The organism is Polaribacter aquimarinus (genome assembly GCF_003129485.1).
In the GTDB taxonomy this organism is placed as follows: domain Bacteria; phylum Bacteroidota; class Bacteroidia; order Flavobacteriales; family Flavobacteriaceae; genus Polaribacter; species Polaribacter aquimarinus.
In genome coordinates, this window is sequence record NZ_QFFG01000004.1 from 1 (window position 1) to 57671 (window position 57671).

General features: G+C 29.9%; 63 protein-coding genes (1 of these 63 running past the window's edge). 38 read left to right on the plus strand and 25 right to left on the minus strand.

Annotated features, from left to right (window positions below):
• Positions 1–266 precede the first annotated feature (266 nt).
• The gene (locus DIS07_RS09755) at positions 267–563 is read right to left on the minus strand and encodes a DUF721 domain-containing protein (protein ID WP_109405069.1); all 297 of its coding nucleotides are present in this window, start codon (positions 561–563) and stop codon (positions 267–269) included.
• Positions 564–638: 75 nt separating this feature from the next.
• Positions 639–1718, minus strand: a complete 1080-nt coding sequence (recF, locus tag DIS07_RS09760) for a DNA replication/repair protein RecF (RefSeq protein ID WP_109405070.1) — start codon at positions 1716–1718, stop codon at positions 639–641.
• 115 nt (positions 1719–1833) lie between these two features.
• Between recF and DIS07_RS09765 the strand changes: the two genes are divergently transcribed.
• The 8 genes from DIS07_RS09765 to DIS07_RS09800 all read left to right on the plus strand — a co-directional run bounded on the left by DIS07_RS09765 (position 1834) and on the right by DIS07_RS09800 (position 9261).
• Positions 1834–2601, plus strand: a complete 768-nt coding sequence (locus tag DIS07_RS09765) for a tetratricopeptide repeat protein (protein WP_109405071.1) — start codon at positions 1834–1836, stop codon at positions 2599–2601.
• A 91-nt stretch (positions 2602–2692) separates the two neighbouring features.
• Complete coding sequence (gene ribH / locus DIS07_RS09770) at positions 2693–3199, plus strand: 6,7-dimethyl-8-ribityllumazine synthase (RefSeq protein WP_109405072.1); 507 nt, start codon at positions 2693–2695, stop codon at positions 3197–3199.
• Between the two features lie 143 nt (positions 3200–3342).
• Entirely contained in the window at positions 3343–3618 is a 276-nt protein-coding gene (locus DIS07_RS09775; RefSeq protein ID WP_109405073.1) for a riboflavin synthase subunit beta, read from the plus strand.
• Positions 3618–5432: a DNA mismatch repair endonuclease MutL gene (mutL, locus tag DIS07_RS09780; RefSeq protein WP_109405074.1), complete on the plus strand. Its 1815-nt coding sequence runs from the start codon at positions 3618–3620 to the stop codon at positions 5430–5432. The genes DIS07_RS09775 and mutL overlap by 1 nt, the downstream gene beginning before the upstream one ends.
• Positions 5433–5435: 3 nt before the next feature.
• Positions 5436–6167: a rhomboid family intramembrane serine protease gene (locus tag DIS07_RS09785; protein WP_109405075.1), complete on the plus strand. Its 732-nt coding sequence runs from the start codon at positions 5436–5438 to the stop codon at positions 6165–6167.
• A gap of 2 nt (positions 6168–6169) precedes the next feature.
• Positions 6170–7024 (plus strand): rhomboid family intramembrane serine protease, encoded by an 855-nt coding sequence (locus DIS07_RS09790; RefSeq protein ID WP_109405076.1) that lies wholly within the window; start codon positions 6170–6172, stop codon positions 7022–7024.
• 1 nt (position 7025) lies between these two features.
• Complete coding sequence (locus DIS07_RS09795; protein WP_109405336.1) at positions 7026–8036, plus strand: endonuclease/exonuclease/phosphatase family protein; 1011 nt, start codon at positions 7026–7028, stop codon at positions 8034–8036.
• 64 nt (positions 8037–8100) lie between these two features.
• The gene (locus DIS07_RS09800) at positions 8101–9261 is read left to right on the plus strand and encodes an NAD(P)/FAD-dependent oxidoreductase (RefSeq protein ID WP_109405077.1); all 1161 of its coding nucleotides are present in this window, start codon (positions 8101–8103) and stop codon (positions 9259–9261) included.
• A 5-nt stretch (positions 9262–9266) separates the two neighbouring features.
• On the opposite strand, the gene DIS07_RS09805 is transcribed toward DIS07_RS09800, so the two are convergent.
• Both DIS07_RS09805 and DIS07_RS09810 read right to left on the minus strand, forming a co-directional pair.
• Positions 9267–9590 carry an antibiotic biosynthesis monooxygenase family protein gene (locus DIS07_RS09805; protein WP_109405078.1) on the minus strand — a complete coding sequence of 108 codons (324 nt, stop codon included), beginning with the start codon at positions 9588–9590 and terminating at the stop codon, positions 9267–9269.
• A complete protein-coding gene (locus DIS07_RS09810) occupies positions 9587–10081 on the minus strand; it encodes a GNAT family N-acetyltransferase (RefSeq protein ID WP_109405079.1) in 495 nt (164 codons plus the stop codon). The genes DIS07_RS09805 and DIS07_RS09810 overlap by 4 nt, the downstream gene beginning before the upstream one ends.
• A 40-nt stretch (positions 10082–10121) precedes the next feature.
• Between DIS07_RS09810 and mtaB the strand changes: the two genes are divergently transcribed.
• From mtaB to DIS07_RS09830, 4 genes are read left to right on the plus strand one after another with little or no spacing between them, the layout of a single operon-like run.
• Positions 10122–11456 carry a tRNA (N(6)-L-threonylcarbamoyladenosine(37)-C(2))-methylthiotransferase MtaB gene (mtaB, locus tag DIS07_RS09815; protein ID WP_109405080.1) on the plus strand — a complete coding sequence of 445 codons (1335 nt, stop codon included), beginning with the start codon at positions 10122–10124 and terminating at the stop codon, positions 11454–11456.
• Between the two features lie 10 nt (positions 11457–11466).
• Positions 11467–12228: a DUF6438 domain-containing protein gene (locus DIS07_RS15100; RefSeq protein WP_181374582.1), complete on the plus strand. Its 762-nt coding sequence runs from the start codon at positions 11467–11469 to the stop codon at positions 12226–12228.
• 2 nt (positions 12229–12230) lie between these two features.
• Positions 12231–12890 (plus strand): alpha/beta hydrolase, encoded by a 660-nt coding sequence (locus DIS07_RS09825; protein ID WP_109405082.1) that lies wholly within the window; start codon positions 12231–12233, stop codon positions 12888–12890.
• Between the two features lie 45 nt (positions 12891–12935).
• A complete protein-coding gene (locus tag DIS07_RS09830) occupies positions 12936–13838 on the plus strand; it encodes a lytic transglycosylase domain-containing protein (protein WP_109405083.1) in 903 nt (300 codons plus the stop codon).
• A gap of 2 nt (positions 13839–13840) precedes the next feature.
• Here the strand turns inward: DIS07_RS09830 and DIS07_RS09835 are convergent, their stop codons facing one another.
• The 7 genes from DIS07_RS09835 to DIS07_RS09865 form a co-directional block, all read right to left on the minus strand.
• Positions 13841–14038: a YwbE family protein gene (locus DIS07_RS09835; protein ID WP_109405084.1), complete on the minus strand. Its 198-nt coding sequence runs from the start codon at positions 14036–14038 to the stop codon at positions 13841–13843.
• A gap of 80 nt (positions 14039–14118) precedes the next feature.
• Complete coding sequence (locus DIS07_RS09840) at positions 14119–14310, minus strand: cold-shock protein (RefSeq protein ID WP_015480027.1); 192 nt, start codon at positions 14308–14310, stop codon at positions 14119–14121.
• A 117-nt stretch (positions 14311–14427) separates the two neighbouring features.
• Entirely contained in the window at positions 14428–15369 is a 942-nt protein-coding gene (locus DIS07_RS09845) for an NAD(P)H-dependent flavin oxidoreductase (protein ID WP_181374583.1), read from the minus strand.
• Entirely contained in the window at positions 15369–17060 is a 1692-nt protein-coding gene (locus tag DIS07_RS09850; protein WP_109405085.1) for a S8 family serine peptidase, read from the minus strand. Before DIS07_RS09850 ends, DIS07_RS09845 begins: the two co-directional genes overlap by 1 nt.
• A 50-nt stretch (positions 17061–17110) precedes the next feature.
• Positions 17111–18298 carry a tRNA 2-thiouridine(34) synthase MnmA gene (mnmA, locus tag DIS07_RS09855; protein WP_109405086.1) on the minus strand — a complete coding sequence of 396 codons (1188 nt, stop codon included), beginning with the start codon at positions 18296–18298 and terminating at the stop codon, positions 17111–17113.
• A gap of 67 nt (positions 18299–18365) precedes the next feature.
• Positions 18366–19088 carry a hypothetical protein gene (locus tag DIS07_RS09860; RefSeq protein WP_109405087.1) on the minus strand — a complete coding sequence of 241 codons (723 nt, stop codon included), beginning with the start codon at positions 19086–19088 and terminating at the stop codon, positions 18366–18368.
• 3 nt (positions 19089–19091) lie between these two features.
• Entirely contained in the window at positions 19092–19811 is a 720-nt protein-coding gene (locus DIS07_RS09865) for a toxin-antitoxin system YwqK family antitoxin (RefSeq protein WP_109405088.1), read from the minus strand.
• Between the two features lie 42 nt (positions 19812–19853).
• On the opposite strand from DIS07_RS09865, the gene DIS07_RS09870 reads away from it, so the two are divergent.
• From DIS07_RS09870 to DIS07_RS09900, 6 genes are all read left to right on the plus strand, one after another.
• Positions 19854–20438, plus strand: a complete 585-nt coding sequence (locus tag DIS07_RS09870; protein ID WP_146190724.1) for an adenylosuccinate lyase — start codon at positions 19854–19856, stop codon at positions 20436–20438.
• Between the two features lie 47 nt (positions 20439–20485).
• Entirely contained in the window at positions 20486–21829 is a 1344-nt protein-coding gene (purB, locus tag DIS07_RS09875; protein ID WP_109405090.1) for an adenylosuccinate lyase, read from the plus strand.
• A gap of 71 nt (positions 21830–21900) precedes the next feature.
• Positions 21901–22353, plus strand: a complete 453-nt coding sequence (locus DIS07_RS09880) for a hypothetical protein (RefSeq protein ID WP_235869120.1) — start codon at positions 21901–21903, stop codon at positions 22351–22353.
• Entirely contained in the window at positions 22354–23121 is a 768-nt protein-coding gene (locus DIS07_RS09885) for a TerC family protein (protein WP_109405092.1), read from the plus strand.
• Between the two features lie 352 nt (positions 23122–23473).
• On the plus strand, positions 23474–25876 hold the full coding sequence (locus tag DIS07_RS09895; protein WP_109405094.1) for a TonB-dependent receptor: 2403 nt from the start codon (positions 23474–23476) through the stop codon (positions 25874–25876).
• 10 nt (positions 25877–25886) lie between these two features.
• On the plus strand, positions 25887–26447 hold the full coding sequence (locus tag DIS07_RS09900) for a type 1 periplasmic binding fold superfamily protein (protein ID WP_109405095.1): 561 nt from the start codon (positions 25887–25889) through the stop codon (positions 26445–26447).
• A gap of 48 nt (positions 26448–26495) precedes the next feature.
• Here the strand turns inward: DIS07_RS09900 and DIS07_RS09905 are convergent, their stop codons facing one another.
• Both DIS07_RS09905 and DIS07_RS09910 read right to left on the minus strand, forming a co-directional pair.
• Positions 26496–27803, minus strand: coding sequence for an MFS transporter (locus DIS07_RS09905; protein WP_109405096.1), 1308 nt, complete (start codon positions 27801–27803; stop codon positions 26496–26498).
• A gap of 72 nt (positions 27804–27875) precedes the next feature.
• A complete protein-coding gene (locus DIS07_RS09910; RefSeq protein WP_109405097.1) occupies positions 27876–28700 on the minus strand; it encodes a M48 family metallopeptidase in 825 nt (274 codons plus the stop codon).
• Between the two features lie 183 nt (positions 28701–28883).
• On the opposite strand from DIS07_RS09910, the gene msrB reads away from it, so the two are divergent.
• From msrB to DIS07_RS09940, 5 genes are all read left to right on the plus strand, one after another.
• Positions 28884–29363, plus strand: a complete 480-nt coding sequence (msrB, locus tag DIS07_RS09915; RefSeq protein ID WP_109405098.1) for a peptide-methionine (R)-S-oxide reductase MsrB — start codon at positions 28884–28886, stop codon at positions 29361–29363.
• Between the two features lie 66 nt (positions 29364–29429).
• On the plus strand, positions 29430–29972 hold the full coding sequence (locus DIS07_RS09920; RefSeq protein ID WP_109405099.1) for a DinB family protein: 543 nt from the start codon (positions 29430–29432) through the stop codon (positions 29970–29972).
• A gap of 486 nt (positions 29973–30458) precedes the next feature.
• Positions 30459–31787 carry a signal recognition particle protein gene (gene ffh, locus DIS07_RS09930; RefSeq protein WP_109405101.1) on the plus strand — a complete coding sequence of 443 codons (1329 nt, stop codon included), beginning with the start codon at positions 30459–30461 and terminating at the stop codon, positions 31785–31787.
• 66 nt (positions 31788–31853) lie between these two features.
• Positions 31854–32729: a bifunctional methylenetetrahydrofolate dehydrogenase/methenyltetrahydrofolate cyclohydrolase FolD gene (gene folD, locus DIS07_RS09935; RefSeq protein ID WP_109405102.1), complete on the plus strand. Its 876-nt coding sequence runs from the start codon at positions 31854–31856 to the stop codon at positions 32727–32729.
• A gap of 4 nt (positions 32730–32733) precedes the next feature.
• A complete protein-coding gene (locus DIS07_RS09940) occupies positions 32734–33630 on the plus strand; it encodes a YitT family protein (protein ID WP_109405103.1) in 897 nt (298 codons plus the stop codon).
• A 7-nt stretch (positions 33631–33637) separates the two neighbouring features.
• Here DIS07_RS09940 and DIS07_RS09945 read toward each other — a convergent pair whose 3' ends face one another.
• From DIS07_RS09945 to DIS07_RS10000, 12 genes are all read right to left on the minus strand, one after another.
• A complete protein-coding gene (locus tag DIS07_RS09945; protein WP_235869121.1) occupies positions 33638–34216 on the minus strand; it encodes a hypothetical protein in 579 nt (192 codons plus the stop codon).
• Between the two features lie 85 nt (positions 34217–34301).
• Positions 34302–34670, minus strand: coding sequence for a cupin domain-containing protein (locus tag DIS07_RS09950; protein WP_109405104.1), 369 nt, complete (start codon positions 34668–34670; stop codon positions 34302–34304).
• A 116-nt stretch (positions 34671–34786) separates the two neighbouring features.
• A complete protein-coding gene (locus DIS07_RS09955) occupies positions 34787–35353 on the minus strand; it encodes a hypothetical protein (protein ID WP_109405105.1) in 567 nt (188 codons plus the stop codon).
• Positions 35354–35398: 45 nt separating this feature from the next.
• Positions 35399–36970: a helicase HerA-like domain-containing protein gene (locus DIS07_RS09960; protein ID WP_109405106.1), complete on the minus strand. Its 1572-nt coding sequence runs from the start codon at positions 36968–36970 to the stop codon at positions 35399–35401.
• 112 nt (positions 36971–37082) lie between these two features.
• On the minus strand, positions 37083–37982 hold the full coding sequence (locus DIS07_RS09965; RefSeq protein ID WP_146190725.1) for a competence protein CoiA family protein: 900 nt from the start codon (positions 37980–37982) through the stop codon (positions 37083–37085).
• 58 nt (positions 37983–38040) lie between these two features.
• Positions 38041–38796 (minus strand): LytR/AlgR family response regulator transcription factor, encoded by a 756-nt coding sequence (locus DIS07_RS09970; protein WP_109405108.1) that lies wholly within the window; start codon positions 38794–38796, stop codon positions 38041–38043.
• A 1-nt stretch (position 38797) separates the two neighbouring features.
• On the minus strand, positions 38798–39253 hold the full coding sequence (locus DIS07_RS09975; RefSeq protein WP_109405109.1) for a DUF2306 domain-containing protein: 456 nt from the start codon (positions 39251–39253) through the stop codon (positions 38798–38800).
• Positions 39254–39477: 224 nt separating this feature from the next.
• Positions 39478–39810, minus strand: a complete 333-nt coding sequence (locus tag DIS07_RS09980) for a 2TM domain-containing protein (RefSeq protein WP_109405110.1) — start codon at positions 39808–39810, stop codon at positions 39478–39480.
• A gap of 1 nt (position 39811) precedes the next feature.
• Positions 39812–40423 (minus strand): 2TM domain-containing protein, encoded by a 612-nt coding sequence (locus DIS07_RS15190; RefSeq protein ID WP_235869122.1) that lies wholly within the window; start codon positions 40421–40423, stop codon positions 39812–39814.
• Complete coding sequence (locus DIS07_RS09990) at positions 40401–40724, minus strand: 2TM domain-containing protein (RefSeq protein WP_109405111.1); 324 nt, start codon at positions 40722–40724, stop codon at positions 40401–40403. Before DIS07_RS09990 ends, DIS07_RS15190 begins: the two co-directional genes overlap by 23 nt.
• Complete coding sequence (locus DIS07_RS09995) at positions 40724–42088, minus strand: 2TM domain-containing protein (protein ID WP_109405112.1); 1365 nt, start codon at positions 42086–42088, stop codon at positions 40724–40726. Before DIS07_RS09995 ends, DIS07_RS09990 begins: the two co-directional genes overlap by 1 nt.
• 38 nt (positions 42089–42126) lie before the next feature.
• Positions 42127–42540, minus strand: coding sequence for a DUF2141 domain-containing protein (locus DIS07_RS10000; protein ID WP_109405113.1), 414 nt, complete (start codon positions 42538–42540; stop codon positions 42127–42129).
• Between the two features lie 601 nt (positions 42541–43141).
• Here DIS07_RS10000 and DIS07_RS10005 point away from each other — a divergent pair.
• From DIS07_RS10005 to DIS07_RS10075, 15 genes are all read left to right on the plus strand, one after another.
• A complete protein-coding gene (locus DIS07_RS10005) occupies positions 43142–43759 on the plus strand; it encodes a GNAT family N-acetyltransferase (protein WP_109405114.1) in 618 nt (205 codons plus the stop codon).
• A gap of 4 nt (positions 43760–43763) precedes the next feature.
• On the plus strand, positions 43764–44939 hold the full coding sequence (locus DIS07_RS10010) for an argininosuccinate synthase (protein ID WP_109405115.1): 1176 nt from the start codon (positions 43764–43766) through the stop codon (positions 44937–44939).
• A 2-nt stretch (positions 44940–44941) separates the two neighbouring features.
• Entirely contained in the window at positions 44942–45919 is a 978-nt protein-coding gene (gene argC, locus DIS07_RS10015; RefSeq protein WP_109405116.1) for an N-acetyl-gamma-glutamyl-phosphate reductase, read from the plus strand.
• A 153-nt stretch (positions 45920–46072) separates the two neighbouring features.
• On the plus strand, positions 46073–46867 hold the full coding sequence (proC, locus tag DIS07_RS10020) for a pyrroline-5-carboxylate reductase (RefSeq protein WP_109405117.1): 795 nt from the start codon (positions 46073–46075) through the stop codon (positions 46865–46867).
• A gap of 42 nt (positions 46868–46909) precedes the next feature.
• Complete coding sequence (locus DIS07_RS10025; protein WP_109405118.1) at positions 46910–48040, plus strand: aspartate aminotransferase family protein; 1131 nt, start codon at positions 46910–46912, stop codon at positions 48038–48040.
• An 8-nt stretch (positions 48041–48048) separates the two neighbouring features.
• A complete protein-coding gene (locus tag DIS07_RS10030; RefSeq protein ID WP_109405119.1) occupies positions 48049–49242 on the plus strand; it encodes a glutamate-5-semialdehyde dehydrogenase in 1194 nt (397 codons plus the stop codon).
• 1 nt (position 49243) lies between these two features.
• Positions 49244–50008 (plus strand): glutamate 5-kinase, encoded by a 765-nt coding sequence (gene proB / locus DIS07_RS10035; RefSeq protein WP_109405120.1) that lies wholly within the window; start codon positions 49244–49246, stop codon positions 50006–50008.
• A gap of 7 nt (positions 50009–50015) precedes the next feature.
• Positions 50016–50954, plus strand: a complete 939-nt coding sequence (locus DIS07_RS10040; protein ID WP_109405121.1) for an N-acetylornithine carbamoyltransferase — start codon at positions 50016–50018, stop codon at positions 50952–50954.
• Between the two features lie 69 nt (positions 50955–51023).
• Positions 51024–51800, plus strand: coding sequence for an acetylglutamate kinase (gene argB, locus DIS07_RS10045; RefSeq protein ID WP_109405122.1), 777 nt, complete (start codon positions 51024–51026; stop codon positions 51798–51800).
• A gap of 2 nt (positions 51801–51802) precedes the next feature.
• Entirely contained in the window at positions 51803–52873 is a 1071-nt protein-coding gene (locus DIS07_RS10050) for a M20 family metallo-hydrolase (RefSeq protein ID WP_109405123.1), read from the plus strand.
• Between the two features lie 79 nt (positions 52874–52952).
• Positions 52953–54227, plus strand: coding sequence for an argininosuccinate lyase (argH, locus tag DIS07_RS10055; RefSeq protein ID WP_109405124.1), 1275 nt, complete (start codon positions 52953–52955; stop codon positions 54225–54227).
• Positions 54228–54253: 26 nt separating this feature from the next.
• The gene (locus DIS07_RS10060; protein WP_109405125.1) at positions 54254–55354 is read left to right on the plus strand and encodes an NAD(P) transhydrogenase subunit alpha; all 1101 of its coding nucleotides are present in this window, start codon (positions 54254–54256) and stop codon (positions 55352–55354) included.
• Between the two features lie 7 nt (positions 55355–55361).
• Positions 55362–55670 (plus strand): NAD(P) transhydrogenase subunit alpha, encoded by a 309-nt coding sequence (locus tag DIS07_RS10065; RefSeq protein WP_109405126.1) that lies wholly within the window; start codon positions 55362–55364, stop codon positions 55668–55670.
• On the plus strand, positions 55670–57058 hold the full coding sequence (locus tag DIS07_RS10070) for an NAD(P)(+) transhydrogenase (Re/Si-specific) subunit beta (protein ID WP_109405127.1): 1389 nt from the start codon (positions 55670–55672) through the stop codon (positions 57056–57058). The genes DIS07_RS10065 and DIS07_RS10070 overlap by 1 nt, the downstream gene beginning before the upstream one ends.
• A 116-nt stretch (positions 57059–57174) precedes the next feature.
• A protein-coding gene (locus DIS07_RS10075; protein WP_109405128.1) for a GDSL-type esterase/lipase family protein crosses the window boundary here: on the plus strand, positions 57175–57671 show its 5' portion. Its footprint extends 121 nt past the window's final position; the window shows 497 of its 618 coding nt (coding positions 1–497); its start codon is at positions 57175–57177; the stop codon falls past the right edge of the window.

Consider the following 57671-nt stretch of genomic DNA (forward strand, 5'->3'; position numbering starts at 1 on the left):
TAAAAGTAGAAAAGAGAGAGGATTACCAATGTTGTCGAAGTCTAAAGCTTCACCGTGTATATTAACCTTAATTCTCTCTTTTATTCTTTCTGATTATATATCAAAATTAGTAAAAGACAAACTTAAGCCGTATAAAATTAATTGCTAGTGCAAAATTACTTACGAAAATCCTCGCGGATTTTCTATTCGGTTTGTATTTGCTAAATTAGTTGCTTAAACAACGCAACTAATCTTATACAAACACGTCAGCGAATCTACCCAAAAATCTAAACCAACATCAACTTAGAAATCACTTCATCACCCAATTCTTCATTCATTAGTTTAATAATCTTATCTTTTCCGTAACTTAACTCTTCACGTAAAACAGATGAAGAAAGTTGTATAATTAAGGTCTTGTTTTGTAATCGAACTGAAGTTGTGTGAGTAGCTACACCTGGTCCCATCATTTTAGTCCAAGTCTCTTCTACTTTTATTTTCTGCATTCCTTTGCTCAAATTGTTTTCTTTGATAAAGGATTTCATTAAATCTTGAATCGAAAAAGAATCGTTTTCTCTTTTAGACATAATCTAGACTTTTGGATTATTAGATTTTTGGATTTTTAACGCTTATTTTTCAAGCTTCATACTTCCATCTTCACTTTAGAGCTTAAAAATCTGATATTCAGAATTACTCTGTTTAATAATATTTTCTGTTCTTTCGGAATGGGTGTCTGTGATAAATATTTGCCCGAATTCTTTATTATTTACTAAATCTACAATTTGTTGAACCCTATTTTCATCTAATTTATCAAAGATATCATCCAATAACAAAATTGGAGTGATTTTAGATTGCTGTTTAATAAAATCAAATTGCGCCAGCTTTAAAGCAATTAAATACGATTTTTGCTGGCCTTGAGAACCAAATTTCTTAATCGGATACTCACCTATTTGAAAACTCAAATCATCCTTGTGAATTCCTGACGTAGTATACTGTAAAATCTTATCTTTTTCTAATGATTTCTGCAACAAATCTCTCATTGTAAAATCGTGTAACTGACTCTTATACTTTAGATTTACTTGTTCTTTATCTCCAGAAATAATTTGATATTTCTCATTAAAAATAGGTATAAACTTCTGCAAAAACTCCTTTCTAACTTCATAAATCCTTGCCCCATATTCTGTTAATTGTTCATCGTAAACACTCAAATTTAAAGCATCAAAAGTTCTATTAGCAGCAAAATATTTTAATAAGGCGTTTCTTTGACTTAAAACCTTATTGTAAGCAATTAAATCTTGTAAATATTTTTTATTTTGTTGAGAAATAACACCATCAATAAATTTTCTTCTAGTATCACTACCTTCTGTTACCAAATCTCTATCTGCAGGAGAAATAATTACTAACGGAATCTGACCAATGTGCTCGGAAAACTTTTCATAATTTTTACCATTTCTCTTTAAAACTTTTTTCTGTCCTTTTTTTAAACTGCAAACAATTTTCTCATTTCTATCGTTTAAAAGATAATCTCCTTCAACCATAAAAAAGCCTTCTCCGTGTCTTATATTTTGAACGGCAACCGAATTAAAATAACTTTTCGCAAAAGACAAATAATAAATGGCATCTAAAATATTGGTTTTACCTACTCCATTATCGCCTACAAAACAATTTATTTTGTTCTGAAAATCAAAAGATTGCGATTCTATATTCTTAAAATTAACTAAAGAAATTCTCTGTAAATACATCAATAAAAAAAGGTCTTAAAAACGAATTGCAAATTATTGAAAATTTTGCGAAATATCCGCTTTTAAAATCCAATTAAAAAAACTATTTTTGTCGGCACAAATTTTTTAACGACAAATGGCAACATACAAGAAGAAATATAAACCACAAGGAAATAAAGAACAACAACAAGTTGAGGAAATAGACAGCACAACAGCAGAAGTATTTAACACTTTAGATGAAACGGCTTCTAAGTCTGAACAATGGATTGAAAAAAACAGCAAACCTTTATTTACCGCTTTAATTGCAATTGTAGTTATTTTCTTAGCCTATTTAGGGTACACCAAATATGTTGTTGAGCCAAACGAAACAGAAGCTTCGAATGAGTTGGCTTTTCCTAGAAAATATTTTGATGAAGCTGCTACTGCTGGTTCTGGTATCGATTCTCTACTAAACTTAGGTTTAGAAGGTGCTGATGGAAAATATGGTTTTATAGATATTGCTGAATCATATAGCGGTACAAATGCAGGGAATTTAGCTAACTATTACGCTGGAGTTTCTTATTTGCAATTGAAAAAATACGACAAAGCTATTGAATATTTAAGTAAGTTTAATTCTGATGATGAAATTTTAGGACCCGTTTCTTTAGGTGCTATTGGTGATGCTTTTGCAGACATTGATCAACCAAAAGAAGCTTTAGAATACTATGAAAAAGCAGCCAACAAGAAAAGTAACGATTTTACAGCACCTTTATATTTATTCAAAGCAGGACAAACTGCAATGGAATTAGAAGATTTTAGTAAAGCAGAAACTTTATTTACTAAAATTAAAGAAAACTACTCTAAATCTGACCAAGGTAGAGATATAGAAAAGTTTATAGCTGCTGCTAAATATGCAAAAAAATAAGTAGTAAGTAAAGCTGTAGCAGTCAGCAGTGAATAGCTTACTGAGTACTGTTAACTGAATACTGCAAACTGAATACTGCAAACTGAATAAAATGGCAACAACAAATTTATCCGTTTACGATAAAGCAACAATCCCAAATGCGAAGTCTTTTCGATTTGGGATTGTTGTTTCTGAATGGAATCCAGAAATTACAAAAAATTTACATCAAGGAGCAATTGACACCTTAATTGATTGTGGAGCAACCAAAGAAAATATTATCTCTTGGGATGTACCTGGAAGTTTCGAATTAGTATATGGTTGTAAAAAAATGATTCAAGCAGAACAATTGGATGCAATTATTGCCATTGGAAATGTGATTCAAGGAGAAACCAAACATTTCGATTTTGTTTGCGAAGGTGTAACTCAAGGAATTGTCGATTTAAATATAAAATACGATGTACCTGTTGTTTTCTGTGTTTTAACAGACAATACCAAACAACAATCTTTAGAAAGGTCTGGAGGGAAACACGGAAATAAAGGAATAGAATGTGCTGTAGCTGCTGTTAAAATGGCTGCATTAAAAAATATTGACAGAACTTCTGACAGTATTGGGTTTTAAGATTCAAATTACTTAAAAATTAAGAATACTTTTAACATCTTTGTTTGAAAATTTACTTTTAATTCTGTAAATTTGAAATGCTTATGAAATTGGTATAATAGTTGATTTCTTCAATAATATTATAAACCAATATTTCTAAAACTATGGGATTTTTAAAACGTACACACAAACAATTTGATTATCAACCTCGTTATTATAAAGGAGAAGGAAATCCTTATAAAATAGAGCATAAACTAGATAAATTCAGAAAAACTGCTGGAAAAAACAAAGGTTTAAAAGGTAAGTTTAGTGATGCTGTTGATGATTTAAAAAACCCAGATAAAAGTGTAAACAAAACACTTATAATCATCATAAGTATTTTAGTGTTGATCTTTTTGTACATCATAGATTTCGATTTATCTATCTTCAAAAGAAATTAATGTCTGATATTATTCAATTGTTACCCGATCACGTGGCTAACCAAATTGCTGCTGGAGAAGTCGTTCAACGTCCTGCTTCGGTTGTAAAAGAATTGTTAGAAAATGCAATTGATGCTGGCGCTACCTGCATAAAGTTACTACTAAAAGATGCTGGAAAAACCTTAATTCAGGTTATTGATGACGGAAAAGGAATGAGCTCCACCGACGCAAGAATGTGTTTTGAGCGTCACGCAACGTCTAAAATCCAAAAAGCAGAAGATTTATTTAACCTTTGTACAAAAGGTTTTCGAGGAGAAGCTTTGGCCTCTATAGCAGCTATTGCTCACGTTGAACTAAAAACGAAGCAAGAAAACGAAGAACTAGGAACTTGTATTAAAATTGAAGGAAGTAAAATTATTTCTCAAGATTTTATTTCTACAGGAAAAGGCACAAGTTTAGCTGTTAAAAATTTATTTTACAACATTCCTGCAAGAAGAAATTTTTTAAAATCAGATACCGTAGAAACGCGCCATATTATAGATGAGTTTCAAAGAGTTGCTTTAGCGCATCCTAATATTGCTTTTTTATTGCATCATAACAATAACGAAGTTTATCACTTAAAAAATAATAATTTACGACAACGTATTGTAGCCATTTTTGGAACTAAAATGAATGAAAAGTTAGTTCCTATTGATGAACAAACCGATATTTTAACTATAGAAGGTTTTGTGGCTAAACCAGAGTTTGCAAAAAGAAAACGAGGAGAACAATTCTTTTTTGTAAACAATCGTTTTATTAAAAGTTCGTACTTAAATCACGCAGTAGTAAATGCGTTTGATGGGTTGCTAGAAAATGGTTCTCATCCCTCCTACTTTTTATATTTAACGGTTCCTGCAAATACTATTGACATTAATATTCATCCTACAAAAACAGAAATAAAGTTTGACAATGAGAAAGCTTTATACGCAATGTTAAGAGCGACCGTAAAACACAGTTTGGGTCAGTATAATGTTGCGCCTGTTTTAGATTTTAATAGAGATTCAAATTTAGACACACCTTATCATTTTAACGCAAAATCTGTTGCAACAAAAGCACCAAAAATTACAGTTGACCCTAATTTTAACCCTTTTAAAGAAGCAACACAAAAAGAAATACATTTTCCATTTAAACGTCAAAAGCAAAACGAAAATTGGGAATCTTTATACACTTCTGTTGCAGTTAACACAGAGGAAAAACAAGAAGAGCTATTTGATAATCAGCAAGAAATAAAAACACAAAAAACTTTTCAAATTCAACGAAAATACCTACTGAGTTCTATAAAATCTGGTGTAGTTTTAATCAATCAATCTTTAGCACATCAGCGTGTTTTGTATGAAGATTTTTTAGAAAGTATTACTGTAAAAGAAGCCAATAGTCAACAATTATTATTTCCTGTTAAAATAGCATTTTCATCAACAGAAATAGAAATGATTTACACTATAAAATCAGAATTAGAAAATGCAGGTTTTTCTTTTGATGAATTTACCAAAGATAGTGTTACCATAAAAGGAATACCGGTTTCGGTTACAGAAAGTAAAATAACTATTATTTTAGAGGAATTACTAAATGATATGAATTTAGAAGTGCCAGATGCTAGTTTTAGTCATTTTGATATTATGGCAAAATCGTTTGCCAAAACATTATCAATTAAAACAGGAACTCAACTCTCTGAAAAAGAACAAGAAGGATTGGTTAATGATTTGTTTTCTTGCAAAGCCCCTTCTATTTCTCCTTTTGGAAAACCGACTTTTAAAACATTAACGTTAAACGAAATTGATAATTTATTTAATAGTTAATTTATGAATAGACTTACAGATGCTATAAAACACTTAATTATAATCAATGTAATTTTATTTGTTGCTCCACAACTTTTACAATTAGATTTTTCGAACATTTTAGCTTTACATTTTCCTAAAAATGAGCATTTTGGAATTTGGCAATATGTAACCCATATGTTTATGCATGGAAGTTTTCCACATATTTTATTTAACATGTATGGGCTTTGGGCTTTTGGAGGCCCTCTTGAACAAATGTGGGGAAAGAAAAAATTTGTTTTCTTTTATTTTTCTGCTGGTTTAGGAGCTGCTATTATTTATACACTTGTTAATTATTATCAATTCAATGGAATTTATGAGTTGTTTATTAATGCTGGATTAAACCCATCAGAAATTATTTCAATTTTAGAGTCTGCAAAAACAAGTGATTCTAGAGTTGTAGAGAATATTACTCAAGAACAATTTGATAAAATAATTGGTTTATATAACACTAAAGCAGTTGGTGCATCTGGGGCTGTTTATGGGGTTTTAGTTGCATTTGGTATGTATTTTAAAGACGCAAAACTAGCATTGATCTTTTTTCCAGTGCCAATTGCTGCAAAATACTTTATTCCTATAATTTTAGCTTTTGATTTATTCTTTGGAATGACAAAATATTCTGTTGGAAACATTGCACATTTTGCTCACATTGGTGGGGCTTTAATTGGCTTTTTAATAGCTTGGTATTGGAAAAAAAATCAGTTTAAAAATTATTGATAATGAGTTTTATAAACGACATAAAACACAGATATAAAACTGGCAATATCGTTGAAAAATTAATCTACATTAATATTGGCATTTTTATTTTATCACTTTTATTGACCGTTATTTTTGGGCTGTATAAAAACCAGAGTAACTTTATTGGAGAATGGTTTGCATTAGAATATAATTTTTCTTCTTTGCTAACAAAACCTTGGTCAATTATTTCTTATGGTTTTTTACACGCGGGCTTTCTACACATTATTTTTAATTTAATAGCTTTATATTTTATCGGTAATTTATTCCTTGAATATTTTACTCAAAAACAATTACTAAATTTCTACTTATTTGGTACTTTTTTTGGTGGTGTTTTGTTTCTTTTAAGTCATAATTATTTTCCATTATTTGAAGGAGAAAAATCGCAATTAGTTGGAGCATCTGCAGGTATATCTGCCATATTTATAGGTATTGCTACTTACATCCCGAATTATCAATTAAAAATACGTTTTATCGGTTTTGTAAAACTTTGGCATTTAGCAGCTATATGGATTGGTTTAGATATTTTAGGGTTAATTGGAGGAAATGCAGGTGGGCATTTTGCACATTTAGGAGGCGCATTATTTGGTTTTTTATACATTAACCAAGCAAGTAATAAAGAAATAAAGTTTTTAAATAAAATAACTTCGCTTTTTTCTAAAAAGAAAAAACCACTAAAGACTGTTTATAAATCTAAACAGAAAAAAACTACATCAAATCAAAATACAACTTTAACGCAACAACAAATTGATGTTATTCTCGATAAAATTAGTAAATCTGGTTACGATAGTTTAACTCCAAGTGAAAAGGAATTCTTATTTAAACAAGGTAAAAAGTAAGATGAAAAAATTATCACTTTTAGATAAGATTTTATATAGTATCAACTCTTTGATGGCTGTACTTCTATTGTTTTCCTATTTATTACCTTATATTTCTCCGAAAACAATTCCGCTATTTGCCATTTTAAGCCTTTTTGTTCCAATTTTATTGATGATTAATATTGCTTTTTTTATTTATTGGTTGATTAAACTAAAAAAACAACTTTTAACCTCTTTACTAATATTAATTATAGGTTGGTTTATGACCTCTCCATTTTATAAAATTATAGAAAATAATTCTTCATTAAATGATGATTTAAAAGTAATGAGTTATAATGTAAGAATGTTTAATCATTGGAAATGGAAAGAAGAGAATAATATTCATGTCAAAATAAGTGAGTTTGTAAAATCCAAAAATTTAGACATATTAGCGATTCAAGAACACATGTCTTTACCTAAATACCTCTTAGATTTTCCTTATAAATATATTAAGAAAAAATATGCTAGAGGTAGGTTTGGAATAGCCATCTATTCAAAACATCCAATTATAAATCAAGGTTTTTTAAAATTAGAGAATACTGCAAACGAAATTATTTTTGCTGATGTAGTTCGAAAAAAAGACACCATTAGAGTGTATAATTTACATCTACAATCACTAAGTATTAAACCTGATAAAGAAAATTTTGGTCAAAAAAATTCTGAAAAATTAATTAAAAACTTAAAAAACAGATTTCAACAACAAGCAGAACAAGCAGAAGTATTTTTAAATCACGAAAAACTTTGGAAAGGCAAAAAAATAATTTGCGGTGACTTTAATAACACTGCATATTCATGGGTTTACAAACAAATATCTGAAAATAAAAAAGATGCATTTATTGAATCAGGTAAAGGTTTTGGTAAAACATTTAATTATTTTTTCCCTATGAGAATCGATTTTATATTAGTAGATGAAACTACTACTGTAAATCAATTTATAAGTTATTCAGAAAATTTTTCTGACCACTACCCTATTGCGGCAAGAATAAATTGGTAAATAATATTCAATTATATATTACTAAATTTGTTTATGTGTTATATACATTACTTAAATCATAAATATGATTAAAACTGATATTTGCATTATTGGTTCTGGACCCTCAGGAGTTAGCACTTCTATTATGCTTTCAAAAATGAATATTTCACATTATATCATAGACAAAGCTAATTTTCCAAGAGATAAAACCTGTGGTGATGGTTTAATTTTATATGCTTATAAAGCGATGTTAGAATTGGATAAAGATTTATTTCATTCTTTTTTAAAGAATCCAAAATTTATTCACAGCAAAAAAATTCAACTTTTTATAAATAATAATTTAAATATTAATTTTCAAGAAAGTAAAGACAGAGAAATGGTAATATCTTATGCTAAAAGATATGATTTTGATGATTTCTTAGTACAAAACTTATCGGAAAAATACGCGAATAAAGAATTTGGTAATGGTGTTAAAAATTTAACCGAGCAAAAAGATGGAATATTAATTAAGCTAAAAAACAATAAAGAAATTCTTGCAAAAGTTGTTGTTGGAGCAGATGGAGCTAAATCTATAGTTTCTAGAAAATTGGCAGGAAATAAGATAAATAAAAAACTTTCTTCTACATTTATAAGCGCGTATTTTAATGATGTTATTCATTTATTAAAAGACAACAATGCAGAAATTAGAATAATATATAAAAAAATACCGCTGTATTTTTATATTTTTCCGCTAGCTGATGGTTCAGCAAATGTTACTTTGGGAGGTAGAGCTGATTTAATTTTAAAGCACAATATAAATCTAGTTGAAGAGATAGAATCTATTATTGCCAATCACTCAAAAGTTTCTCATAAGTTTAAGAAAGCAAAAAAAAATGGATCTTGGAGAGGTTGGAGTATTCCTTATAACTTTGGTTCTAATAAAGTATGTGGCAATAGATTTCTCTTAGTTGGAGATGCAGCAGGGTTAACTAATGCATTTTATAAAGAAGGTGTTGGTACTGGTATGATGTCTGGGATTATTTGTGCAAAAAAATTGGTTCAATGTTTAGAAAAAAATATTTTTTCTGAAAAATATTTATCTTCATACCAAAAGGATTTAGAAAAAGAATTTAGCAAACTACTTAAATTCAGTCGTTTAATGTCTAAACTAGCAAATCATAGATATTTATTTTCTAGAATTGTTTATCTCTTTAAAAATCAGGTTGAAAGAAAATCATTTAACATCATTAAACGAAGAAGCTATTAAAACACTTATAAATTTCGTTCAAATCCATACTCGCGTTCAACTTTACATATACGAAGTTGATATTTTCTATACCATTTCTCTCTGCCTAAGTTTCTTGCTTGTGTATGTTCAACATTATTTTTCCAAGTAACAATATCCTCGAGTGTTTGCCAATAAGAAACTGTTATTCCTAATTCGCTTCTAGAAGATTCGATGCCTAAAAAACCTTTTTGTTGTTTTGCTAAATCTTCCATTCTTTTAGCAGTTTGCGCATAGCCCACTAAGTTATCTTGTGTTACGGTTGTAAAAATAACAGCATAATAAGGTGGCTTTAGATGATCGACAATCATAGTTTTAGTTCGTATTTTGTTTCTTGTTGATAATCATCATTTATAAATACATCAACAATTTTAAAATTATATTTTTCTAATATTTTAGCAGATGCCACATTGGCATTAACCACAAACCCCACTATTTTTTTTATACTTAATTGCTTACAATATAAGATTAAAACTTTGCAAATTTCAGAAGCATACCCCTTATTCCAATACTTTTCTAAAAAGCGATAACCAATTTCATATTCATTATTCGTTTTAATTAAAGCAACAGTTCCAATAAACTCTTTATCTAAATTTCTTTCAATAGCATAAATACAAAAATCGTTATTTTCTAGTTGATATCTATTAATCAAATTCCCTAATTCAACTTTGCATTGATTTAAGTCTTTTGGTGTTCCATCTGCATATTTTAACACATTAGGGTTACTTTCCATAGCGTAAAATCCATGTAAATCATCAAAAGAAAGCTTTCTAACTATTAACCTTTCAGTTTCAAAAATCATCAAATAATATTGTAAATTTGTAAATCTTAAATGTACGTGAATGATGGCAGATAAAAAAGTTGCTTTTTATACTTTAGGTTGCAAATTAAACTTCTCTGAAACTTCAACCATAGCTCGCAATTTTGTGAGCGAAGGTTTTGAGCGTGTAGATTTTGAAGAAAAAGCAGATGTTTACGTTATTAATACTTGCTCTGTTACAGATAATGCAGATAAACGTTTTAAAACAATTGTAAAAAACGCTTTAAAAAAAAATGAAGAGGCTTTTTTAATCGCAGTGGGATGTTATGCACAACTTAAACCAGAAGAATTGGCAGCTGTAGATGGTGTTGATTTAGTTTTAGGAGCCACTGAAAAATTTAATGTTACTAGTTACATCAACGACTTAACAAAAAATAATATTGGTGAGGTGCATTCTTGCGAAATTACTGATGCCGATTTTTATGTAGGCTCATACTCTATTGGAGATAGAACTCGGGCTTTTTTAAAAGTACAAGACGGTTGCGATTATAAATGTACTTACTGTACAATTCCTTTAGCTAGAGGAATTTCTAGAAGTGATACTTTAACAAATGTATTGGAAAATGCCCAAGAAATATCATCAAAAGGGATTAAGGAAATCGTTTTAACAGGGGTTAATATTGGCGATTATGGTAAAGGTGAATTTGGTAATAAGAAACACGAGCATACTTTTTTAGAATTAGTTAAAGAATTAGATAAAGTTGATGGAATTCATCGATTGCGAATATCATCTATAGAACCTAATTTATTGAAAGATGAAACGATCGATTTTGTTTCTAAATCAGACTCTTTTGTTCCTCATTTTCACATTCCACTACAGTCTGGTAGTGATGAATTATTAAAGAAAATGAAGCGTAGATATCTACGTGAAACTTATACAAATAGAGTTGCTAAAATTAAAGAGGTAATGCCAAATGCTTGTATTGGTGTTGATGTTATTGTAGGTTTTCCTGGAGAAACAGAAGAATTATTTTTAGAAACGTATAACTACTTAAATGAATTAGACATTTCTTATTTACATGTTTTTACATACTCAGAAAGACCAAATACTGAAGCTGCTGAAATGATAGGTATTGTTCCTAAAAAAGTTCGTGCAAAACGCAGTAAAATGTTAAGAGGATTGTCAGCAAAAAAGAGGCGTGCTTTTTATGAAAGTCAACTAGGAAATAACTTAACAGTTTTATTCGAAAACGAGAATAAAGATGGTTATATAAATGGATTTACCGAAAATTATGTAAAAGTTAAAACACCTTGGAACCCTGAATTGGTTAATACTTTACACAAAATTACCCTTAAAGAGATTGATGAAGATGGATTAGTCAGATTCGATTTTATTAATGATAAAATAACTATCTAAAACAAAAAATATGAAATACTTATTCTTCTCTTTTTTTATTATTGCTTTAAGCTGTAATCAACAAAAAAAAGAAACTACAAAAATTAAAAAGACAGAAAATAAAGAAACTATAAAAGAAGAAAAAGTTGAAAATGAAGAAGTAATAAGAACTATTGTTAAAACTCACGAGAACCTAATCGTTGTTCTTAAAAATCCCAAAAATGTAAATGACGCTAAAGCATTAATAGAAAATAGTAGTTTAATTTGGGATAATCTTGTTATAGATAAGAACAGTTTAAAAGTTGCAGCTATAAAAGTTCCTATAGGAAAAAAAGATTTTTGGATCGAAAGGTTAAAATCTTCAAATATTTTTTCTACTGTTACTCATAATAAACAATCTGCTATAGACGAAATTAATTATTTATCTGAAAATACTTTTGCTAAAATTAGAAAGTCGCAGTGTTCTGGTGATTGCCCTGTTTATGAACTCACTTTATTTAAAGATGGTAAAGTAACTTTTATAGGTATTGAAAATGTTTTGATAAAAGGAAAACATGATTTTACTATTTCTGAAGTTAAATTTAAAAAAATACAAGATAAATTTAAAAAAACTTCTTTTGGGATGTATCTTGATAGTTATGTTGATAAATCTCTAGTAGATTATCCAAGTACATTTATAACTCATAATGACAAACAAATTGAAATAAAGTTGTGGAAAAATGTTCCTGAGGAACTTGCTTTTGCTTTCGAGGCCTTAGAAGATATTCTATTTGAGAAAAAGTTAATTGAATAAATATGACTAAAACCCCTATTTATTTTGTTCCTGGATTGGCAGCTGGACCAGAAATATTTGAAAACCTTAAACTAGACGACTCTAAATATGAGCTACAATATCTAAAATGGAAGACTCCTTTAGCCTTAGAGGAAACCATTGCTAATTATGCAATGAGAATGTGTAATGACATAAAAACAGAAAAACCTATACTTGTAGGTGTTTCTTTTGGCGGAATTATGGTACAAGAAATGGCTAAATTTATAGAAACTAAAAAAGTAATTATTATTTCTAGCGTTAAAAACCAAGATGAACTTCCAAAAAAGTTTAAAATGGCAAAATTTACTAAAATTTATAAATTTTTTCCAACCAAAGTGGTTTCAAATTTTGAAGAATATGCTCAGTACTTTTTAGGAAAAAGCTTAAAAAAGAAGGCAAAACTCTATAAAAAATACCTTTCTATAAGAAACGAAACTTATTTAAAATGGTCTATTTATAATGTTTTAAAGTGGGAACAACAAAATACTCCAGAAGACATAGTTCATATTCATGGAACTAAAGATCATATTTTTCCAATTAAAAAGATTGAAAACTGTATAAAAATAGAAGGAGGTACTCATGTAATGATATTATCCAAAGCAAAAAAAATATCAAAAATTATTGATGAGGTTTTAACTTGTTAATGCGAGCCTATTTTTATACTTTTATAGTATAAAATTGTAAACTCTATGAATAAATCAATACGTATTCTCTCACTTTTAAGTATCCTAATAGTAACTCTATTTTTTTTTAATGCTATTCATAAAAATGATGATGACCCCAAGTTAAGCACGCACAAAACTTATAAAATTAAAGCTCTTAAACTTCCAAATAACTTAAATTTAGCTGGAGAAAGAGTTCCTTTAGAAAAGTTGGATATCAAAGAAAGAATGGACAGAGAGTTGCTTGTAAATACATATTGGCAATCTAATGGTTTATTATTGATAAAAAGAGCTAATAAATACTTTCCAATCTTAGAGCCCTTATTAAAGAAATATGGTTTACCTGATGATTTTAAGTTTTTAGCATTAGCAGAAAGTGCTTTTATAGATGAAACTTCATCTGCTGGTGCCGCAGGAATGTGGCATTTTATGAAAACCACAGGAAAAGAATATGGATTGGAAATCAATAAGAATGTAGATGAACGTTATAACATTGAAAAGTCTACAAAAGTTGCAGCAGAATATTTAAAAAAAGCAAAAAAAAGATTTGGATCATGGACATTGGCTGCAGCAGCATATAATGCAGGAAACTATGGAATTGCTAAAAGATTAAAAACACAACAGGTAACAAGTTATTATGACGCTTTATTACCTGACGAAACAGAAAGATATGTATTTAGAATAATTGCTTTAAAAGAAGTAATTTCAAATCCTCAAAAATATGGTTTTGTTTTTGAAAAACAAGATTTGTATACTTTACAAAAAACTAGAACTGTTAAAGTTGATACCGCAATAGCTAACATTGCTTCTTTTGCTAAAAAATTTGGAATCACTTACAAGGAATTAAAACTTCATAATTCTTGGTTAAGAGAAAATAAATTAAATAATAAGAGCAGAAAGCTTTACGAAATTAAAATTCCTGTTAAATAGCATTAATCGATTATTTTTTTAACTCTACCAACCAAACCAGATTTAAGTTGAACCTTGATTCCATGGGGATGGTTTGGTGATTTTGTTAGTATCCTTGCAACAATTCCTTTAGTTAATTCTCCAGATTTTTGATGTGGTTTTTGAACAATTTCTACAAATAAACCAATTTTAATATTCTTTCTTTGTCTACTATCAACCATAAATAAGTCAATTAAAAATAAAAAAGCCTATCAAATTTGATAGGCTTTTAGATAAAAATTTAACTAGTAATAAATATATATTATAATACTCTTACGTTTACAGCGTTTAATCCTTTTCTTCCATCTTGTAAGTCAAATTCAACTTCATCGTTTTCACGAATTTCGTCAACTAATCCTGACACATGTACAAAATGTTCTTTGTTTGTTCCTTCTTCAGTGATGAATCCGAATCCTTTAGATTCATTGAAAAATTTTACGGTACCTTTATTCATTATAAAAAAATTATTGTGTTGTTAAATTAATTCCTAACAACGTTATATTAAGTGGCAAAGATAATGCCAATTAAATAAGAAACAGTTAAAATATTGATTTTCTTTAAATTAACATTGTTAAAGCCTATCTATAAAGGACTTAACTAATTCAAATTCTTCAACTATTTCTTTAAAAACCTCTTTTACAGGTTTTATTTCATGAATTAACCCAGCAATTTGACCTATTTCTAATTCTCCATTGTCTAAATCTCCTTCAAACATTCCTTTTTTTGCTCTTGCCCTCCCTAACAATTCCTTTATTTGCAATATTGATGGATTCTGTTGATACAATTCTTGAATATCATCATAAAATCTATTCTTTACCAAACGTACAGGAGCTAATTCTTTTAAAGTAAGTTGTGTATCACCATCTTTAACATCTACAATTGTATTTTTAAAATTAATATGTGCCGATGATTCTTGGGTTGCAGCAAATCTACTTCCAATTTGTACCCCATCTGAACCCAAAACCATAGCTGCTAACATTCCTCTTCCAGAGCCAATTCCACCAGCTGCAATTACAGGAATTTTAACTTGTTCTTTCACCATAGGTATTAGTGTAAATGTTGTCGTTTCTTCACGTCCATTATGCCCACCTGCTTCGAAACCTTCACAAACAATAGCATCTACTCCAGCTGCTTCAGCTTTTAAGGCAAATTTTACAGAACTAACCACATGGACCACAGTAATTCCTTTTCCTTTTAAAAAAGATGTCCACGTTTTAGGATTTCCTGCAGATGTAAAAACAATTTTCACACCTTCTTCAACAATAATATCCATGATTTTTTCAATATCAGGATATAGCATTGGTACATTTATGCCAAAAGGTTTATCGGTCGCTTTTTTACATTTCTGAATGTGTTCTCGCAAAACATCAGGATACATAGAACCAGCACCAATTAACCCCAAACCTCCAGCATTAGAAACTGCTGAAGCTAATTTCCATCCAGAAACCCAAATCATTCCTCCTTGAACAATTGGGTATTTTATATTAAAAAGATTTGTGATTTTATTTATCATTATTCTTTTATCAGCTTTATGATTTTTTGTTCATTTCCTTTTCTAATTTTTAAAAGATATATCCCATTATCAAGATTTGAAATATTAATATCTTTTGGAATTTTTCTAGTAATTTCGATAATTTTTTCTCCAAGAACATTAAGAATTTGAATAGAATGATCATTGGAAAGGCTTAAATTAGAAATTGAGAAAATACTTTTTGTAGGATTAGGATATACCTTTAAATTTGAAAGAAAATTATCGTCTACAGATCCAGGATAGAGTGAATAATAAATTCCCCGTGCTATTTCAAAATTTGGGATTCCATATCCATACTGATTCAAAGGTGCAGAAAATCTATCCGCAGATTTAAAAACACTCTGTTTTAAATTATCAATAAAACTCAACTCATTATAATTATTCGCGGCTAACTTGGTATGAGATTTTACAAAGAGAGGTAAATTTTGATTCAAGCATGCAAGTAATCCTGCCATAATAGGTGACGAAAATGATGTTCCGCTAGAAGTTGAAACTTGCCCTGTTGAAAAATTTATAATAGACGAATTATCACCTTGAGCTAAAATTTCAGGTTTAATTCGATTATCTGCAGTAGGTCCAAAAGAACTAAAAGAAGCTATATTTCCTGATGCATCTACTGCTCCAACGGCAATTACAGAAGGTGCATCTGCAGGTGCTCCCATATATTTCCAACTTGAACTACCACTATTTCCAACAGAATTTACAAGTAACATTGCTCTTGAAGCAGCAATTTCAGCACCCCTTGTTATAAAAGCTGTTTTACCATCCATATCAGCATAGGTATAACTATGGTTAGGGTTATCATAAGTTGTATAGCCTAACGAAGTATTAATTATATCTACTCCTAAACTATCTGCTCTTTCAGCTGCCTCTACCCACAGAGTTTCCTCTAAAACAGTTTCAGATTCAGCTATTTCTGTAACGAATAAATAAAATTTTGCATCGGGCGCAGTACCAACAAATTCATTTTCTAAATACCCAGCAATAGTAGATAAAACATGAGTTCCATGATGATGTCTTGTATAAAAATTTGCATTTCTATCCGCAAAATTATATCCACCTAAAATTTGATTATTATCTCTTATTCTTTTAAATGCTGGTAAGGTATTTACATTAGGAAAACCTGCATCTATAACAGCTATAACTTGTCCTTGACCAGTTAAACCTTGTTGGTGTAAAGCATCTCCTCTTAACATTTTTATTTGATTTTCTGCAGAACCATAATTAAAATCTGATATTGAACTAGAAAATTTATTTTGATGATTATGAACAACCTTTTTCGATACGCTTCTTCCTTTAGAATTCAAAGATTTATTGGCATATTCTAAAGATTCAATAAAAGGATAAGTTGATAATAATCCATTTATTTGAGAAACTGTTGCTTGTACATGTATAGCATTTAACCATTTAGATTTACCTAATACAATAACGTTGGCGTCATTTTTTAATTGATCATAATAAGGTTTATGAATTGGAACATCTAAAGAATCTAAGGCAACACCTTGATTATTTCTTCTATCCAAAGCACGTTGAGATAGCATTGTTAGAGGATTTGCTAAAAAAGCTTCTTTATTAGGCTTATCTTTTAAAAATATCCACGCATCTTCTATAGTTTCTTGAGAAGAAATTTGTAATGAAAATAATATAGTGTAAAGTAAAAATAATTTTTTCATAGTTTAATTAAACTATAAAAATAAGGATTTAAAATCCCTTAAAAAAACTTTTAAGAAATTACACCAGAACCTAATAATTCTTCATTTTTATACCAAGCAACAAATTGTCCTTCTTGTATTGCAGATTGTTTGTTTTCGAACTCAACATACAAACCACTTTCTACTTTGTATAAAACTGCTTTTTCTAATTGTTGACGATATCTAATTCTTGCTTCAACCTCCATCGTTTCTCTAGAAACTAATGCTAAATCTTCACGTATCCAATGAATTTCTTCATTAGAAACAAACAAAACATTTCTGTATAAACCTGAGTGATTTTTACCTTCGCCAGTATAAATAATATTCTCTTCTACATCAGTTTCTATTACATACAAAGCTTCTTTTGTTCCACCAACATTTAAGCCTTTTCGTTGACCTTTGGTAAAATAATGTGCTCCTTGATGTTTACCAACTACTTTTCCATCTTCTTTTTGGTAAGAAAACTTTGTAGAGAAATAATTAAGTTCAGCTTCCTTATTTTCAAACTTAGGAGTTGATACTGTATACTTCTCAAAATCTATAGGAATGGTAACAATTTCTCCTTCTTTAGGTTGCAATTTTTGTTGCAAGAACTCTGGCAATCTTACTTTACCAATAAAGCACAAACCTTGAGAATCTTTCTTTTCTGCAGTAATTAAATCGGCTTTCTTAGCAATTTCTCGTACTTCTGGTTTAGTCAATTCACCAATAGGAAATAATGCTTTTGTCAACTGTTCTTGAGATAATTGACATAAAAAATACGATTGATCTTTATTATTGTCTTTACCTGCTAGCAATTTATAAACTGGTTTTCCATCAATAATTGCTGAACCTTTTCTACAATAATGACCAGTAGCAACATAATCTGCTCCTAATTGTAAAGCGATATCCATAAAAACATCAAACTTAATTTCTCTGTTACAAAGTACATCAGGATTTGGAGTTCTTCCTTTAGAATACTCATCAAACATATAATCTACAATACGTTCTTTGTATTGCTCACTTAAATCTACAACTTGAAAAGGAATTCCTAATTTTTCAGCAACTATCATAGCATCATTACTGTCTTCTAACCAAGGACATTCATTAGAGATCGTTACAGAATCATCGTGCCAATTCTTCATAAAAAGACCAATAACCTCATAACCTTGTTCTATAAGCAAATGTGCTGTAACACTACTATCTACTCCACCAGAAAGACCAACAACTACTCGTTTCATTATTTATTTTTGAGGACGCAAAGTTACAACTTTGAAAAGGATTAAGAAATTGAAAGAATTGATGGTTTTATTGAGGAAATTGATGGATTCTTTGATAAACTAATTCTTCATTACCTTCAGTATTTTCTAGAGTTAATCTCTCTTTAGTAATTGAAAATCTATAAAATGTAAATTTTGGATTCTTACCATAATTTACCATTTGAATTTCTGCTTTATGACCATGAATTTTATAAATTCCGTATTCTTTTTCTTGTTTAGATATTTGCTTAACATATGTATTGTCCCACCTTAGAAACAAGCTAGTTTTACTGAAAGGTATTATTTTTTTAAAAGATTTGTAATCATCTTGATGTGTTTTGAACTTTATAGTATCCAACTTCCATAATCCCATCAACTTATTCCCTTCAGAAGTAGGAATTTTATCAGTTCTCTTCATAAAGACTTGTACATTTTCACCTTCTTCTGTTCTGCTCCAAATCATATTTTGGTTTTCAAAACGAACTGTAAAAGGTTCAGCTGTGTCAGTAACACCATTATCATTTGTTGTTGATAATTTATTGGTATTTGAATTGAAAGACCATTTACCAAAAGAATGTTGTAACCAACCATTTCCAGAAGTTTGTGTAGAGTCAGAATTAAAACGAAACCATTTGGCAACAGGTGTCATTTCATTTTCTCCCATTTTTACTTTGGTAACTAACCAAAGTCCGTCTATTTTTACTTTTTCTTCAAGTGTATTATTACACGAAGTAAAAAGTAAAACAAAAGCTAAGACTAAAAGGTTTCTCATAATTTACTTTTTATTTTCTTTTTTCTTAGTAAACTTATTTTTCTTTTTTCTATCCTTTTCAGAAGCTAATTCTCCATCTAAATAATACTCCCATTTCCCAATTCGTTTCCCATCTTTATAATGCCCTGTTTCTTTTAAATCTCCATTTAGTTCAAAATATTTTGCTAACCCATTTGGTTTACCTTTTTTATAAGTAACTTCTTCAATTAAAGTTCCTTTGCTAGAATATTTACTCACAACACCATCTAACAAACCATCTTTATAGACAGCAAACTCTGTAACCTGTCCATCAGGATAATACACCAACTGCTCACCCTCTAACTTTCCATCTTTGTAATTTTCTTCAGACATTAAAGTTCCATCTGGATAGAAATATTTCCAGTTTCCAACCCGTTTTCTTCCGTTTAAAACTCCTTCAGTTTCAATTTTTCCATTTAATCTATAAAATTGAACAAATAAGGAATCAGAATCTTCAAAAAAAGTTTTAATTATAATAGGATGTTTAGAATCGGTAATGTCATAAAATTTGAAAACACCTACTTCTTTTCCGTTTTCAAACTGACCTGAATATCGTATTCTTTTATTAGGATAGTATTTTTTCCAAACACCCGTTCTTTTTCCATTTTTATCAAATTGATTAAGTTTTTGAGAAAAACCATTCTCTGAAATAAAAAAACAGCTCAAAAAAGCGAAAACAAAAAGGAGTCTTTTTATATTTATCATTGATTTTCAATTTTAGAGTAAATATACATTAATCATACCAAAATGAGCATACTTTTTTTAACCGAGCAACTCAATAATATGGAAAATCCTAAAAGGGAAAACCGACAAAGAGTAGCAAATATTGTGTTAGAGAATCAAAGCTTATTTAAAGATTTGATTACGATTACTTTTGATGTTGAAAACAAAATTTCTATTAAAGCGGCTTGGATTCTGGAATGGATTTGCACACATCATCAATTAGAATGGATGATTCCACATTTAGATGAATTTACTTCAAAAATTGCTACAGTTCAATTTGATAGTGCTATTAGACCTTGTGCAAAAATTTGCGAACATTTGGCAGTTGCTTATTATTCTAAAGATGAAAATCACATCAAGAGAAACTTAACTTTTCCTCAAATAGATACTATTGTAGAAACTGGTTTTGATTGGTTAATAACACCTCAAAAAATTGCTGTAAGAGCTTATACAATGACTTTTTTGTATTTATTCGGATTAGAAAGAGATTGGATTCATCCTGAATTGAAACACCTTATAGAAAGCAAAATTATTCACGAAAGTAAAGGTTGCAAAGCACGCGGAAAGCACATTTTAGCATTGATAGAAAAACATCAGAAATCCGCTTAATAAATCTGTTGAATTGCCTATTTTTGCAGCTAACAACAGAACTAAAAATGAACTTAACACAATTAAATGCCATCTCTCCTATTGATGGTCGTTACAGAGGTAAAATATCAAGTTTAGCTAACTATTTTTCAGAAGAAGCATTAATAAAATATCGTGTTCGTGTAGAAATCGAGTATTTTATCGCACTTTGTGAAATTCCATTACCACAATTAGCTGATTTTAATACTGATTTATTTGATGATTTACGTAAAATTTATACTGATTTTACTGCGGATGATGCTCAAAAAATTAAAGATATTGAGAAAATCACCAATCACGATGTAAAGGCTGTTGAGTATTTTATCAAAGAAAAGTTTGATGCGTTAGGTTTACAGAAATATAAAGAATTTATTCACTTTGGATTAACTTCTCAAGACATTAATAACACAGCTATTCCGCTTTCTATAAAAGAAGCAATGAATGATGTTTTTGTACCTCAGTATTTTGAAGTTTTAGAAAAATTACTAGAGCTAGTTATAGAGTGGAAAGATATTTCTATGTTAGCAAGAACTCATGGACAACCTGCATCTCCAACTAGATTAGGTAAAGAAATTGATGTTTTTGTAGTTCGTTTAAAAGAACAATTTAATTTATTAAATGATATACCAAGTGCTGCAAAATTTGGTGGAGCAACTGGTAATTATAATGCACACAAGGTTGCATATCCTGCAATTGATTGGAAAGAGTTCGGTAGTTCTTTTGTTCAAGAAAAATTAGGCTTACAACATTCTTTTCCAACAACTCAAATTGAGCATTACGACCATATGGCTGCGTTGTTTGATTGTTTAAAAAGAATTAACACCATTATCATAGATTTAGACAGAGATTTCTGGACCTATGTTTCTATGGATTATTTTAAACAAAAAATTAAAAAAGGTGAAGTTGGTAGTTCTGCTATGCCACATAAAGTAAACCCAATTGATTTTGAAAATTCTGAAGGAAATTTAGGAATAGCCAATGCCATTTTCGAGCATCTTTCTGCTAAATTACCAATTTCTCGTTTGCAACGTGATTTAACGGATAGTACAGTTTTACGTAATGTAGGTGTTCCTTTTGGACACACCATTATAGGGTTTACTTCAACTTTAAAAGGATTGAATAAATTATTGTTAAACAAAGAAAAGTTTGAGCAAGATTTAGAAAACAATTGGGCTGTTGTTGCTGAGGCCATTCAGACGATTTTAAGACGTGAAGCGTATCCAAATCCTTATGAAGCTTTAAAAGGATTGACTAGAACGAATGAGAAAATCAATCAGAATTCTATTGCTAATTTTATTGATACTTTAGAAGTTTCTGATGAAATAAAGAATGAGCTAAAGACAATTACACCTGCAAATTATACTGGAATATAGCTAAAAGTTGGAAGTTGGAAGTTAGAAGTTGGAAGTTGGAAGTTGGAAGTTAAATATAAAAAATATTAAGAATGAGAATTCATATTAGTAAAATACAATCGATGTCAAGAATCATCTTCATACTTCTTACTTCATTTTTCTTATTTTTTTCCTGTAAATCAGAAATCAAAGACAATTCAGATCGATTTAAAAAAGGTATTTTTGAAATTCCTGCGGGTGAAGGCTATAGTAAAACTATTATTACAAGAGTTGATAGCCTTCAAATTGAAGAATATGAAAAAGTAGTCAATATTTCTAATGATACTTCTTCTGGAGTGAAAAAAACTAAACATATCGATACTTTGTATATTAAATGGAAAAACAATTTCTTTTATACTTTAAGAATGAAGTCTCCAAAAAAAGAATCAGATAAAAATCCAATATTTGTTCAAATTACAGAAGTTAAAGACAGTTCTTACAATTTTACAGCTAAAATTGGTTTTAGTAAGTTCTCTACAGACGGTACAATATACAAATTAAAATAAATGGAAATATTTGCACATGCAGATACTTGGGTTGCACTATTAACACTAACTTTTCTAGAAATCATTTTAGGAATAGACAACGTGATTTTTATTTCGATATCTGCTAATAAATTACCAGAAAATCAAGTTAGAAAAGCCACAATTTTAGGATTGGCTTTAGCAATGATTACTCGTATTTTATTACTTTTTAGTGTTTCTTATTTAATCGCTTTAAAAGATCCTTTTTGGAGTGCTAATTTGAGTTGGTTTAAAACTGCAATTACCGGACAAAGTATCATTCTTTTTTTTGGAGGAATATTCTTGCTATATAAAAGTACCAAAGAAATAAGACAAAAGGTAGAAAATACAAATCAAGAAGAAGTATTAAAATCACCAAAAATAATATCATTTAAAAGCGTGATTATACAGATTATCTTAATCGATATTGTATTTTCTTTTGATAGTATTTTAACGGCTGTAGGAATGACAAATGGTGTTGAAGGTGCTTTAACAATTATGGTAATTGCTGTAATTGTATCAATTTTAATAATGATGATTTTTGCACAACCCATTAATAATTTTGTAAACAGAAATCCTACCATTCAAATGTTAGCTTTATCCTTTTTAATTTTAATAGGGTTTATGCTAATTGCAGAAAGTGCTCATTTATCAAATACTATAATTTTTAACAAAACTGTTGGTATAATTCCTAAAGGATATTTGTATTTTGCAATCGCATTTTCTCTAGGTGTAGAAATGTTAAATTTAAGAATTCGAAAGAAAAAATAATATCAAAGAGCTAAAAAAACATATCGGTATTTTTCTATTGATAGTATTCTTAATACCAATTGGTATTGATACTTTACATCATTTTTTAAATCACGAGCACAGTGTTTGTAATTCTAAAATTGAAAAACATATTCATGAAAAAGATATAGATTGTAAGCTACATCTTTTGAAGCAAAGCGATTCTTTTTTAGCTTTAAATATTATTGATAGTAATGTAATTGAGATTAATTCTTCAGTTATATTTACTAATTATAACTACTTAAAAAATCATTACCAATTACCTTTTTCTCTAAGAGGACCGCCTTCTAAAATTTGAATTAAGTACTATTAATTTAAATTTATTAAAGCAACAATGATCAAATTATTTTGGTTTTGTGTTCTTGCTTGTTGTATCACTACAACTGCAATTTCGCAAGACTGCACATACATTTTTAAGGGTAAAGTAATAGATTTTCACGATAGCAAACCTCTATATGGTGCAACTGTTCGCATTTTAAACACAAATATTTATATTTCTACAAACGAAATAGGAGAATTTGAGTTTAAAAAAATGTGCAAGGGAAAAATCACAATTGAAATCAGTCATATTGCTTGCGATACCAAACGAGTTACAATTATACTCTCTAAAAATTTATATAAAGAAATTTTATTAGAGCATCATTTAGAAGAACTAAATGAAGTAGTTGTAAAAACAAACTCTAAAACGGAAATTACAAGTATAGAACAATCACTAAAAAAAAATGTGATTGATAATTTTTCTGATAAATCTTTGGGAGACGCATTAAAAACCATTAGCGGGGTTTCTTCACTAAATACTGGTAATTCTATTGTAAAACCAATGATTCACGGCTTACATAGCAGTAGGCTTTTGTTGGTAAATAACAATGTAAGAATGTTTGACCAAGAATGGGGAGATGAACACGCACCTAATATTGATATCAATGCAAGTAAAAGAATTGATGTTGTAAAAGGTGCAAATACCCTAAAATATGGAAGTGATGCTATTGGTGGTATGATATTAATTAGACCAAAAAAATACCCAATTAAAGATAGTATTTTTGGCAGTTCGTTAATGTCGTTTAATACGAATGGTTTTGGTGGAAACATCAATTCAGAAGTTGTAAGAACATATAAATCTGGGTTGTATGGAAAAATTCAACTGAATTACAAACAGTTTGGAGATTTTAAAGCCCCAAACTATTACCTTACCAATAGCGGTTTAAAAAGTGCTAATGCATCTTTTAGATTTGGTTACAATAGTTTTGAAAAAGGGTTTGATGCCTATTATAGTTATGTAAACAATGAATTTGCCATTTTACAATCTTCACATATTGGAAATGTAAATGATTTAGTCAATGCTATTAATAGTCAACAACCTAGGGTTATCGAAGATTTTTCTTACGATATTAATTTTCCTAAGCAATCTATTGTGCATCATTTAGCAAAAATTGAAGCTTACAAGCGCTTTAAAGGTTTTGGAAAGTTAACCCTACAATATGATTTTCAAATTAATAGACGAAAAGAATTCGATTTAAGAAGAGGCGATTTAAAAAATACGCCTGTAATCGATTTACGATTGTTTACAAATAGTTTGCAATCTGATTTACAAATAGATTATTCTAATAGTCTTAAAATAAATACAGGTGTATTGCTACGATATCAACAAAATGATGCTATTTCTGGAACAGGAACTAGAGCTTTAATACCAGATTTTGACAAATATGAAATTGGTTTTTACACAACAGGTAATTATCAACTGAGTGAAACTGCTGAATTAAGTGCTGGAGTGCGTTATGATTTTTCTCACATAAACGCGAGGAAAACTTATAATTTAACAGATTGGAATGAAACCTATAATTACGATGTTTTGTTTCCTCAATTTGAGGGAGAAATAGACAATACTAGAATTTCAACAAATCCTAATTTTACGTTTCATAATATTTCTGCCAGTTTAGGTTATAGCAAAAAATTTGATAATGATTTGTTAGTAGTATTCAATTATGGCTTGGCGAGTCGTGTACCAAATCCATCAGAATTATTTAGTGATGGTTTGCATCATAGTGCTGCAAGAATTGAAACAGGTTTATTAACTATCGATAAAGAAACTGCAAATAAATTTTCTTTTTCCTTAGAGAAAAACAATGACAATTTTGGGTTTATTATTAGTCCATATTACAAACAAATCCGCAATTTTATTCAGCTAATTCCTGTTGGTATTACTACTACAGTTAGAGGCGCATTTCCTGTTTGGGAATACAATCAAGTTAATGCAAGAATATTTGGGGTAGATTTTGATATCAATAAAAAGATAAGCAATAATTTCTACTATTTTGGTAGTTTAAGCTTACTTAGAGGTGATAATATTTCTGATAATACTCCTTTAATTCATATGCCTGCTGCTAATTTTAGCAATCGTATTTCGTACAAAAATGATGATTTAAACCAATTATCAATCAGTTTAACACATAAAACAATTCTGGAACAAAAAAGATTTCCAGATTACAACTTTACTACATTTAATGCTACACAGCAACAAAATGTATTTGTAGATATTAGTTCTACACCCCCTACCTATTCATTATTCGGTTTAAATACTTCTGCAACTTTTAAGGCATTTAAAAAAGGAAGTTTACAACTAGAATTTAATATCGAAAACTTATTTAATGTCTCATATAGAGAACACTTAAACAGACTAAGATATTTTGCAGATGAATTAGGTAGAAATATCAATATAAAAATTAAAATTAATTATTAAACATTTAATTATGAAAACTACAAACTCAATTATAAAATTATTAGCGATATTATTTATTTCAACAATAACATTTACTGCATGTTCTGATGATGACCATGATGAAGATGACCACGATCATGAAGAGGAACTTATCACAACTGTTACATACACCTTAACGGATGGTAACAACAACACTTTAACTTTAGTTTGGGAAGATATAGATGGTGAAGGAGGAAATGCACCTACAATAACTAACGGTACATTATCTGCAAATACGACCTATACTGGAGTAATAAAATTAGAAAATGCTACTGAAACTCCTACTGAAGACATCACAGTAGAAGTAAAAAATGAAGGTGATGAGCATGAATTTTTCTACGCTTCTAGTGTTTCTGGAGTAACAATTACTAAAACTGATGTTGATAAGAACAACAATCCATTAGGAGTTGAAACTTCTGTAGTAACAGGTGCTGCTGGTTCAGGAACATTAACAATAATTTTAAAGCACGAGCCTAAAAAACCAAATACAGGAGTTACTGATGCTGGTGGTAGTACAGATGTAGAAGTTACTTTTACTATTACAGTACAATAAATCAAATATTGATTCATAAAAAAGCGTTGCATTGCAGCGCTTTTTTATTTAGTGTACATGTTTTGTTTTCTTTATTTGACTAATAGTTACAAAAGCAGCTAAAAAGAATATTGCCAATGCCAAAACACTTGACTGTATAGAAATAATAGAATTTAAAAATCCGAAAGTAACCATACCAACTACTAAAGCTATTTTTTCTGTAACATCAAAGAAGCTAAAATAAGAAGCGGTATCCTCTGTTTTTGGTAGTAATTTAGAATAAGTAGATCTTGCTAAAGATTGAATTGCTCCCATAACCAAACCAATTAATCCTCCTAATGTATAGAAGTACATTTCTATATTTGGAGTATCTTTTGTCAAGTTAAAACCAATAAAACAAACCAATCCCCAAATTACTATTGTTATTTTAAGTGTTTTAATATTACCAATTTTATTTGATAATCTAGAAAATAAAAATGCTCCTAAAATCCCAACAAATTGAACTAATAATATTGTAGCAATTAAGTTTAAGGTTTCTAATCCTAAAATAGTTCCAAATATACCTGCCATTAAAATTATAGTTTGAACACCAATACTTAATAAGAAAAATGAGATTAAAAAAATCTTTAATTCTCTATATGCAAACAACTCTTTGGCTACTTTTTGTATTTCTTTTAATCCCTTTTTAAAATAATTATCTTTAGGTAATATTGTTTTTTCTTCATTTGGTAATTTAGCATAAGTTATCTGCGCAAAACCAAGCCACCATAAGCCTACTAAAACAAATGATAACTGAGAACCAAATTGTTTATCATAAAAGCCAAACACTTTAGTTTCTATTAAAATTAAACAGATTAATAAAAGTAAAATAGAACCTAGATATCCTAACATAAAACCTTTTGCACTCACATTATCTTGTTGTTCTGGATGTGCAACTTCAGGTAAGTATGCATTATAAAAAACAATACTTCCCCAAAAACCTATACTAGCTAATATGGTAAAAATAATTCCAACCCAAAGTGTTTCTTTGCCTGTAAAAAAGAATAAACTCATTACAGAAACTGAACCTAACAAACAAAAACCTTTTAAAAATTTCTTTTTATTTCCTGCATAATCTGCTATACCAGATAACATAGGAGATATAAAAGCAACTACTAAAAAAGAGAATGCTAAAGCATAGTTATATAAGGTAGTAGGTGTCCATAAAGTTCCTAAAAATTCAATTTTCCCATCAGCGTTTGCAAAGCCTTCTGATGCCGTTAATCCTGCATAATATATAGGAAAAACAGCAGTACTAATCACTAATGAATACACTGAATTTGCCCAGTCATAAAAGGCCCAAGCATTGATTAATTTTTTATCACCAATTTTTAACATAATCTTATTCTATAAAAAAACCGTTCAAAATTTCTTTTGAACGGTTACAATATAATGAAAGTATTTTGTTTACTATTTCTTTATTTCATTATTTGCTTGTGCATTAAATTGTGCAGCATATTTTCTAGCAGTTGGCAAATAATTTCTTAAATCTTGAATTCTTGATTCATTTGATGGGTGTGTGCTTAAAATCACTGGTGGCTTTTTCCCTCCTGCTTTTTCACTCATTCTTACCCAAACTTCAGCAGCCTCTCTTCCATCATAACCAGCCATAATCATAAAAACTAAACCTAATCTATCTGCCTCTTGTTCATGAGTTCTGCTAAACTTAAGCATTCCTAATTGAGAACCAATACCAAATGCCATGTTCCATATTTGTTGGGTTTCTTGACTTTTACCTGAAGTACCTAAAGCTACTGCTATACCTCCTATTTGCTGTAATTGTCCTTGAGACATTCGCTCTTGTCCATGTTTAGCAAAAGCATGAGCTACCTCATGTCCCATAACAGCTGCGACTCCATTTTCATTAGCGCAAATTGGCATAATACCGGTATAAAAAACAACTTTTCCACCTGGCATACACCAAGCATTAACCGTTTTATCTTCAATTAAATTAAATTCCCATTTGTAAGAATTAGCTTCAGCAACCATATTATTAGCTCTCATAAAACGATCTACAGCTGCAGAAATATTTTTACCAACTTCTTTTATTTGATTGGACATTTTTCTATTGGTAGATACTTTATTTTCTTTCAAAAAATTACTGTATTGAGCAAAACTTGCTGGTAAAACCTGAGCATCACTTACAAAATTAACTCGTTTTCTACCAGTAATAGGAACAGTACTACATTCTACAAAAAGAAAAACGGTAACTACTAAAACAACTATTTTTTTCATTTAATTCTATTTTTTATGTCAACTAAAATTAAGACACAATTAAGATATAATTGTCACTATCTTAATTATTTTTAAGATTTTTTAAAATTACGTATTCTATCTTTACAATAAAAAAGTAAATTTAATTAGTTTTTTGTAATTATTTCATCCTAAAAACGTCAAAATCAATATAATTCCATACAAATGAAACACCTTTTCTCATTATTAACTATACTATTTTTACTCAGTTGTGCTTCAAAAGCTCAAAACTCATCTAAAGAAAAAAAAACATATAAAGTTGAAAAAACGAATGCAGAATGGAAAGAATTACTTTCTCCAATGGCATATTATGTTTTAAGAGAAGCTGGCACAGAAAGGCCTTTTACAAGTGATTTAAATAAAAACTACAAGAAAGGAATTTATGTATGTGCTGCTTGTAAAACTCCATTATATAAATCTGAACATAAATATGATTCTGGTTCTGGTTGGCCATCATTTGATAGAGCTGTTAAAGGAAATGTAGAACTAGATGTAGATTATAAAATTGGTTATGCAAGAACCGAATTAAAATGTAATACTTGCGGAGGTCATTTAGGACATTCTTTTGATGATGGACCCAAAACTACAGGGAAACGGCACTGTATTAATGGTGTTGCTTTAGAGTTTATTCCAAAAGAAAAATAATTTGATACAAATAAGAGTTGATATTTTCAGCTCTTTTTTTTGTACCTTACTCTTAAATTATTTATTATGCAGAAAGAAGCAATTGCAGATTTGCTAGAAGAAAAAAATCAAGTTTTGTTTGATTGGTTAAGCAGTCAACCTGAAGATAATTGGGAAAAAGGACCTGATAACAAATGGACAGTTGGTCAACAAATTTTACATTTGGTTAGTAGTTTACAACTCTTAAATAATGCATTAAGCTACCCAAGGTTTTTTCTTAAATACAAATTCGGAACTTGTAATAGAGAATCCAGAGATTATGAAACCGTAACTAAAAAATATCAAGAAAAATTAATTATAAATCAAGAAAGAGCAAGAATTTTTAATCAAAAACTAAAGAAACCATCACAAAAAGATAGAGCGCGATTGTTAAATAGATTACAAATTCAAAATAAAAAACTACAATACAAACTCCGAAAAATTAGTAATATTAATTTAGATACTTTAGTGATTCCTCACCCATTAATGGGAAAAATGACTATTAGAGAAATTATAATGTGGACAGCGCATCATACTGAACATCATACCAATATTTTAAAAAAAAACTATGCTGAAGAAAATTATTGCTAGACCTCATATTCTTTTTTTTAGCTTCGTCCCAATATTTATAATTATTGGGTTATTCAAAATGAAGACCTTTTTTAATATCAATGTAGATTATATCTATTTTGATTTAAATGTAAGTTTAGTTTGCAATATTACTGCTGTATTCTTTTTATTAATTGGATTTAATTATTATTCTCTTATTTGGGTTCAAAAAACGCCCAAAAAAACACTCACTATTATACATATTGTACTGCAATTATTAACTCTAATTCCTTTTATTACTTTAGTTTTTTCTATTGATTCTAAAGATAGTAGTTCCCTTCAATTTTTAAATAATAATTTTATCCTGATTATTTCTTTCTTAATTTTTATTGTTTCAATTTTTGTTCACTTAATTAACTTTTTTTCAAGTTTATTCTCAAAGTCAGAATAATCAAAAAACTACTTTCATTACTTACAAAAACCATCACTAATTCTTATATTTGTGCTTCCTAAAAAAGAAGACAAATTATGTTTAATAATCTAAGCGATAAATTAGATAAAGCCTTACACACCTTAAAAGGGCACGGAAAAATAACTGAGGTAAATGTAGCAGAAACATTAAAAGAAGTTCGTAGAGCTTTATTAGATGCCGATGTTAACTTTAAAATTGCCAAAGAATTTACAAAAAAAGTACAGACCAAAGCCTTAGGACAAGATGTATTAACTACATTAAATCCTGGACAGTTAATGGTGAAGTTAGTTAAAGATGAACTAACTGAATTAATGGGGGGAGAAACTGTGGGTGTGAATTTAGGAGGATCACCAACTGTGATTTTAATGTCTGGTTTGCAAGGTTCTGGTAAAACTACTTTTTCTGGAAAATTAGCCAATTATCTAAAAAACAAAAAATCTAAACAAGTTCTTTTAGTAGGTTGTGATGTATACAGGCCTGCTGCCATCAATCAGTTACAAGTTGTTGGTGAACAAATTGGAGTTGAAGTTTATGCTGAAGTTGGTAATCAAAATCCGGTTGAAATTTCTCAAAACGCAATTAAACACGCCAAAGCAAATGGTAAAAATGTTGTAATTATCGATACGGCAGGACGTTTAGCTGTGGATGAAGAAATGATGGCTGAAATTTCTAATATTCATAAAGCTGTTAATCCTCAAGAAACATTATTTGTTGTAGATTCTATGACGGGTCAAGATGCAGTAAATACTGCAAAAGCCTTTAATGATATCTTAAATTTTGAAGGAGTTGTTCTTACAAAATTAGATGGTGATACACGAGGTGGTGCTGCATTATCTATTAAATCTGTAGTTGATAAACCAATTAAATTTATTGGTACTGGAGAAAAAATGGATGCGATAGATGTTTTCCATCCAGATCGTATGGCAGATCGTATTCTAGGAATGGGAGATGTAGTTTCTTTAGTAGAAAGAGCACAAGACCAATATGATGAAGAAGAAGCAAGAAAATTACAGAAAAAGATTGCTAAAAACCAGTTTGGTTTTGATGATTTCTTAAATCAGATTCAGCAAATCAAAAAAATGGGATCCATGAAAGATTTGGTTGGAATGATTCCTGGTGCAGGAAAAGCAATGAAAGATGTAGATATTGACGATGATGCTTTTAAAGGTATTGAGGCAATTATTCACTCAATGACACCCTCTGAAAGAAGTATACCATCAAGTATAAATGCAAGCAGAAAAAAAAGAATTGCGAAAGGTTCTGGAACTTCTATTCAAGAAGTAAATCAGTTAATGAAACAATTCAACCAAATGAGCAAAATGATGAAGATGATGCAAGGTGGTGGCGGTAGAAAGATGATGCAAATGATGAAAGGAATGAAGTAAAATTATGAAAGATAAACTCTAAGGTTTATCTTTTTTTATACAAAAAACAACACACATAATTATAAAATGATTTTATTAGACGGTAAAAAAACATCGGCAGATATTAAAGAAGAAATTGCTTTAGAAGTTAGAGATTTAAAAGATTTAGGGAAAAAGACTCCTCATTTAGCTGCTATTATTGTTGGTAATGATGGTGCAAGTATTACTTATGTAAATGCAAAAGTGAAGGCTTGTGAACGTGTTGGTTTTGAATCTACTTTAATTCGATTACCCGAAGAAACAACTGAAGAAGATTTATTAAATGAAATCGCCATCTTAAATGTTGATAAAGATATTGACGGGTTTATCGTGCAATTGCCTTTACCAAAACATATTGATGAGCAAAAAATTTTAATGGCTGTTGATCCTGACAAAGATGTAGACGGATTTCATCCAACAAATGTTGGAAAAATGGCGCTAAACTTACCTACTTTTATCTCTGCAACTCCGTTTGGAATTTTAGAATTATTAGAGAGATATAATGTAGAAACTTCTGGAAAACACGTTGTTGTTTTAGGTAGAAGTCATATTGTAGGTAGCCCAATGAGTATTTTATTATCTCAAAAAAGAAAAGTTGGTAATGCAACAGTAACAATGTGCCATAGTAGAACTAAAAACTTAAAAGAAATTACTTTGCAAGCTGATATTATTGTGGCTGCAATTGGAATTCCAGAGTTTTTAAAAGCTGATATGGTTAAAGATAATGTTACTGTTATTGATGTTGGTATTACACGTTTAGCAGATCCTTCTAAGAAAAACGGATTTAGATTGGTAGGTGATGTTGCTTTTGATGAAGTTGCCGCAAAATCAGAATTTATTACACCTGTACCAGGAGGTGTTGGTCCAATGACCATTGCAATGCTATTAAAAAACACTTTATTAGCTTGCCAAAGAAAAAATTAAGCTGATGCAAACCCAAAAAACCATTAACTATTTCTATGAATATTTTCAAATATTTATAGGAATAGTATTAACCAGTTTGGGTTTAAAAGCCTTTTTATTACCCAATGGTTTTTTAGATGGTGGTGTAACAGGCATTGCTCTTTTAATAAGAACCCAAGTAGACATTAATATGTCTTACTTGTTAGTATTCTTTAGTATTCCGTTTTTAGTTTTAGGTTATTTTACAGTTTCAAAACGTATTGTAATTAAGTCTGTCATTAGTATTTTAGGATTAGCATTATTTATTCATTTCGAAAATTTTCAAACCATTACTAATGATAAATTATTGATTTCAATTTTTGGTGGATTATTAGTGGGTTCTGGAATTGGAATTGCCATTAGAAATGGTTCTGTTTTAGACGGTTCTGAGATTTTAGGAGTATATTTAAATGATAAATTTGGGATTAGCATTGGCAAGATTGTATTAATTTTTAATATCATTTTATTTGCAATAACTGCTTTTGTTGTTTCTGTAGAAGTTGCCCTCTACTCTATTCTTACGTATATTATTGCTGCAAAAGTTACAGATACTGTTATAGAAGGTTTTGAAGATTTTATTGGTGTTACTATTGTTTCTAGGAAATATGATCTCATTAAAAAAGCAATTTTAGAAGAATTAGGAGTTGGATTAACTGTCTACAAAGGGTCTTCTGGTTATGGCACTAAAGGAATTCAAGAAGATTTTGATATTATACACTCTATTGTTAACAGAATAGATATCAAGAAAATGTATAGAATTGTGCAAGAAATAGACCAAGATGCATTTATTGTAGAGTTTGATGTAAACAGTGTTAAAGGTGGTGTTTTAAGACATTACATCAACAAAAAGAAAAATAAAAAGCTACACAAAACTACCTCTTAAATTTCTTTTATCTTTTACAAGAAATTTTCCAGGTTGGGTAAACAATTTTTTCAGTTTTATCTGTCCATTCACCAATCCATTTATAACCTTTTTCAGAAATATCATAAAAGGTTAATCTAAAAAAACCTTCCGTTCCATTTGGTGCCTTTTGGTTTTTATACAAAACTATATTTCCATTTTCTTTTTTATTTCCTGTCCATACAGACAAAGGTTTTGGAGTTGCTGAAGAGGAATAATAATGCACATTCCATTGTAGACTATCTTTGTCATATTGACGAATACTACCTGAATGACGTCCATCTGCTTTTAAGGTTTCATCTTGTACAGCCATTCCATTCATAATGTATTTCCAACGCCAAATCATTTTTACAGGTTTTGCCCAAGTACCATCTGGTTTTCTAGATTCTGAAGTACAATTACATTCACCAATTAAATCTTTATAATCTTGTGTTTGTTTTGGAGCTTTGGGGTTGTATTTTCCGAATGGATTTTCTTTTGAAACTTCATATTTCATCATTTTCTCTTGTGATGAAACAGAAATAACAAATAAGCAAAAAAGAATAGTTAAGTTTGGTAAAAGCTTCATAATTGGTTGATTTTGATATTACAATGTAAATAAAACCAATAATTGAAACCTAAAATTTAACAAGCTTTAAGAGCAATTTAACAGCTTATCCTTCTTCTCTATTCACCAAATCCATAGAAAAAGCGGGTAAACAAATAGCAATATATTCACATTCTGCATCAAAAGGATTTGAATACTGAACTCTGGTGTTTTTTTTTATTTTGATAGATTGACCCGCTTCTAAAATTACAGTATCTCCATCTATAATAAATTGCTTTTTCCCTTTGATAATGTAGGTATATTCATCAAATTCTGGAGTCTGAAATGGTTCACTCCAACCAGAAGGCGCAATCATATGCGCAATACTAACTTGAGAATTACCATCTGTTGCATTTCCAAAATGTTCTTCAATAAGTTTTCCATCTGTGGTTGGCACTACAAATGGCGATTTTTGAATGGTGTATTTCTTATCCATACTGGGTAACTATTTGGGTAAGCGATTGAGTGGTCTGTTTGAGCTCTTTTTTGGTGCTGAAAACACTGAAAAAAGTGAGTAACGAAAGCGCGGTTTTGCCTAAAGCAAAATACGCCCTAATGAAACCAAACAATAAACGATTTCATTTTAGCCAAATCTGGAATTTGCTCTAAAGTTACTTTTTGAGTACTAAATTCTTTTAACCCTAATTCTTCCTTGTCTATAGCTATTGTTGTATTTAAATCGTCTATAAACAAAGTTGCCGAAGAAAAAGTAGACTCTATTCTGTTGATGTTATTGTTAGCGTTAATTTCTGAAAAGCTAGAATTTAAATTGATGCCAGATTCTGTTTTAAAACGTGGATCGTGAATTTCTATACTTTTAATAGTTGATGTAGAATCTAATTGCTCTTTAGGCATAATGGTTAACAATAACTTACCTCCTTTTTCGTACACAAAATATTCATCATCTTCTTGAAAATAATTATCCCCTTGAGCTCCTTCACTTAAATTTTTAACAATAGAGTCGTTTTTAAAAATTGAGTACAACTCTAACATTTTAGTTTTTGTAGTAATTTTACCTACTTTTCCTTTTTCTATTTTAAACTTATTGCTATTGCTACAACTAAAGATAAATAATGAAAATACAATAGCAATGAGTGGTAGGTTGTTCTTTTTAGTCATTTTGGTTGTTTTGTTCGTTTAATAAACGTTCTTTTTCTGAATTTGTTATTTCAATACTTTTTTTAATATTCCGAATGCTGCTCTTATAAATGTAGCACTTGTTAATACTTTTACAATCGGATTTTGTCTTGTGCTTCTTCTTCTAGAATAACTTCTACTTGCTTTTGCTTCACGCTGTCTTTCTTTTTCTCTCTCTTTGGCTAATCGTTCTTTTTCTTTTTGAGCCTTCTCTTTCTCAATGGCTTTTGCTTCAGCAATATTTACCTTTTCTATCTTAGCATTTAGTAATTCGTAGGCACTTTCTCTATCTAAATCTTCATTGTATTTGTAGAATAATCTTGAGTTATTAATTACATTTTTCAACTCTTTTGGAGTTAAAATATCCATTCTACTCATTGGTGCACGCAACATTGTTCTTGCTAATGGTGTTGGAATTCCTTTTTCGTTTAAAACGGATATAAATGCTTCTCCAATTCCTAATTGAGTTAAAACTTCTTTGGTATCGTAATATTCTGAATCTGGATAATTCTCAGCAGCCAATTTAATTGCTTTTCTATCTTTAGCCGTAAATGCTCTTAAAGCGTGTTGTACTTTTAAACCTAATTGTGCTAAAATATCTTCTGGCACATCTTTAGGGTTTTGTGTTACAAAATACAAACCAATTCCTTTAGAACGAATTAGTTTTACAATACTTTCTATCTGATTTAATAATGCTTTTGACGCTTCTTCAAAAACCAAATGCGCTTCGTCTATAAAGATGATGAGTTCTGGTCTCCCTGAATCTCCTTGTTCTGGAAATGTTTCATAGACCTCTGCCAATAATTGCAGCATAAATGTTGAAAACAACTTTGGTTTGTCTTGAATGTCTGTTAAACGTAATACAGAAATAATTCCTTTTCCGCCTTCATCTACTCTAGTTAAATCTTCTACATCAAACGATTTTTCACCGAAAAACAAATCTCCTCCTTGTTGTTCTATTTCTACAATTTTACGCAAAATTGCACCTGTAGAAGCGGTAGAAATTCGTCCGTATTCATTCTGAATTTCTTCTTTTCCTTCATTGGTTACAAATTGTAAAACCTTTTTAAAGTCTTTTATGTCTAATAAAGGCAATTTGTTATCATCGCAATATTTAAAAATGATGGCAACAATACCGCTTTGAGTTTCAGTTAAGTCTAAAATTCTCGATAATAAAACAGGGCCAAATTCTGAAATGGTAGCACGTAAACGTGTTCCATCTTGTTCGGAAATGGTTAACACTTCTATAGGAAACTTTTTAGCTGTAAACGGAAAGCCAATTTTTGCGTGACGTTCATCTATCTTTGGATGTCCTGGACTGGGTTGTGCCAACCCTGATAAATCTCCCTTAATGTCCATTAACAATACAGGAATTCCTTTTTCTGATAAGTTTTCCGCTAAAACTTGCAAGGTTTTGGTTTTCCCTGTACCAGTTGCACCAGCTATTAAACCGTGTCTATTTAAGGTTTTTAAAGGAACTTTTACAATGGCATTTGTAATGGTTTCTTCACCTAACATTGCTGCTCCTAACTCTAAAAAATCTCCTTTGGTTTTGTAACCGTTGTTGATATATTCAAAGAATTCTTCTTGTTGACTCATTTAAAACTAAATTTTGATAAAAATAATCAATCTTTAATTGTTAGGAAATAATTTGTGAGTTTTGTTGGGAAATTGTTTTGGGGAAGTTATTATATGAGTTTTTACTTATTCTTCATATCTCCTTTCCTAAATCATATACTTTATTCTGCAAAATTGAAATTTTTTTTTCAATTATATCCTTTTTATTAAATAATTTACTAAGCTTATTGTTAATTTTTAAAATCTCTTCCTTTTTATTTTCATATAGTACAATTACAGGGTTAAACCTTTTTATTTCTTCACTTAAGTAATTCTCATAATTATTTAAAAAAATATCAAAATCCTCCTTTTTTATATAAACCCAATTCTTACCCTCATCCGAAATTAAATATTTTTTTAGAGTTTCTAATTCAAAATTACTTCCAAAGTATTCGATAAAGTCGAATAAATTTAACATCAAAGTTGAAGTATCAATTTCTGATAATTTATTCTTCTTTTCTTGATTAATAGGATTAGAAAAGAAAGGTTCTATAAATACTTTCTCATTATGTGATAAAGTTACAATGTCAATCAGAACATTCCCTAAATCTGTTTTATATTCTTTTTCGGTTTCAATTTTATCTATTTGCAAAACTTGAGCATCTGTTAAATTTCTTTTAAGTTCATTCTTAAATTCAAAACGTAATTCTTCGGGTATATTTGAATCTATAATTTTATTGTATAATAATTGAAACTTTTCTCTTTGTTTTTCAAACAAATCATCAATTAGTAACTCTGGCACATTTATACTCTTAATTTCTTTAAAGAGTTCTTTAGTTACCCAATGCACATAAGACTCAAAATTAGCCGTACAATTTGATTTAGGTTTATGCTTAAAATGAGGTGTTTGATGATTTAATACAGCTACAAAACTTTCATTACAGTCTTTACAAATTAAATTCTCTTTATTTTCAATATTAACCTTTGATATTTCAATCAATTTTTCTTGAACTGAATCAAATGCAACAGGGTATTTAATGTTACTTTTTAGCATTTTTTTATTTAAAATTATTAAATAATTCTGATTATAAACAAATAAAAAACCAATTGCATTAGTCAATCCAATTTTTAAAATCTTTTACACGTTCTCTACTCACAATAATTTCTTGTTCGTTGTAAGAGTGTAAAATCAATTTTAAACGAGAGTTAGAATAGGCAACAATGTCTTTTATAGCATTTATATGCACGATAAAAGTACGATTCACTCTAAAAAAATGTTCTGGATCTAATTGTTCTTGCCAGTTTTCTAAAGAATGGTCTAACAAGTAATTTCTGTTTTCTTTGGTATGAATGTAAGTGGATTTGTTTTCGCTGTAAAAACACTCAATTTCATCAATATGTATGATTTTTATATGCTGACCAACCTTAATTGACAAACGTTTTTTAAACTTACGATCTACAGGATTTATCAATAATTTACGAATATCATCCAAATTTACTTGCACATCCGATTGTGTAGGTTGTTGTTGCTTAAATTGATTTACGGCAGCTTCTAGTTCATCATCATCAATAGGTTTTAACAAGTAATCTATAGAGTTTAATTTGAAGGCTTTTAACGCGTATTCATCGTAAGCAGTGGTAAAAATAATGGCTGAATTAACTTCAATCTCTTCAAAAATTTCAAAAGACAAACCATCTGACAATTGAATATCTAAAAATATCAAATCTGGATGTTCATTATTTTGTAACCAGTTTAAAGATTCTTCAACAGAATGTAACATTTGCTGAACTTCAATACCTAATTCTGCCAACATTCTGTTTAACCTTCTTGCTGCTGGTTTTTCATCTTCAATAATTAATACATTCATCTTATTTTCTTGTTAATCTTTTTGCGTTTTTATTTATAATTTTTGCGCCAATAAAAGCCGTTAAAAAGGTTGCAATGGCTACTGCCCACCAAAATTGTTTCATATTTCCAACAAAACGCGTTCCTACTTCCGACCAAAAAGCGCAATACAAACCTACCACTGACCACGCCATAAAATAATAGTGTTTTTGCAACCAGTTTTTTGTCTTTTTTAAAACAGGATACATTCCTGCTAAAATAGTAACTAAACTTACAATAGCAAAGAAATGAAAGATGCTAAATCCGTTAAAATTGGAAATAAAAAATGAAGTGATATTTAATAATAACATATTTACCACATATACATAACCTACTCTTTTATGAAAGCGAGTTCCTTTTGTATTAAAGGCAACCACTAAACCTGTAATCATAGAAACTATGGCAAAGAGTAAGTGAATATATCCTATTGTTGAAAACATTGTTATGGTTGTTAGTTGTTAGTTGTTAGTTGTTAGTTGTTAGTTGTTAGTTGTTAGTTGTTAGAAAGTTTAAAAAAAGATGTTGAATTTAAAATACTTTTCGAAATTTCTTCAAACTTCAAACTTCCTTCTTCCTTCTTCCTTCTTCCTTCTTCCTTCTTCCCTCTTCCTTCTTCCTTCTTCCTTCTTCCCTCTTCCTTCTTCCTTCTTCCTTCTTCCCTCTTCTAAAACCTATTTTTTTGTTCTTCTTTCTCCATCATTTCTTTAATTTTTCTTTCTTCCCAATCTCTTCCCAAACCAATAGATTTAAAACCAAAAACACCTAACCAATGGAAAAACATTCCTATTCCCCAGAAAACCCAAGTAGAATATACTCCAAAGTTTGAAAATGTTTCACTAAATGAATCTCCGCTTTTTATTAATCCAAATATTATTACACCGCTAATAAAAATATTAACAACTATATATACTGATAAATGAACGTAAAAACCTTTGATGTCTTTTACTCGTTTTTTGGCTCTTATATAATTTTGTTCGTTTCTAAAATCTTGTTGCATTTTATTTGTATTTTTTTAATATTTCTGCTGTTTTTCTTTCTTCCCATTTTTTTCCTAATCCTAAAAACTCAAAACCAAATACCCCTAACCAATGAAAAAATAGCCCGATAATCATTCCGCCTAAAGCAAACCAGAAAAAGTGAAAACCTGGTACAAATTTTAAATTCACAAAAAGGATGATTGGAAAGGAAAATATGGTTACAATTAAATGAACATAAAACCCTTTAATTTCCTCAGCTTTCTTTTTTGCTTTTAAATAATATTTCTCTTGAAGATAATCTTCATCTACAATGTCTTCATTAAGTGCGCTACTATTTACAATTTCATTGATTTTTCTCTCTTTCCATTCTGATTTAAAACCCATTTTAGAGAAGGCAAATACATTAATCCAATGTATAATTAAGCCAATACACCAAGCTACAATTGCATACCAAAACCAATGAAACTGGGGTACTGTTTGTAAGTTGATAAATATGATAAAAGGCAAAATTAAAAATGTTGCAAATAAGTGGGTGTAAAAACCTTTGATGTCTTTAATTTGCTTTTCAGCAATTAAATTTAAATGATAATTTACATATTGTGGCTTCATCTTATTTTCTGTATTTATCATCATTCATATATTCTTTTACCTTTCTTTCTTCCCAATCTTTGTTAAAAATAAAATTGATTCCGAAGGTATTTAATGCTTGAAAAACAATTCCTATTCCCCAATACATCCATATTTTATAGTTATGATAATCTGTAACAGCTTCCTTAAATGTATATCCATCATTCATATCACCTGCAATAAAAATGGCACTTAAAAAGAGGTTTACAATTACATAAATTGCCAAATGCTTATAAAATTTACTGATTCTTTCCACTCGTTTACGAGCCAAAACATACTTTTGTTCTTGTGTAAATTTCTGTTCCATTATCTTAATCTTTTTTGTTGATTTTCTTTTTCCATCAACTCTTTAATCTTTCTGTCTTCCCAATTTTTTCCTAAGAAAATATTGTAATTATTTACTTCTAAAAAGTGGAATACGAGTCCTATTCCCCATCCAAATATTGGAAACCAAAACCAGTGGAATTGTGGTGAAAATCTTAAATTGATAAAAATTAAAAAAGGAATTACTAAACAGTAAGAAGCTAAATTTTGATAAAATTCTTTTAACTTTTCTACTCTTTCTACTGCTTTTACATATTTGCTGTTTTCTAAATCGTCTGTGTACATAATATTGTTCATTTTATAAAGGAGAGGTAAACTCACCTTAAAAGTTGTGTTGTTATTTTCTATTTTAACAGGTTTATCTGTTATTAATCCATATCTGTCTGCAATGTTTTGTAAACCTACTTTGGTACTTTTTCCTATTGCTTCTTTAGGATTGATGTTGTTTTCTATAATCAAATGATTATTCTCCTCATAAATTGATATCACTAAGGGTTTAGAGGATGAAACCACATTGTGTTTTACTGCATTTTCTAATAATAGTTGTAATGATAGTGGCACCATTTTTAACTCTCCATCACTCACATTATCTGGAATATTAAATTGTATTGCATCTTCAAAACGCATTCCTAATAATTGCATATATGTTTTTGCGAATAGTAATTCTTCAGAAATGGGTACTAAATCTTTATTTCTCTGTTCTAAAACATATCTATAAACCTTAGATAATTTTGTGGTAAATTTTTCTGCCTGATTAGGATTTTCACCAATTAAACTTGTTAATACATTTAAGCTATTGAACAAAAAATGAGGATCTAATTGATTTTTTAACGACTCAAACTTAGCCGTTTCTGTTTTTGCTACAATTTCTTGTTTGGTAGTTTCTTGTTTGGTAGACTTCTTCCATTCTATCATAAACTCTCTTGCGTGTAAGAACGAAGAAACGGCGAAAGAAAAAAGCATCCAAAAAAGGTGAACCCAAATAAATCTCTGCTCAAAAAAACGTTCTTCAGGCAGTCCATCTACTTTAACAAATAAAATATAATGTATAAATAAAATTGCCGGTACTGTATATAATACTGTTGAGATGATTCCTGCCCAAACTCTTTTATTAGTCTGTGTAACCCAATCCCATTTAGAGGTAATAAAGTTATTTAAAACTCCTTGTCCGAAGGCTAAAATAAATGTATAAAGTGATGTTCTTGTTAGTGTTAAGAGAAAACCTCTAAAGGAATAATCTCTTACAATAATAAAAAGAATAATAGTTAGTATTAATATAATTTTTAGTGTTAGTAAAAATTCTTTTTTAATTTGTTTTGTATATTCTATTTTATTAAAGCTATTCATTTTACTCTTTATATTAATTTATTGAACCCAATAAGCTATTAAAATTTGATATCTAAAGATACATTTTTATCAGAAACTATAAACTTAGCATCTTCATAATTTGGTGGTCCGAAATTCATAACATTATTAGAAGCTCCGTAATCTTCTTTTGGCATTCCATTTGGTTCAAAATCCATTATATCGTTATTATTTTTATCATGAAAACATATTATTGCATATTCTCCGGGAGTAATATTATCAAAAGTTACTGTGCTTTTTCCCTTAATTATTTTTGCATTTTTAGATTGTATAGGTGTTTTCATAAAAGTACTTTTATTATATAATGCAAATCCTACTTTACCAGAATCAGAAGTTACATTTATAACAGTTGCTGTAATAGTTTTACTTTGAGCTGTTATAGAATGGGTAATCATTAATAGTGTTGTTGTTAAAATTGCTACGATAAGTTTCATTTTTGTATGTTTTAATTATTATTACGATACAAATATGCAAACGAACTCTATTTTTTAAAATTAAAGAGTACCGAATTGTATTTTTTTTATACCGAATTGTACTTTTCATCTTAAATTGATCCTTTTTCAAGTATACACTGAACTTAAAAATTATCAAAAAAGTATTATTTATTAATTATCTTGATAAATTTTCAACTCAAATTCTAAATTTGTTTAAATTTCACAAAACTTATAAAAAAGGAGTTCATTTTTAATAATAGCTTTAAAAAAATATATACTTTTGTTTTATGATTACTTCAAGAAGAAATAAATTATGTACTACTATAGTTCCCAGTTTGCGCTTACGCAACCGCCGTCGCTAATATTCTACATTAGCACAGAACAACCTATTTAGTATTTAACCATTTATTTTTTTATCGTGAATCTTTCTTACAAAACTTACTTTCAAACATCAGTTATTTTAATCAATAACAATAATAATGTACGACGTAGTTTTCCTTTGCGCCCTTTGGGGTATTAATTATTTATGGAATTAAGGTGAGTCCAATTCTACTTTCAAAAAAACAACAAACAACAAATTATAAAACAAAAATACAATGCAATGGAAATTGTAATTGCTGATAAATCACATACCGTTTACGCAGAAGTTATTTGCAAAACCATAGAAGATGCTGCTCAAGTGAGAGGTACAGGTATTGCTAAAAGAAAACCTGAATATATTGCTACTAAAATGGAAAATGGTAATGCTGTAATTGCTTTAGACAATGGCAAATTTGCTGGATTCTGTTATATCGAAAAATGGGGTCATGGAAAATTTGTTGCCAATTCTGGTTTAATTGTGCATCCAGACTACAGAGGTGTTGGTTTGGCTAAAAAAATTAAACATAAAGTATTTGAGCATTCTAGAAATAAATATCCAGATGCGAAAGTGTTTAGTATAACAACAGGTTTACCCGTAATGAAACTAAATAGCGATTTAGGTTACAAACCCGTTACTTTTTCTGAACTAACTGATGACCAAACCTTTTGGGATGGCTGTCAAACTTGCAAAAACTACGACGTTTTAACAAGAACCAATAGAAAAATGTGTTTGTGTACAGGAATGTTGTTTGATCCAAAAAAACAAAATAAAGACGAATCTAAGAAGGTAAAAGAGAACGTTTTTAAAAGACTAAAAAAAATGAAGCAGAATCTGTTTCTAAAAAAAGATAAAAAATAATAAAATGAAAAAATTAGTAATTGCTTATAGTGGTGGTTTAGACACATCGTATTGTGCTGTAAGTTTATCCAAAGAATATGAAGTGCACGCAGTAAGTGTAAACACTGGTGGATTCTCAAAAGAAGAAATCAATCATATAGAAAGTAACGCTTATAAAATGGGAGTTACTACTTATAAAAACATCAATGCAGTTCCTACTTTTTATGATAAAGTAGTTAAATATTTGATTTTTGGAAATGTATTAAAAAATGCAACATATCCGTTATCAGTTAGTGCTGAGAGAATTATTCAAGCCATAGAAATTGTAGAATATGCTAAAAGTATTGGTGCTACATATATCGCTCACGGTAGTACAGGTGCAGGAAATGATCAAGTAAGATTTGATATGATTTTTCAAACTTTAGCTCCTGGAATCAATATTATTACACCAATTAGAGATCAAAAATTAACCAGACAAGAAGAAATTGATTATCTAAAGTCAGAAGGAATTGATATGAACTGGGAAAAATCAAAGTATTCTGTAAATAAAGGACTTTGGGGAACCAGTGTTGGTGGAGTTGAAACTTTAGAATCAGAAAAACCTTTGCCAAGTGAAGCTTACCCTTCTCAACTTAAAAAAGAAGGAGAAGAAAAAGTAACGTTAACCTTTAAAAACGGTGAGTTTGTTGCTTTAAATGGGGAATCTAATGTTCCTGAAATCAATATTGAAAACTTGAATGAAATTGCTTCTAAATATGCAATTGGTAGAGATATTCACGTTGGAGATACTATTGTGGGTACTAAAGGAAGAGTTGGTTTTGAAGCTGCAGCTGCTTTGATTACAGTGAAAGCACATCATTTATTAGAAAAACATACCTTAACCAAATGGCAATTGCAACACAAAGAATATTTGTCTAGTTTCTATGGAATGCATTTGCACGAAGGTCAATATTTAGATCCTGTAATGAGAGATATTGAAGCATTTTTACAAAGTTCTCAAAAAATGGTTTCTGGTGATGTAACCGTTACTTTAAAACCGTATCATTTTTCTTTAGACGGAATTGTTTCTAAACATGATTTAATGTCTAGCAAATTCAGTACGTATGGTGAAGAAAATAAAGCGTGGACAGCTGATGATGCTAAAGGATTTATCAAGATTTTAGGAAATCAGAATAAAATATATCAACAAGTAAACTCTTAATTATGTTAGAAGTAGGAATTATTGGTGGTGCAGGTTACACAGCAGGAGAATTGATTCGATTATTATTGAATCACCCTGAAACAAATATCAATTTTGTGTACAGTACTTCTAATGCTGGAAATAAGCTATACAAAGTACATCAAGATTTAATTGGAGATACAGAAATTGAATTTACCCAAGAAATTAATGCTAATGTTGATGTATTATTCTTGTGTTTAGGTCACGGAAATTCAACAGCATTTTTAAAAGCAAATCATTTTTCTGACAACACAAAAATCATTGATTTAAGTAACGATTTTAGATTGGTAAAAGATAAAGTCATTGATGGTAAAGAGTTTATTTATGGTTTACCTGAATTGCAAAAAGAAGCTATTCAAACTGCACAATACATTGCAAACCCTGGTTGTTTTGCAACTGCTTTACAATTGGCAATTTTGCCTTTAGCTGCAAACGGATTGTTAAAAAATGATGTTCATATTAATGCGGTAACTGGGGCAACTGGTGCAGGAACTTCGTTATCGAAAACTACACATTTTACGTGGAGAGATAACAACTTTTCGCACTATAAAGCCTTTAATCACCAGCATTTAGGTGAAATCAATCAAACTGTAAATCAGTTACAATCTAATTTTGATTCAGAAATTAACTTTATGCCAAATAGAGGGAATTTCTCAAGAGGAATCTTTGCAACCACTTATACCAAATTTAAAGGTTCATTAGAGGACGCAAAAAAAATATATAAAGATTTTTATAAAGAGGCAGCTTTTACTTTTGTTTCTAATGAAAGCATTCATATGAAACAGGTTGTAAACACAAATAAATGTTTGGTACAATTAGAAAAACACGGAAATAAATTATTAATTACAAGTACTATTGATAATTTATTAAAAGGTGCTTCTGGAGCAGCAATTCAGAATATGAATTTAATGTATGGCTTTGAAGAAACCTTAGGTTTGAATTTAAAAGCGAATTATTTTTAGAACTATCAAAGCTGCGTTAGCGATTGAAACGACATCCTTTTTTGATGTCAGTTCGAGTGATTTTGAGGAAACGAAAAATTGTATCGAGAACAAAACAAAAAAGATATAGTATAAAGCGCGACCCTTGTGGTAACGCCCAAAAAGAATAAAATTATGAAAGTAGCAATTATTGGAGCTGGAAGTTTAGGACAATCTATAGCCAAAGGTTTATTGTCTAAAAAAGTAGTAAGTTCTCTGTATTTAACCAAAAGAAATACAACTTCTTTAGAGAGTTTTAAAAGACATAAAGAAGTTACATTAACCGCAGACAACACATTTGCTGTTGATAATGCAGACATTATCATTTTTGCTGTTCAGCCTAAACATTTGAGCAAAATATTAGAAAATGTAAAATATTTACTGAGAAAAGAACAGCTAATTATTTCTGTTGCCACAGGATATTCTATTGGTAAAATTGAAAATATCATTGGTGCTAAACATTCAATTGTAAGAGCAATGCCAAATACTGCTGCTTCTGTTCGTCAATCTATGACTTGTCTTTCTTCTAACGAAAAAGGAAAAGAGCAAATAGAATTGGCAAAAACTGTTTTTGATAGTTTGGGAGTTTCTATGGAAATTCCTGAGGAACAATTACAAGCTGCAACTGTGATTTGTGCAAGCGGAATTGCTTTTTGGATGCGTTTAATAAGAGCGACCACGCAAGGTGCTATTCAATTAGGTTTTGAAGCTGCTGAAGCACACGAACTAGCAATGCAAACTTGTTTTGGAGCAGCTACTTTATTGAAGAAATCTGGAAATCATCCTGAAGCAGAAATTGATAGAGTTACCACTCCAAGTGGTTGTACCATTGAAGGTTTAAATGAAATGGAACACCAAGGGTTGAGTTCTTCTTTAATTAAAGGAATTAACGCTTCTTTTGAGAAAATCAATCAAATTAAAACAAAATAACATATACCATCAACCAAAAACTAACAACTAAAAACTTTTCATATGCCTTTGTTTAATGTATATCCTTTGTATGATGTAACTCCTGTTAAAGCCAAAGGAGTTTATGTTTACGATGAAAATAAAACTGAATATTTAGATTTATATGGTGGTCATGCGGTAATTTCTATTGGTCATGCGCATCCAAAATATGTAGAAGCTGTAACCAAACAGGTTACTAAATTAGGATTTTATTCCAATGCAATTCAAAATCCGTTACAAAAACAATTAGCAGATAGAATTGAAACACTTTCTGGTTGTACAAATTACGAATTGTTTTTATGTAATTCTGGTGCTGAAGCTAATGAGAATGCATTAAAATTAGCTTCTTTTAAAACAGAGAAAAAAAGAGTGATTGCTTTTAAAAATGGTTTTCACGGAAGAACTTCGGCTGCAGTTGCTGCAACTGACAATAAAAACATTATTGCACCCATTAATGCACAACAAGAAGTTACAATTCTTGATCTAAATGATATTGATGGTGTAAAAAAGGAATTAGAAAAAGGTGATGTTTGTGCTGTAATTGTCGAATTTATTCAAGGTGTTGGTGGTTTAGATGAAGCTACTGCTGATTTCTTTGAACAAGTTGATGCGCTTTGTAAAGCAAACAATACACTTTTTATTGCTGATGAAGTGCAGTCTGGTTATGGACGTTCTGGAAAGTTTTTTGCCTTTCAACATTATAATGTAACTCCAGATATAATTTCTATTGCCAAAGGAATGGGAAATGGTTTCCCTATTGGCGGAATTTTAATTCATCCAAGTATTGAAGCAAAATTCGGAATGTTGGGTACTACTTTTGGCGGAAATCATTTGGCTTGTGCTGCTGGTTTATCAGTTTTAAATGTAATTGAAGAGCAAAATTTAATTGACAACGTCAATGAAATGTCTGCATATTTTATCAAAATAGCGAAAACTATTCCACAGATAAAAAACATTAAAGGACGTGGGTTAATGTTAGGTTTAGAATTCGATTTTGAAGTAGGCGATTTAAGAAAGAAATTAATTTACGATTATCACATTTTTACAGGTGGAGCAGCTAATAAAAAGTTATTGAGAATTTTACCTCCATTAACGGTAAGAAAAGATCATATCAATCAGTTTTTTGAAGCTTTAATTGACGCTTTAAACAATTAAAAACAAAAATGAATACCTTATTATCCATAGAAACTAGAAACAACGTTTTGCTAACAATGGCAAAGCTTTTAGATGAACATAGAGCAGAAATTATTAGCATTAACAAAAAGGATTGTGATGCTTATAAAGGTGATGACATTTCGATGTTTGATCGTTTAAAGGTGAATGATGCAAAGGTTGATGAAATGATTGTTGCTGCAACGCATTTAGCTTCTCAAGAAGACCCTGTTGGTGTAGAACGTTTCAGTTTTAAACATGAAAATGGAATGCAAGTCTATAATAAAACTGCGTCTTTTGGTTCAGTTTTAATTATTTATGAGTCAAGACCAGATGTAACAGTTGAAGCTGCAGGAATTGCTTTTAAATCCGGTAATAAGATATTATTAAAAGGAGGGAAAGAATCTTTAAATTCCAATTTAAAAATTGTAGCATTATGGCACCAAGCTTTAAAAGAACATAATGCATCTACAGATTGGGTTGAATATTTGCAGTTCAACAGAACAGAAACGCAAGCGTTTTTAGAAAAACCAACTCAAAAAGTAGATTTAATTGTACCAAGAGGTGGAGAACGTTTAATCGCTTTTGTAAAACAACACGCTACTTGTCCTGTTATCATTAGCGGACGTGGAAACAACTTTGTGTATGTAGAAAAAGAAGCAGATATTAACATTGCTTTTGATGTCATCTTAAATGGAAAATCAAAAATTTCTGCTTGTAATGCAGTGGATAAAGTTTTAGTTGATGAAAATCTTCCCAATAAAAAGGAATTTATCAATCAATTGATATCAAAATTGAAAGCCGATAAAATTGAAGTTTTGGGTGATGCAATTGTAGCTATAAATCATAATTTGGAGCAAATTTCTTCAGATGATGTTTGGTATGAAGAATTTTTAGATTATAAAATCGTAATTGGAGAAATTGCCAATAATGAAGCATCTATTGCAAAAATAAACCAATATTCTGGAGGACATTCTGCAGCAATTATCACAATAAATGATACTGTTGCAAAAGTTTTTATGGAAAATATTGATTGTGCAGCTGTGTATCATAATGCCTCTACTCGTTTTACTGACGGAGGTCAATTAGGTTTGGGTGGAGAATTAGCAATTAGTACAGACAAATTACATCAACGTGGACCTATTGGTTTACAACATTTGGTTACAAATAAATGGTATGTTCACGGAAATGGACAAATAAGATAAGATGCAAAAAAAGAAACGCATATTACTAAAAATTGGTTCAAATACATTGACCAAAGAAACGGATAATATTTCAAGAGGGAAAATTGAAGATATTGCAAATCAGATTGCTAAACTCAAAGATACTTGCGAATTTATTATTGTAAGTTCTGGTGCTATTGCTGTGGCAAAACAGTTTGTAAAGTTAGAAAGTTTGCAAAGTGAAGTTTTTGTAAAACAAGCTTTGGCTTCTATTGGTCAGCCTCATTTAATTAGAATTTATCAAGAAATTTTTAGAGAATATGGTTTGTTGAGTTCTCAGTGTCTTCTCTCCTATTCTGATTTTGAAAAAGAAGAAAGTAAAACCAATATTACCAATACTATAAATGTTTTGGTAAACAACAATTACATTCCGATTATAAACGAAAATGATACTGTTGCTACTGATGAAATTAAATTTGGTGATAATGATAAATTAGCGGCTTTAACTGCTTCATTATTAGAGGTTGACTTGTTAATCATTGCTACCAATACCAATGGTATTTACACAAAAGAATCTATCAAACAAAAACAGCCAAAAACCATTGAGGAAGTTACTAATTTTGATGACTTATTAAGTGAAGTTGTGAGTTCGAAGTCTTCACACGGAAGTGGTGGAATGCAATCGAAAATTGAAGCTGCTGAAGTAGCAAAAAAGGCAAATATAGAAACGTGGATTGTAAACGGATTGGAAGATCATTTTATGACAAATGCATTTAAAAATAAAGTTCCGTTTACAAAAATTAAATAGATAAAAGATGAAACATTACACATCTATAAACGACATAGATAACATCAACTCTTGGATTGAAGAAGCTAAAGAAATTAAAGCTAATCCACTAACAAATATCGAAATAGGCAAAAACAAAACCTTAGGTTTATTATTCTTTAATTCGAGTTTACGTACACGTTTAAGCACACAAAAAGCAGCTTTAAATTTAGGAATGAATCCAATTGTGATGAATGTTTCAGGTGATGCTTGGGGAATAGAGTTTGGAGATGGCACTGTTATGAATGGCAATACAGCAGAGCACATAAAAGAAGCTGCTGCTGTAGTTTCTCAGTATTGTGATGTGATTGCAGTAAGAGCTTTTCCTACGCTAACAGATAAAGAAAAAGACAACTCAGAACAAGTTCTAAATTCTTTTGTACAATTTGCTTCTGTGCCTATTGTAAATATGGAAAGTGCAACTGGTCATCCTCTACAAGGTTTAACAGATGCCATTACTATTGCTGAAAACACAAACAAAAAGAAACCAAAAGTTGTCTTAAGTTGGGCACCACACATCAAAGCATTACCACACGCTGTTGGAAATAGCTTTGTACAAGCGATGCAAAAAATGGATGTTGAGTTTGTAATTGCTAATCCTGAGGGATATGATTTGAACCCAGAAATCACAAAAGACACACCTATTTATCACAATCAAGCTGAAGCTTTTAAAGATGCAGATTTTGTATACACCAAAAACTGGAGTTCTTATGAAAGTTATGGTCAAAATTTAGGAGGTAATGAAGATTGGGTTATCACTAAAGACAAGATTGGGGATGCAAAATTTATGCACTGTTTGCCAGTAAGAAGAAATGTGGTTGTTGAAGATGCTGTTTTAGATTCAGAAAGTTCTCTAGTAATTGAACAAGCAAATAATAGAACTTATGCAGCACAATTGGTTTTGAAAAAGATATTAGAAGATTTATAAATAGATTTCAGCCTTTAGCTTTTAGCAATTAGATGCTAACAGCCAAGAGCAAAGAACAAAGAGCCAAAAATGGAAAAACTATCAATCATAAAAATAGGAGGAAATATCATAGAAGATGAAGCTTCTTTAAATGCATTTCTAAAACTATTTTCTAATCTTGAAGGAAAAAAGATTTTAGTTCACGGAGGTGGTAAAAGAGCGACTCATATTGCCTCAAAATTAGGAATTGAATCTAAAATGGTAAATGGAAGGCGCATTACTGATGCGGAAACGCTAGAGGTTATTACAATGGTGTATGGTGGCTTAGTCAACAAAAATGTGGTTGCAAAACTACAAGCTATGGGTACTGATGCCATTGGTTTAACAGGTGCAGACATCAACAGTATTCAATCTGATAAAAGACCAGTTAAGGAAATTGATTTTGGTTTTGTAGGTGATGTAAAAAAGGTAGCAAATAATTCGATTGACAAATTAATTAAAGCTGATTTCACTCCTGTTTTTTGTGCCATTACACACGATGGAAAAGGACAATTATTAAATACAAATGCAGATACCATTACAAGCACAATTGCAGTAGGAATGAGTGAACTCTATGACACTTCAATTTACTATTGCTTTGAATTGAATGGCGTTTTACAAGATTTTGATGATAAAGATTCTGTAATAAAACATATCGATTCAAAAACTTATCAACAATTATTAAAAGATGAAGTCATTTCTGATGGAATGATTCCTAAATTAGACAATTGTTTTGATGCCTTGCATAATGGTGTTCAAAAAGTACATATTGGAAATACATCTATGTTAACTAAAGAAAACGAGCTGTTTACTACAATCACTTTATAATTATGACGTTAGAAAAATTAACAAAAGACGCAATTGCACTTTTAAAGAATTTGATTGAAACACAATCTTTTTCTGAAGAAGAAGAAAATACAGCGTTATTGATTGAAGGATGGTTTAATGAATACGAAATTCCGTTCAAAAGAACAAAAAATAACATTTGGGCAACTAATAAATATTTTGATGAAAGCAAACCTACTTTGTTGTTAAACTCACATCATGATACTGTACACCCAAATTCAAAATACACAAACGATCCTTTTAAAGCGATAGTAAAAGATGGAAAATTATACGGTTTAGGAAGTAATGATGCAGGTGGTTGTTTGGTTTCATTAATCGCAACTTTTACCAATTTTTATGCACAAGAAAATTTAAAATACAATTTAGTTATTGTAGCTTCTGCAGAAGAAGAAAACAGTGGAAATAATGGTTTAAACTCAATGTTACCCATTATTCCACATATTGATGTGGCTATTGTTGGTGAACCTACTTTAATGAATTTAGCAGTTGCTGAAAAAGGTTTGGTTGTTTTTGATGCACAAGTTGATGGAACTCCAAGTCACGCAGCACATCCAAATTATAACAATTCCATTTACAACACCATTGAAGTTTTACAATGGTTTAAAGATTTTAAGTTTGATAAATCTTCAGATGCTTTAGGTGATGTAAAAATGACAGTCACTCAAATTAATGCAGGCTCTCAGCACAATGTAGTTCCTGGTCACGTAGATTTAGTAGTTGATGTTCGAGTAAATGATGCCTATTCCAATCAAGAAATTGCGGACATTTTGCAAGAACAATCTCCTTGTAGTAAAATAACACCAAGAAGCTTACGATTGAACTCCTCCTCTATTTCAACCGACCACGATTTAGTAAAAGCTGGAATTGCAATGGGAAGAACAACTTATGGATCACCAACGTTATCTGATCAATCTGTGTTATCTTGCCAATCCTTAAAATTAGGACCTGGAGATAGCACTCGTTCGCATTCTGCAGATGAATTTATTTATTTAGCAGAAATTGAAGAAGGAATAGAGATTTATGTAGAATTGTTGAATCGAGTAATTAAAAAATAGTTGATGGTTAATGGTTTTTAGTTGGTGGTTTTAAAGCTCCAACTAAAACCAAAAACCAAAAACCAAAAACTAACAAAATATGAAACTTTGGGATAAAGGATTTTCAATAGACAAACAAATAGAAAATTTTACAGTGGGTAATGACAGAGAAATTGACATACACATTGCAAAATATGATGTGCAAGCTTCTTTAGCACACGCCATAATGTTGGAATCTATTGGAATTATCACTGCTAATGAATTAGCGGATTTGAAAAAAGGATTGCAAGAATTAGCTACAGATATCGAAAATGGAGACTTTGTAATTGAACCTTCTTTTGAAGATGTTCATTCTAAAATTGAATGGGAATTGACCAACAAATTAGGTGAAGTTGGTAAAAAAATTCACACAGCACGTTCTAGAAACGATCAAGTTTTAGTAGCATTACAGTTGTATTACAAAGAGAATTTAGCCATTGTAAATGATAAAGTAAAAATATTGTTTGACACTTTATTAAATTTGGCTGAAACACATAAAGATAGCCTTTTACCTGGTTATACACACTTACAAGTAGCAATGCCATCATCATTTGGATTGTGGTTTTCTGCCTATGCAGAATTGCTAATTGATGATGTATATGTATTGAATGCAGTTTCTAAAGTAGTAGATCAAAATCCTTTAGGTTCTGCTGCTGGTTATGGTAGCTCCTTCCCTATTGATAGAGAATTAACCACCAAAGAATTAGATTTTACAACCTTAAAATACAATGTTGTTGCTGCACAATTAAGTCGTGGAAAAAGCGAACGTTCTATAGCTGCTGCTTTAGGTGGTTTGTGTAATACCATGGCTCGTTTTGCAATGGACGTTTGTTTGTATATGAGCCAGAATTTTGGATTTATTTCTTTTCCTGATGAATTAACCACAGGAAGTAGCATTATGCCACATAAAAAGAATCCTGATGTGTTTGAATTGATTCGTGGAAAATGTAATAAGATTCAAGCATTACACTCTGAAATGTTGCTGATTACTAATAATTTACCAACGGGTTACCACAGAGATTTTCAGTTATTAAAAGAAAATATTATTGCTGCTTTTGAAGATGTAAAAGATATTTTAGACATCTTTAATTATTCCATTCAGCAAGTAATCGTAAAAGATATTGATTTGAATGATGAGAAATATCAATATTTATTTACAGTAGATTCTATTAATAATTTAGTAGTTGAGGGAATGTCTTTTAGAGAAGCCTATCAACAAATTGGTGAACAAGTTCAAGCAGGAACTTACAAACCAGATTTAGGTAAGCAACATTCTCATTTAGGTAGTATTCACAATTTAGGATTGGATAAAATTGCAGAGAAATACCCTAAATAATTATTAATTAAACCAAACTTTATAAAATGAAAATAGGAATATTAAAAGAATTACAAAAGGGAGAAAACCGAGTATCTCTTTCCCCTTTCATTACAAAAAAATTGATTGAAAAAGGTTTTGAGATTTTTGTTGAAAAAAATGCGGGTAAAAACTCTTTATACAAAGATGAAGATTTTATAGAAGCTGGTGCTAAAATTACTTCTAGAGAAAAAGTATTTGAAACTGCTCAAGTGCTTATTAAAATAAATCCTTTTAATGAGGAAGATTTAAAATTGGTTCATAAAAGGCATATTTTAATGAGTCAATTATTTCATAAGTCTAGTCCAAAATTAATCAAGGCAATTTCAGAAAAAGGAGCAACTGCTTTTTCTATGGATGCAATGCCTAGAATTTCTAGAGCCCAAGATATGGACGTTTTAAGCTCACAAAATAATTTAGCTGGCTACAAAGCTGTTATTTTAGGAGCCTATAAAATGACCAAAATTTTTCCACTAATGATGACTGCTGCAGGTACGATTACACCTTCAAAGGTGTTAATTTATGGAGTTGGTGTTGCTGGTTTACAAGCCATTGCAACTGCAAAAAGATTAGGTGCTGTTGTTGAGGCTACTGATATTAGAACAGAAACAAAAGAACAAACAGAATCTTTAGGAGCTAAATTTATTTCTGTAGAAAACAATAATGAAGAATCTGAAGGTGGCTATGCTAAAGAAGCATCAGAAGATTATGTAAAAAGACAAAAAGAAGCTGTAAATAAATCTTTATTTGAAGCAGATTTAGTGATAACTACTGCTAATATCCCTGGTAAAAAAGCACCAACATTAATTACAAAAGAGCAAGTTGATCAAATGAAAAACGGTGCTGTAATTATTGACATTGCTGCAGATCAAGGTGGTAATTGTGAGCTTAGTGTATTAAATGATACAATCATTCATAATGGTGTAAAAGTAGTAGGTACTTCTATTTCTCTATTAAGTGTCTCTACAAATGCTAGCGAATTATACGCAAAAAATATTTACAATTTTATCATTCATCTTACCGAAGATTTAAATTTTAAATGGGATTTAGAAGAAGAAATAACTAACGAAACACTTATCGTTCAAGACGGAGTTCAACGTAAAAAATAATAGTATCATGAAAGAATTATTAGAATTTATTCAAAACAATTTGCAAATATTTTACATCATAATTTTGGCAACTTTTGTTGGCATCGAAGTTATAAAAAGTATTCCTGCTGTTTTACATACACCTTTAATGTCTGGTGCAAATGCACTGAGTGGTGTAGTAATCGTTGGTGCAATTTTAGTAATGCTGCATTCTGACCCAACAGATTATGTAGCCTTAACACTTGGCTTTATTGCAGTGGTTTTAGGAGTATTAAATGTTGTAGGCGGTTTTGCTGTTACCAACAGAATGTTAGAAATGTTTAAAAAGAAGAAATAATGAATGTTATATTAAGTATTATATATCTAATTTCAGCAGTAACATTTATTGTTGGATTGAAAAAATTAGGACATCCAGATACTGCAAAATCAGGAAATTTAATTGCAGCTACCGGTATGGGATTAGCCATTATTGGTACCATTTTTATACACGATTTACAGGTACCAACCATTATTTATGTATTAATTGGTATTGCTATCTTATTAGGAACCATTATTGGTTGGTTAATTGCCATCAAAGTGGAAATGACTAAAATGCCAGAATTGGTCTCGTTATTTAATGGTTTTGGTGGAGCAAGTGCTGCTTTAATTGGTTTGGTTGAATTTGGTAATTCTAATATTAACACAACCAATAATTCCATTTTAATTACCATTTTATCAGCAATTGTAATTGGCGCCATCACTTTTTCTGGTAGTTTAATTGCTTGGGGTAAGTTAAATGGCACAGTAAAAAGTGTCATTAAGATTCCACAATATAATATTGTGAATAATTTATTTATTATTGGAATTATTGCTTTGGGAGCTTATTTAGTAATTGGAAATATAGAAAGTCCTATTTTACTTTATGGTATATTAATAGCAGGATTAATCTATGGTATTTTATTTGTGCTACCAATTGGTGGAGCAGATATGCCTGTTGTAATTTCATTATTGAATTCATTAACAGGTATTGCAGCAGCCATAACAGGTGTTTTATACGATAATAAAGTGATGCTTGTTGGTGGTATTTTAGTAGGTTCTGCAGGAATCATACTAACGATTGCGATGTGTAAGGCTATGAATAGAACTTTGTTTTCTGTTATTTTTGGTTCCTTTACTGCCAATGCTGGTCCAGAAGGTACAAACAAAGCTTTAGGATCAATTAAAAGTACAACTGCCAGCGATTCTGCAATAATGATGAATTATGCCCAAAACGTAACCATAGTTCCTGGTTATGGATTAGCTGTAGCACAAGCACAGCATGTTATTCATGAATTAGAAGAACTATTAGTTGCCAAAGGTGTCAATGTAAAATATGCGATTCATCCTGTTGCAGGAAGAATGCCTGGGCATATGAATGTTTTGTTGGCAGAATCTAATGTTGATTACAGTATGTTAGTTGAAATGGAAGATATCAACCCTCAATTTAAAAATACAGATGTAGTTTTAGTGGTTGGTGCTAATGATGTAGTTAATCCTGCTGCACATAACGATCCTTCTAGCCCTATTTATGGAATGCCAATTTTAGACGTAGAAAATGCAAAACATATTATTGTAAATAAACGTAGTATGAAAGCTGGTTATGCCGGTATTGAAAATGAATTATTTTATAATGATAAAACTTCAATGTTATTTGGTGATGCTAAAAGTGTAATTACAGATTTAGTTGCAGAAATAAAAAACATGTAATTTATTTGCACAAAATTAGATAGAAATTTTTATTTAGAAATTAATTCCTATCTGATTTACTTTTATAATGCTTTTATTATTTTATATTTAACAATTAATTAAAAAAAAGTAATTTAATGTTCTGGTTTCACGATGATATAGAACGGCTTGAAAAACAAATTTTAGAATTAGACTATAACCCAGAATTGGTTTTTTATGGAAGTTCTACTATTACTTTATGGAGCAAACTAACAACTGTATATAAAAAATACAAACCTATAAACTTAGGTTTTGGAGGTTCTACTTTAGCAGCTTGTACTTGGTTTTTTGATCGTATTTTTAAGAATATAGAAAACATACAAGCTATTGTTATATATGCAGGTGACAATGATTTAGGTGATGGAAGACACCCTGAAGAAGTTTTATTGTTTTTAGAAAACTTATTGGCAAAAATAAGAGCAAAATACGGCAACATACCCTGTACCGTTATTTCTATAAAACCAAGCATTGCACGCAGACATTTGTTAGAAAGTATTAATTATACAAATAGTCAAATAAAGGCAATAACCAAAGAAGATGAAAATTTTTACTATGTAAATATTTACGATGCATTATTAAACCAAAATGGAAATCC

Excerpts from the sequence above, each read along its gene's own strand:
- argC (WP_109405116.1), top strand. The coding sequence starts at position 44,942 with ATGTTAGAAGTAGGAATTATTGGTGGTGCAGGTTACACAGCAGGAGAA.
- DIS07_RS09850 (WP_109405085.1), bottom strand. The coding sequence starts at position 17,060 with ATGAAAAAATTATTTTTACTTTACACTATATTATTTTCATTACAAATT.
- DIS07_RS09920 (WP_109405099.1), top strand. The coding sequence starts at position 29,430 with ATGCAGAAAGAAGCAATTGCAGATTTGCTAGAAGAAAAAAATCAAGTT.
- DIS07_RS09970 (WP_109405108.1), bottom strand. The coding sequence starts at position 38,796 with ATGAATGTATTAATTATTGAAGATGAAAAACCAGCAGCAAGAAGGTTA.
- DIS07_RS09830 (WP_109405083.1), top strand. The coding sequence starts at position 12,936 with ATGAATAAATCAATACGTATTCTCTCACTTTTAAGTATCCTAATAGTA.
- DIS07_RS15190 (WP_235869122.1), bottom strand. The coding sequence starts at position 40,423 with ATGATGATAAATACAGAAAATAAGATGAAGCCACAATATGTAAATTAT.
- DIS07_RS10040 (WP_109405121.1), top strand. The coding sequence starts at position 50,016 with ATGAAACATTACACATCTATAAACGACATAGATAACATCAACTCTTGG.
- purB (WP_109405090.1), top strand. The coding sequence starts at position 20,486 with ATGAACTTAACACAATTAAATGCCATCTCTCCTATTGATGGTCGTTAC.
- DIS07_RS09940 (WP_109405103.1), top strand. The coding sequence starts at position 32,734 with ATGCAAACCCAAAAAACCATTAACTATTTCTATGAATATTTTCAAATA.
- DIS07_RS09965 (WP_146190725.1), bottom strand. The coding sequence starts at position 37,982 with ATGCTAAAAAGTAACATTAAATACCCTGTTGCATTTGATTCAGTTCAA.
- DIS07_RS09860 (WP_109405087.1), bottom strand. The coding sequence starts at position 19,088 with ATGAGAAACCTTTTAGTCTTAGCTTTTGTTTTACTTTTTACTTCGTGT.
- DIS07_RS09990 (WP_109405111.1), bottom strand. The coding sequence starts at position 40,724 with ATGGAACAGAAATTTACACAAGAACAAAAGTATGTTTTGGCTCGTAAA.
- DIS07_RS10060 (WP_109405125.1), top strand. The coding sequence starts at position 54,254 with ATGAAAATAGGAATATTAAAAGAATTACAAAAGGGAGAAAACCGAGTA.
- mnmA (WP_109405086.1), bottom strand. The coding sequence starts at position 18,298 with ATGAAACGAGTAGTTGTTGGTCTTTCTGGTGGAGTAGATAGTAGTGTT.
- ffh (WP_109405101.1), top strand. The coding sequence starts at position 30,459 with ATGTTTAATAATCTAAGCGATAAATTAGATAAAGCCTTACACACCTTA.
- msrB (WP_109405098.1), top strand. The coding sequence starts at position 28,884 with ATGAAACACCTTTTCTCATTATTAACTATACTATTTTTACTCAGTTGT.
- DIS07_RS10070 (WP_109405127.1), top strand. The coding sequence starts at position 55,670 with ATGAATGTTATATTAAGTATTATATATCTAATTTCAGCAGTAACATTT.
- DIS07_RS09865 (WP_109405088.1), bottom strand. The coding sequence starts at position 19,811 with ATGATAAATATAAAAAGACTCCTTTTTGTTTTCGCTTTTTTGAGCTGT.
- DIS07_RS09980 (WP_109405110.1), bottom strand. The coding sequence starts at position 39,810 with ATGCAACAAGATTTTAGAAACGAACAAAATTATATAAGAGCCAAAAAA.
- DIS07_RS10065 (WP_109405126.1), top strand. The coding sequence starts at position 55,362 with ATGAAAGAATTATTAGAATTTATTCAAAACAATTTGCAAATATTTTAC.
- ribH (WP_109405072.1), top strand. The coding sequence starts at position 2,693 with ATGGCAACAACAAATTTATCCGTTTACGATAAAGCAACAATCCCAAAT.
- recF (WP_109405070.1), bottom strand. The coding sequence starts at position 1,718 with ATGTATTTACAGAGAATTTCTTTAGTTAATTTTAAGAATATAGAATCG.
- DIS07_RS09895 (WP_109405094.1), top strand. The coding sequence starts at position 23,474 with ATGATCAAATTATTTTGGTTTTGTGTTCTTGCTTGTTGTATCACTACA.
- DIS07_RS09835 (WP_109405084.1), bottom strand. The coding sequence starts at position 14,038 with ATGGTTGATAGTAGACAAAGAAAGAATATTAAAATTGGTTTATTTGTA.
- DIS07_RS09765 (WP_109405071.1), top strand. The coding sequence starts at position 1,834 with ATGGCAACATACAAGAAGAAATATAAACCACAAGGAAATAAAGAACAA.
- DIS07_RS10005 (WP_109405114.1), top strand. The coding sequence starts at position 43,142 with ATGGAAATTGTAATTGCTGATAAATCACATACCGTTTACGCAGAAGTT.
- DIS07_RS09910 (WP_109405097.1), bottom strand. The coding sequence starts at position 28,700 with ATGAAAAAAATAGTTGTTTTAGTAGTTACCGTTTTTCTTTTTGTAGAA.
- argB (WP_109405122.1), top strand. The coding sequence starts at position 51,024 with ATGGAAAAACTATCAATCATAAAAATAGGAGGAAATATCATAGAAGAT.
- DIS07_RS09790 (WP_109405076.1), top strand. The coding sequence starts at position 6,170 with ATGAGTTTTATAAACGACATAAAACACAGATATAAAACTGGCAATATC.
- DIS07_RS09955 (WP_109405105.1), bottom strand. The coding sequence starts at position 35,353 with ATGACTAAAAAGAACAACCTACCACTCATTGCTATTGTATTTTCATTA.
- DIS07_RS10030 (WP_109405119.1), top strand. The coding sequence starts at position 48,049 with ATGAATACCTTATTATCCATAGAAACTAGAAACAACGTTTTGCTAACA.
- DIS07_RS09775 (WP_109405073.1), top strand. The coding sequence starts at position 3,343 with ATGGGATTTTTAAAACGTACACACAAACAATTTGATTATCAACCTCGT.
- DIS07_RS10025 (WP_109405118.1), top strand. The coding sequence starts at position 46,910 with ATGCCTTTGTTTAATGTATATCCTTTGTATGATGTAACTCCTGTTAAA.
- DIS07_RS09840 (WP_015480027.1), bottom strand. The coding sequence starts at position 14,310 with ATGAATAAAGGTACCGTAAAATTTTTCAATGAATCTAAAGGATTCGGA.
- DIS07_RS15100 (WP_181374582.1), top strand. The coding sequence starts at position 11,467 with ATGAAATACTTATTCTTCTCTTTTTTTATTATTGCTTTAAGCTGTAAT.
- mtaB (WP_109405080.1), top strand. The coding sequence starts at position 10,122 with ATGATGGCAGATAAAAAAGTTGCTTTTTATACTTTAGGTTGCAAATTA.
- DIS07_RS09900 (WP_109405095.1), top strand. The coding sequence starts at position 25,887 with ATGAAAACTACAAACTCAATTATAAAATTATTAGCGATATTATTTATT.
- DIS07_RS10050 (WP_109405123.1), top strand. The coding sequence starts at position 51,803 with ATGACGTTAGAAAAATTAACAAAAGACGCAATTGCACTTTTAAAGAAT.
- DIS07_RS09845 (WP_181374583.1), bottom strand. The coding sequence starts at position 15,369 with ATGATAAATAAAATCACAAATCTTTTTAATATAAAATACCCAATTGTT.
- DIS07_RS09755 (WP_109405069.1), bottom strand. The coding sequence starts at position 563 with ATGTCTAAAAGAGAAAACGATTCTTTTTCGATTCAAGATTTAATGAAA.
- DIS07_RS10010 (WP_109405115.1), top strand. The coding sequence starts at position 43,764 with ATGAAAAAATTAGTAATTGCTTATAGTGGTGGTTTAGACACATCGTAT.
- DIS07_RS09885 (WP_109405092.1), top strand. The coding sequence starts at position 22,354 with ATGGAAATATTTGCACATGCAGATACTTGGGTTGCACTATTAACACTA.
- proC (WP_109405117.1), top strand. The coding sequence starts at position 46,073 with ATGAAAGTAGCAATTATTGGAGCTGGAAGTTTAGGACAATCTATAGCC.
- DIS07_RS09870 (WP_146190724.1), top strand. The coding sequence starts at position 19,854 with ATGAGCATACTTTTTTTAACCGAGCAACTCAATAATATGGAAAATCCT.
- DIS07_RS09880 (WP_235869120.1), top strand. The coding sequence starts at position 21,901 with ATGAGAATTCATATTAGTAAAATACAATCGATGTCAAGAATCATCTTC.
- DIS07_RS09795 (WP_109405336.1), top strand. The coding sequence starts at position 7,026 with ATGAAAAAATTATCACTTTTAGATAAGATTTTATATAGTATCAACTCT.
- DIS07_RS09960 (WP_109405106.1), bottom strand. The coding sequence starts at position 36,970 with ATGAGTCAACAAGAAGAATTCTTTGAATATATCAACAACGGTTACAAA.
- DIS07_RS09905 (WP_109405096.1), bottom strand. The coding sequence starts at position 27,803 with ATGTTAAAAATTGGTGATAAAAAATTAATCAATGCTTGGGCCTTTTAT.
- proB (WP_109405120.1), top strand. The coding sequence starts at position 49,244 with ATGCAAAAAAAGAAACGCATATTACTAAAAATTGGTTCAAATACATTG.
- DIS07_RS10000 (WP_109405113.1), bottom strand. The coding sequence starts at position 42,540 with ATGAAACTTATCGTAGCAATTTTAACAACAACACTATTAATGATTACC.
- argH (WP_109405124.1), top strand. The coding sequence starts at position 52,953 with ATGAAACTTTGGGATAAAGGATTTTCAATAGACAAACAAATAGAAAAT.
- DIS07_RS09785 (WP_109405075.1), top strand. The coding sequence starts at position 5,436 with ATGAATAGACTTACAGATGCTATAAAACACTTAATTATAATCAATGTA.
- DIS07_RS09945 (WP_235869121.1), bottom strand. The coding sequence starts at position 34,216 with ATGAAGCTTTTACCAAACTTAACTATTCTTTTTTGCTTATTTGTTATT.
- DIS07_RS09995 (WP_109405112.1), bottom strand. The coding sequence starts at position 42,088 with ATGAATAGCTTTAATAAAATAGAATATACAAAACAAATTAAAAAAGAA.
- DIS07_RS09800 (WP_109405077.1), top strand. The coding sequence starts at position 8,101 with ATGATTAAAACTGATATTTGCATTATTGGTTCTGGACCCTCAGGAGTT.
- DIS07_RS09950 (WP_109405104.1), bottom strand. The coding sequence starts at position 34,670 with ATGGATAAGAAATACACCATTCAAAAATCGCCATTTGTAGTGCCAACC.
- DIS07_RS09810 (WP_109405079.1), bottom strand. The coding sequence starts at position 10,081 with ATGATTTTTGAAACTGAAAGGTTAATAGTTAGAAAGCTTTCTTTTGAT.
- DIS07_RS09975 (WP_109405109.1), bottom strand. The coding sequence starts at position 39,253 with ATGTTTTCAACAATAGGATATATTCACTTACTCTTTGCCATAGTTTCT.
- folD (WP_109405102.1), top strand. The coding sequence starts at position 31,854 with ATGATTTTATTAGACGGTAAAAAAACATCGGCAGATATTAAAGAAGAA.
- DIS07_RS09825 (WP_109405082.1), top strand. The coding sequence starts at position 12,231 with ATGACTAAAACCCCTATTTATTTTGTTCCTGGATTGGCAGCTGGACCA.
- mutL (WP_109405074.1), top strand. The coding sequence starts at position 3,618 with ATGTCTGATATTATTCAATTGTTACCCGATCACGTGGCTAACCAAATT.
- DIS07_RS09805 (WP_109405078.1), bottom strand. The coding sequence starts at position 9,590 with ATGATTGTCGATCATCTAAAGCCACCTTATTATGCTGTTATTTTTACA.